Source organism: Mycobacterium sp. D16Q16, assembly GCF_002013745.1.
In the GTDB taxonomy this organism is placed as follows: Bacteria; Actinomycetota; Actinomycetes; order Mycobacteriales; family Mycobacteriaceae; genus Mycobacterium.
In genome coordinates, this window is record NZ_MAEY01000007.1 from 57,466 (window position 1) to 114,252 (window position 56,787).

At 65.0% G+C, this 56,787-nt stretch carries 57 protein-coding genes and 1 pseudogene (1 of these 58 only partly in view); 34 read left to right on the plus strand and 24 right to left on the minus strand.

Annotated features, from left to right (window positions below; all coding sequences use genetic code 11):
* On the plus strand, positions 1-267 hold the final stretch of the coding sequence (secA, locus tag B4394_RS09685; RefSeq protein ID WP_078308724.1) for a preprotein translocase subunit SecA. 2,526 nt of this gene lie to the left of the window's left edge; 267 of the gene's 2,793 nt are visible here — the last part of the coding sequence; its start codon lies beyond the left edge, outside the window; the stop codon is at positions 265-267.
* Positions 268-279: 12 nt separating this feature from the next.
* Here secA and B4394_RS09690 read toward each other — a convergent pair whose 3' ends face one another.
* Complete coding sequence (locus B4394_RS09690) at positions 280-750, minus strand: Rv3235 family protein (protein WP_078314876.1); 471 nt, start codon at positions 748-750, stop codon at positions 280-282.
* Between the two features lie 174 nt (positions 751-924).
* Here B4394_RS09690 and B4394_RS09695 point away from each other — a divergent pair, with 174 nt between their 5' ends.
* The 8 genes from B4394_RS09695 (at position 925) to B4394_RS09730 (ending at position 7,992) form a co-directional block, all read left to right on the plus strand.
* Positions 925-2,334 carry a WS/DGAT/MGAT family O-acyltransferase gene (locus B4394_RS09695; RefSeq protein WP_078308726.1) on the plus strand — a complete coding sequence of 470 codons (1,410 nt, stop codon included), beginning with the start codon at positions 925-927 and terminating at the stop codon, positions 2,332-2,334.
* 5 nt (positions 2,335-2,339) lie between these two features.
* Positions 2,340-2,840: a DUF6912 family protein gene (locus B4394_RS09700; protein ID WP_078296765.1), complete on the plus strand. Its 501-nt coding sequence runs from the start codon at positions 2,340-2,342 to the stop codon at positions 2,838-2,840.
* A 13-nt stretch (positions 2,841-2,853) separates the two neighbouring features.
* The gene (locus B4394_RS09705) at positions 2,854-3,072 is read left to right on the plus strand and encodes a hypothetical protein (RefSeq protein WP_078314877.1); all 219 of its coding nucleotides are present in this window, start codon (positions 2,854-2,856) and stop codon (positions 3,070-3,072) included.
* Positions 3,073-3,132: 60 nt separating this feature from the next.
* Complete coding sequence (locus B4394_RS09710; protein ID WP_139360080.1) at positions 3,133-3,447, plus strand: hypothetical protein; 315 nt, start codon at positions 3,133-3,135, stop codon at positions 3,445-3,447.
* A gap of 9 nt (positions 3,448-3,456) precedes the next feature.
* Positions 3,457-4,824 carry a hypothetical protein gene (locus B4394_RS25685; protein WP_286142013.1) on the plus strand — a complete coding sequence of 456 codons (1,368 nt, stop codon included), beginning with the start codon at positions 3,457-3,459 and terminating at the stop codon, positions 4,822-4,824.
* Between the two features lie 347 nt (positions 4,825-5,171).
* Complete coding sequence (locus B4394_RS25115) at positions 5,172-5,381, plus strand: hypothetical protein (RefSeq protein ID WP_139360081.1); 210 nt, start codon at positions 5,172-5,174, stop codon at positions 5,379-5,381.
* 167 nt (positions 5,382-5,548) lie between these two features.
* Positions 5,549-6,688, plus strand: coding sequence for a ferredoxin reductase (locus B4394_RS09725; RefSeq protein WP_078314880.1), 1,140 nt, complete (start codon positions 5,549-5,551; stop codon positions 6,686-6,688).
* A gap of 74 nt (positions 6,689-6,762) precedes the next feature.
* Entirely contained in the window at positions 6,763-7,992 is a 1,230-nt protein-coding gene (locus B4394_RS09730; protein WP_078308728.1) for a fatty acid desaturase family protein, read from the plus strand.
* A 275-nt stretch (positions 7,993-8,267) separates the two neighbouring features.
* Here the strand turns inward: B4394_RS09730 and rsgA are convergent, their stop codons facing one another.
* Both rsgA and aroA read right to left on the minus strand, forming a co-directional pair.
* Positions 8,268-9,260, minus strand: a complete 993-nt coding sequence (rsgA, locus tag B4394_RS09735; protein ID WP_078314881.1) for a ribosome small subunit-dependent GTPase A — start codon at positions 9,258-9,260, stop codon at positions 8,268-8,270.
* Complete coding sequence (aroA, locus tag B4394_RS09740) at positions 9,257-10,588, minus strand: 3-phosphoshikimate 1-carboxyvinyltransferase (RefSeq protein WP_078314882.1); 1,332 nt, start codon at positions 10,586-10,588, stop codon at positions 9,257-9,259. Before aroA ends, rsgA begins: the two co-directional genes overlap by 4 nt.
* Positions 10,589-10,646: 58 nt before the next feature.
* Here aroA and B4394_RS09745 point away from each other — a divergent pair, with 58 nt between their 5' ends.
* Positions 10,647-11,417 carry an SOS response-associated peptidase gene (locus B4394_RS09745; protein WP_078314883.1) on the plus strand — a complete coding sequence of 257 codons (771 nt, stop codon included), beginning with the start codon at positions 10,647-10,649 and terminating at the stop codon, positions 11,415-11,417.
* On the opposite strand, the gene B4394_RS09750 is transcribed toward B4394_RS09745, so the two are convergent.
* Entirely contained in the window at positions 11,404-11,910 is a 507-nt protein-coding gene (locus B4394_RS09750) for an aminoacyl-tRNA deacylase (RefSeq protein WP_078314916.1), read from the minus strand. The two genes, B4394_RS09745 and B4394_RS09750, sit on opposite strands and share 14 nt — an antisense overlap.
* 149 nt (positions 11,911-12,059) lie before the next feature.
* Here B4394_RS09750 and B4394_RS09755 point away from each other — a divergent pair, with 149 nt between their 5' ends.
* Together B4394_RS09755 and rsrA are read left to right on the plus strand one after the other, a co-directional pair.
* Positions 12,060-12,761, plus strand: coding sequence for a sigma-70 family RNA polymerase sigma factor (locus tag B4394_RS09755; protein ID WP_078292380.1), 702 nt, complete (start codon positions 12,060-12,062; stop codon positions 12,759-12,761).
* Positions 12,758-13,066, plus strand: a complete 309-nt coding sequence (gene rsrA, locus B4394_RS09760) for a mycothiol system anti-sigma-R factor (RefSeq protein ID WP_078292310.1) — start codon at positions 12,758-12,760, stop codon at positions 13,064-13,066. The genes B4394_RS09755 and rsrA overlap by 4 nt, the downstream gene beginning before the upstream one ends.
* Before the next feature lie 2 nt (positions 13,067-13,068).
* Here the strand turns inward: rsrA and B4394_RS26015 are convergent, their stop codons facing one another.
* On the minus strand, positions 13,069-13,143 hold the full coding sequence (locus tag B4394_RS26015; protein WP_085988129.1) for a 50S ribosomal protein bL37: 75 nt from the start codon (positions 13,141-13,143) through the stop codon (positions 13,069-13,071).
* Positions 13,144-13,160: 17 nt separating this feature from the next.
* Positions 13,161-13,352: a hypothetical protein gene (locus tag B4394_RS25915; protein WP_078314884.1), complete on the minus strand. Its 192-nt coding sequence runs from the start codon at positions 13,350-13,352 to the stop codon at positions 13,161-13,163.
* Here B4394_RS25915 and B4394_RS09770 point away from each other — a divergent pair.
* Both B4394_RS09770 and B4394_RS09775 read left to right on the plus strand, forming a co-directional pair.
* Positions 13,335-13,553, plus strand: a complete 219-nt coding sequence (locus B4394_RS09770) for a biotin/lipoyl-binding carrier protein (RefSeq protein WP_005056341.1) — start codon at positions 13,335-13,337, stop codon at positions 13,551-13,553. The two genes, B4394_RS25915 and B4394_RS09770, sit on opposite strands and share 18 nt — an antisense overlap.
* Positions 13,554-13,564: 11 nt before the next feature.
* Positions 13,565-15,055, plus strand: coding sequence for a sensor histidine kinase (locus B4394_RS09775; protein ID WP_078292305.1), 1,491 nt, complete (start codon positions 13,565-13,567; stop codon positions 15,053-15,055).
* Positions 15,056-15,137: 82 nt separating this feature from the next.
* Here B4394_RS09775 and B4394_RS09780 read toward each other — a convergent pair whose 3' ends face one another.
* Positions 15,138-15,392 (minus strand): WhiB family transcriptional regulator, encoded by a 255-nt coding sequence (locus tag B4394_RS09780; protein ID WP_005056343.1) that lies wholly within the window; start codon positions 15,390-15,392, stop codon positions 15,138-15,140.
* A gap of 416 nt (positions 15,393-15,808) precedes the next feature.
* Positions 15,809-16,649: pseudogene (locus tag B4394_RS09785) on the minus strand (diacylglycerol/lipid kinase family protein).
* 76 nt (positions 16,650-16,725) lie between these two features.
* On the opposite strand from B4394_RS09785, the gene B4394_RS09790 reads away from it, so the two are divergent.
* Positions 16,726-17,133, plus strand: coding sequence for a hypothetical protein (locus B4394_RS09790; RefSeq protein WP_078314885.1), 408 nt, complete (start codon positions 16,726-16,728; stop codon positions 17,131-17,133).
* Positions 17,134-17,135: 2 nt separating this feature from the next.
* On the opposite strand, the gene B4394_RS09795 is transcribed toward B4394_RS09790, so the two are convergent.
* From B4394_RS09795 to B4394_RS09805, 3 genes are read right to left on the minus strand one after another with little or no spacing between them, the layout of a single operon-like run.
* Positions 17,136-17,621: a GNAT family N-acetyltransferase gene (locus tag B4394_RS09795; protein WP_078314886.1), complete on the minus strand. Its 486-nt coding sequence runs from the start codon at positions 17,619-17,621 to the stop codon at positions 17,136-17,138.
* Positions 17,614-18,723 carry an isochorismate synthase gene (locus B4394_RS09800; protein ID WP_078314887.1) on the minus strand — a complete coding sequence of 370 codons (1,110 nt, stop codon included), beginning with the start codon at positions 18,721-18,723 and terminating at the stop codon, positions 17,614-17,616. Before B4394_RS09800 ends, B4394_RS09795 begins: the two co-directional genes overlap by 8 nt.
* A 1-nt stretch (position 18,724) precedes the next feature.
* On the minus strand, positions 18,725-19,336 hold the full coding sequence (locus tag B4394_RS09805; protein WP_078314917.1) for an acid phosphatase: 612 nt from the start codon (positions 19,334-19,336) through the stop codon (positions 18,725-18,727).
* 60 nt (positions 19,337-19,396) lie between these two features.
* Here B4394_RS09805 and B4394_RS09810 point away from each other — a divergent pair, with 60 nt between their 5' ends.
* Positions 19,397-20,194, plus strand: a complete 798-nt coding sequence (locus B4394_RS09810; protein WP_078308739.1) for an AAA family ATPase — start codon at positions 19,397-19,399, stop codon at positions 20,192-20,194.
* Between the two features lie 14 nt (positions 20,195-20,208).
* On the opposite strand, the gene B4394_RS09815 is transcribed toward B4394_RS09810, so the two are convergent.
* Genes B4394_RS09815 through B4394_RS09825 form a run of 3 tightly spaced genes read right to left on the minus strand, consistent with a single transcriptional unit; the run spans position 20,209 to position 23,680 of the window.
* On the minus strand, positions 20,209-20,973 hold the full coding sequence (locus B4394_RS09815) for an SseB family protein (RefSeq protein WP_078308740.1): 765 nt from the start codon (positions 20,971-20,973) through the stop codon (positions 20,209-20,211).
* Positions 20,974-21,002: 29 nt separating this feature from the next.
* Positions 21,003-22,223: an Rv3212 family protein gene (locus B4394_RS09820; protein ID WP_078314888.1), complete on the minus strand. Its 1,221-nt coding sequence runs from the start codon at positions 22,221-22,223 to the stop codon at positions 21,003-21,005.
* Entirely contained in the window at positions 22,220-23,680 is a 1,461-nt protein-coding gene (locus tag B4394_RS09825) for a DEAD/DEAH box helicase (protein WP_078314889.1), read from the minus strand. The genes B4394_RS09820 and B4394_RS09825 overlap by 4 nt, the downstream gene beginning before the upstream one ends.
* Positions 23,681-23,937: 257 nt before the next feature.
* Between B4394_RS09825 and B4394_RS09830 the strand changes: the two genes are divergently transcribed.
* Entirely contained in the window at positions 23,938-24,591 is a 654-nt protein-coding gene (locus B4394_RS09830) for a ferritin-like fold-containing protein (RefSeq protein WP_078314890.1), read from the plus strand.
* Positions 24,592-24,607: 16 nt separating this feature from the next.
* Here the strand turns inward: B4394_RS09830 and B4394_RS09835 are convergent, their stop codons facing one another.
* A complete protein-coding gene (locus B4394_RS09835; protein ID WP_078308743.1) occupies positions 24,608-25,336 on the minus strand; it encodes an MmpS family transport accessory protein in 729 nt (242 codons plus the stop codon).
* 144 nt (positions 25,337-25,480) lie between these two features.
* On the opposite strand from B4394_RS09835, the gene B4394_RS09840 reads away from it, so the two are divergent.
* Positions 25,481-25,705, plus strand: a complete 225-nt coding sequence (locus B4394_RS09840; RefSeq protein WP_078314891.1) for a DUF3107 domain-containing protein — start codon at positions 25,481-25,483, stop codon at positions 25,703-25,705.
* On the opposite strand, the gene fasR is transcribed toward B4394_RS09840, so the two are convergent.
* Positions 25,702-26,388 (minus strand): HTH-type transcriptional activator FasR, encoded by a 687-nt coding sequence (fasR, locus tag B4394_RS09845; RefSeq protein WP_078292378.1) that lies wholly within the window; start codon positions 26,386-26,388, stop codon positions 25,702-25,704. The genes B4394_RS09840 and fasR overlap by 4 nt on opposite strands.
* A 198-nt stretch (positions 26,389-26,586) precedes the next feature.
* Here fasR and B4394_RS09850 point away from each other — a divergent pair, with 198 nt between their 5' ends.
* The 8 genes from B4394_RS09850 (at position 26,587) to B4394_RS09885 (ending at position 36,293) form a co-directional block, all read left to right on the plus strand.
* On the plus strand, positions 26,587-27,606 hold the full coding sequence (locus B4394_RS09850) for a DUF3152 domain-containing protein (protein WP_078308744.1): 1,020 nt from the start codon (positions 26,587-26,589) through the stop codon (positions 27,604-27,606).
* A gap of 99 nt (positions 27,607-27,705) precedes the next feature.
* Positions 27,706-28,881 carry an adenylyltransferase/sulfurtransferase MoeZ gene (moeZ, locus tag B4394_RS09855; protein ID WP_139360082.1) on the plus strand — a complete coding sequence of 392 codons (1,176 nt, stop codon included), beginning with the start codon at positions 27,706-27,708 and terminating at the stop codon, positions 28,879-28,881.
* A 110-nt stretch (positions 28,882-28,991) separates the two neighbouring features.
* Complete coding sequence (locus B4394_RS09860) at positions 28,992-29,846, plus strand: TIGR02569 family protein (protein WP_078308745.1); 855 nt, start codon at positions 28,992-28,994, stop codon at positions 29,844-29,846.
* A gap of 139 nt (positions 29,847-29,985) precedes the next feature.
* Positions 29,986-31,431, plus strand: coding sequence for a nitrate/nitrite transporter (locus B4394_RS09865; RefSeq protein WP_078308746.1), 1,446 nt, complete (start codon positions 29,986-29,988; stop codon positions 31,429-31,431).
* A 5-nt stretch (positions 31,432-31,436) separates the two neighbouring features.
* Positions 31,437-33,950, plus strand: a complete 2,514-nt coding sequence (nirB, locus tag B4394_RS09870; protein WP_078314918.1) for a nitrite reductase large subunit NirB — start codon at positions 31,437-31,439, stop codon at positions 33,948-33,950.
* 121 nt (positions 33,951-34,071) lie between these two features.
* Positions 34,072-34,425 (plus strand): nitrite reductase small subunit NirD, encoded by a 354-nt coding sequence (gene nirD, locus B4394_RS09875; protein ID WP_078309001.1) that lies wholly within the window; start codon positions 34,072-34,074, stop codon positions 34,423-34,425.
* Positions 34,415-35,569, plus strand: coding sequence for a uroporphyrinogen-III synthase (locus B4394_RS09880; protein ID WP_078308747.1), 1,155 nt, complete (start codon positions 34,415-34,417; stop codon positions 35,567-35,569). Before nirD ends, B4394_RS09880 begins: the two co-directional genes overlap by 11 nt.
* Positions 35,562-36,293 carry a sirohydrochlorin chelatase gene (locus B4394_RS09885; RefSeq protein ID WP_078314892.1) on the plus strand — a complete coding sequence of 244 codons (732 nt, stop codon included), beginning with the start codon at positions 35,562-35,564 and terminating at the stop codon, positions 36,291-36,293. The genes B4394_RS09880 and B4394_RS09885 overlap by 8 nt, the downstream gene beginning before the upstream one ends.
* Here B4394_RS09885 and B4394_RS09890 read toward each other — a convergent pair.
* Both B4394_RS09890 and B4394_RS09895 read right to left on the minus strand, forming a co-directional pair.
* Entirely contained in the window at positions 36,267-36,563 is a 297-nt protein-coding gene (locus B4394_RS09890) for an MGMT family protein (RefSeq protein WP_078314893.1), read from the minus strand. The two genes, B4394_RS09885 and B4394_RS09890, sit on opposite strands and share 27 nt — an antisense overlap.
* Before the next feature lie 2 nt (positions 36,564-36,565).
* Positions 36,566-37,348 carry an alpha/beta fold hydrolase gene (locus B4394_RS09895; RefSeq protein ID WP_078314894.1) on the minus strand — a complete coding sequence of 261 codons (783 nt, stop codon included), beginning with the start codon at positions 37,346-37,348 and terminating at the stop codon, positions 36,566-36,568.
* 90 nt (positions 37,349-37,438) lie between these two features.
* Here B4394_RS09895 and B4394_RS09900 point away from each other — a divergent pair, with 90 nt between their 5' ends.
* From B4394_RS09900 to nudC, 4 genes are all read left to right on the plus strand, one after another.
* Complete coding sequence (locus B4394_RS09900; protein WP_078314895.1) at positions 37,439-40,612, plus strand: ATP-dependent DNA helicase; 3,174 nt, start codon at positions 37,439-37,441, stop codon at positions 40,610-40,612.
* Positions 40,609-43,827: an ATP-dependent helicase gene (locus tag B4394_RS09905; protein ID WP_078314896.1), complete on the plus strand. Its 3,219-nt coding sequence runs from the start codon at positions 40,609-40,611 to the stop codon at positions 43,825-43,827. The genes B4394_RS09900 and B4394_RS09905 overlap by 4 nt, the downstream gene beginning before the upstream one ends.
* Before the next feature lie 104 nt (positions 43,828-43,931).
* A complete protein-coding gene (locus tag B4394_RS09910) occupies positions 43,932-45,017 on the plus strand; it encodes a potassium channel family protein (protein ID WP_078292261.1) in 1,086 nt (361 codons plus the stop codon).
* 1 nt (position 45,018) lies between these two features.
* The gene (gene nudC / locus B4394_RS09915; protein WP_078308752.1) at positions 45,019-45,930 is read left to right on the plus strand and encodes an NAD(+) diphosphatase; all 912 of its coding nucleotides are present in this window, start codon (positions 45,019-45,021) and stop codon (positions 45,928-45,930) included.
* Positions 45,931-45,953: 23 nt separating this feature from the next.
* Here the strand turns inward: nudC and B4394_RS09920 are convergent, their stop codons facing one another.
* Positions 45,954-46,244, minus strand: coding sequence for a mycoredoxin (locus B4394_RS09920; RefSeq protein ID WP_078314897.1), 291 nt, complete (start codon positions 46,242-46,244; stop codon positions 45,954-45,956).
* 99 nt (positions 46,245-46,343) lie between these two features.
* On the opposite strand from B4394_RS09920, the gene B4394_RS09925 reads away from it, so the two are divergent.
* From B4394_RS09925 to B4394_RS09940, 4 genes are all read left to right on the plus strand, one after another.
* A complete protein-coding gene (locus B4394_RS09925) occupies positions 46,344-48,413 on the plus strand; it encodes an ATP-dependent DNA helicase UvrD2 (protein ID WP_078314898.1) in 2,070 nt (689 codons plus the stop codon).
* Between the two features lie 55 nt (positions 48,414-48,468).
* Positions 48,469-49,293, plus strand: coding sequence for a dienelactone hydrolase family protein (locus tag B4394_RS09930; RefSeq protein ID WP_078308755.1), 825 nt, complete (start codon positions 48,469-48,471; stop codon positions 49,291-49,293).
* A gap of 167 nt (positions 49,294-49,460) precedes the next feature.
* Positions 49,461-49,676 (plus strand): hypothetical protein, encoded by a 216-nt coding sequence (locus tag B4394_RS09935; protein ID WP_078308756.1) that lies wholly within the window; start codon positions 49,461-49,463, stop codon positions 49,674-49,676.
* Between the two features lie 167 nt (positions 49,677-49,843).
* Positions 49,844-50,128, plus strand: a complete 285-nt coding sequence (locus B4394_RS09940) for a WhiB family transcriptional regulator (RefSeq protein ID WP_078308757.1) — start codon at positions 49,844-49,846, stop codon at positions 50,126-50,128.
* A 76-nt stretch (positions 50,129-50,204) separates the two neighbouring features.
* Here the strand turns inward: B4394_RS09940 and B4394_RS09945 are convergent, their stop codons facing one another.
* The 5 genes from B4394_RS09945 to B4394_RS09965 form a co-directional block, all read right to left on the minus strand.
* On the minus strand, positions 50,205-51,554 hold the full coding sequence (locus B4394_RS09945) for an ABC1 kinase family protein (protein WP_078308758.1): 1,350 nt from the start codon (positions 51,552-51,554) through the stop codon (positions 50,205-50,207).
* 63 nt (positions 51,555-51,617) lie between these two features.
* Positions 51,618-52,949, minus strand: a complete 1,332-nt coding sequence (locus B4394_RS09950) for an ABC1 kinase family protein (protein WP_078308759.1) — start codon at positions 52,947-52,949, stop codon at positions 51,618-51,620.
* Between the two features lie 57 nt (positions 52,950-53,006).
* Positions 53,007-54,356 (minus strand): ABC1 kinase family protein, encoded by a 1,350-nt coding sequence (locus B4394_RS09955; RefSeq protein ID WP_078308760.1) that lies wholly within the window; start codon positions 54,354-54,356, stop codon positions 53,007-53,009.
* A 49-nt stretch (positions 54,357-54,405) separates the two neighbouring features.
* Positions 54,406-55,284: a hypothetical protein gene (locus tag B4394_RS09960; RefSeq protein WP_078314899.1), complete on the minus strand. Its 879-nt coding sequence runs from the start codon at positions 55,282-55,284 to the stop codon at positions 54,406-54,408.
* A 90-nt stretch (positions 55,285-55,374) separates the two neighbouring features.
* Positions 55,375-56,742, minus strand: a complete 1,368-nt coding sequence (locus B4394_RS09965) for a zinc-dependent metalloprotease (protein WP_078308762.1) — start codon at positions 56,740-56,742, stop codon at positions 55,375-55,377.
* Between the last annotated feature and the right edge of the window lie 45 nt (positions 56,743-56,787).

Here is a 56,787-nt window from a genome sequence, read left to right on the forward strand (position 1 = left end):
GCCCCGCAGGCAGCGCCCGAAGGGTTGGCCGAGTTCGCTTCCGCCGCAGCGCAAGCCGCACAGGGTGAGTTGCGCGCGAAGGGGCTCGAAGAGTCCACGCCCGAGCTCACGTACTCGGGGCCGGCGGAAGACGGTTCAGCGCAATCCCGGCATGAGGCCGGTGGCGGTGACTCGGCCCCGGGCGGTGGCACGCGGCGTGAGCGTCGGGAAGCGGCGCGCAACGCGGGCCGCACCTCCAAGCCGCCGCGGTCGCGCCGCAAGCGCTAGCGGCGGTCGGCGTCAGCCGAGCTGCAACGCGGCCACAAGCCAGTTACCCCGTACGGATTGGATGCGCCCGGCGAACGCCCGGACGCGTCCACCGCGCTCGAACGTTCCGAAGATCTCGGCGGTGTCGTCCGCGCAGCGGCGCACCCGGATCTTGCAAAGCCGGGCCGCGGTGGTGGTGGGGGTGCGCGAGGAACGTGCCATGACCGCGCTCAGGGGCCCGTCGGCCAACAGCGGGCGCAGCTGGATTATCGGCCGGCGCCGATCCATGACCTCCAGGACCCGGCGCATTGCGGCATCCGCGAACGCAACCGCCTCAGGCGGCGGAGATTGTTCGCGCAGATGTGCCTGGCGCTCGATGCCCGCTGGCCGAGTGCGCGATTGACGCAACCTTGCCGGACGTGGTGATTGACAGGCCTGCGGCAGGCTGGCCAGCACCGGCGCCGGTTCGTAATCGGCCACCCGGGTGACATAGCGATGAGACATTTCCCCTCCAGTGAATGAGCCCCCTCATTCGCTCTGCTGGAGAGGCGCAGAACGTTGCCGATCATGATCGCACAGCCGGTGCCGAGGGCGCCAGGGTACGGTTGGCGGGACGTTCGGGACAGCGGCGCCGCTGGGTACAAGTGGCGAGATTCTTAGGGGAAGGCGGCGCGGATCGTGGTCAGCAGGTTGTCCGCGCTTGACGCATCGTTTTTCTCCAGCGAGGACAGCTCAACCCCGATGCACGTCGGTTCGTTGGCGATCATCCGCAAGCCCCGCGGTGGCTTCACGTACGACGAGCTACTCGCGTTGGTGGAGAGCCGGCTCCCGCAGGTTCCACGCTATCGGCAACGGGTCAAGGAGATCGGGTTCGGACTGGCCCGGCCGGTCTGGCTGGACGATGTCGATTTCGATATCACCTACCATATTCGGCGTTCGGCGTTGCCCTCCCCGGGTAGTGACGGGCAGCTGCAAGATCTGGTGGCACGCTTGACATCTCGCCCGCTGGATCGGTCGCGGCCGCTGTGGGAGATGTACCTGGTTGAGGGGCTGTCCAAGAACCGGCTGGCCATCTACACCAAGACGCATCAGGCTCTGGTGGACGGCCAATCCGCGCTCGAACTCGGACAGGTTCTGTTTGACCGGACAGCCCGCACCCCGGACTTCGGCGAGGATATCTGGGTTCCGGAGCATGAACCGAGCTCTAGTGAGCTGGTCGCCGGTGCGGTCTCGGAGTGGTTGGCGCGCCCCGGTGCCCGCCTGGAGGCGGTACGCAGCGCGGTCGCCGACGCCGCGTCGCTGACGGGCGAGATCGGCGAGTTGGGTGAGCGCATGGCCAAGGTGGTGCGCACAGCGGCCCGTGGTGCCGCCCCGCGCGGGCCACTCAACCAACGTGTTTCGCGCAGTAGGCGATTCAGCGTGGTGACCACCAAGTTGGCCGATTATCGGCGGGTGCGTGCCAAATACGATTGCGATGTCAATGATGTGGTGTTGGCGGTAATCGCTGGGGCGCTGCGTAATTGGCTGATGAGCAGGGGAGAGCCGGTCACCACTACCTCTATGATTCGGGCGATGGTGCCGATGTCGGTGTACCGGGATGGTGACCTGGATGTTCTTGCCGAGGGCGCCGCCACTACCGAGGTGTCGCCGTTTCTCGTCGACCTTCCGGTGGGTGAGGGCAACACCGTGGTGCGGTTGTCGCAGATCGCGCATGCCACCGAATCACATTCAGCGGCATTCAGTTTGGTGGACGTGCCGAACATGGCGGCGCTCTCCGGATTCGTCCCGCCGACCCTGCACGCGTTGGCGGCCCGCGTCGCGACCACACTGCCGAATCGGCTGTTCAATCTGTTGGTTACGAATGTGCCTGGGCCGCAGGCCCCGATGTACATCGGCGGTGCGCGCTTGGCAGAGATCTACCCGGTGCCTCCGCTGCTGCGTAATCAGGTGTTGTCCATTGGGCTGACTTCCTACAACGGTGTCGTGTATTACGGAATCAACGCTGATCGTGATGCGATGCCGGATGCGGACATGCTTCCGGTGCTGATCACCGAGGCGCTCGACGAGTTGTTGGAGGCGGCGCAGTAATGCCCATGCAGGTCTACATCCCGGTGACGCTCGCGATGCTGCGCGAATTGGTGGCCGACGGCGAATTGTGGCCGGTGAACGGCACCGCTTTCGCGGTGACCCCGGCGCTGCGCGAGGCCTATTCCGCGGGCGACGAGGATGAGCTGTCCGAGGTGGCCATGCGTGAGGCGGCGCTGGCCTCGCTGCGGCTGCTGGCCAACCACGACGGCGACGACGAGTTACCGGCCCGACGGGCGGTGCTGGTCGCGACCGCCGACGATGCCAAGCTGCGCCCGGATCTGGATGATGCCGTGGTTCGGTTGGCAGCCGCTGTGCCGATATCCGCTGTGGTGGCCGCGCATGTCGATCTGGCGCAGGCCGAATCGGATGTGGTGCGTGCGGCCGAGGTGATCGACGCCGCGGACCTGGGCGACGAGGATGCCGAGTTGGTCGTAGGGGATGCGCAAGACCACGATCTGGCCTGGTACGCCACCCAAGAACTGCCGTTCCTGCTCGACCTGCTGTGAGATATTTGGGCTGATGGGCGAGCTGGAACGCGCGATCGATCAGATTCGCAACGAGGTGGACAGTGGCGTTGCGGCGATAGAAGCCGCGCGTCTCAAGGCCGAAGCGCAGTTCAATCAGCAACAGCGTCCGGAATCTGCGGATGCTGACCTGTCGCAGCCGCCGACGCTTCCGTTGCCGCCGTCATCGGATCTGGAAGAGGACGACGCATTCCAGTTCCGTAAGTGGAAGTGAATTCTCCACAGAATTCGCTGTGACCTGGGGTTTGGTTGCTGTTCCACGTATGATGCGGTCATGGGTGGGAGAGCTTCAGCGGGTGGCCACCCGCTTCGGGTGGACGTTGAGGCCCTGCACGATGTGGCCAATAAATTGACCGGGCTTGCTGATCAGCTGAGGCCGTCGGCGTCGGCTGTGAGTGGAGGTGCCGCACATGAGTTATCGGTGTCGTCCGTTGAGGCGGTGACCGGTAGCGGCGACCATGTGGCGACGGTGTGTGCGGATCAACTGAACAAATACTCGGCTCTGGTGTCCCAGTCGGTAAGGGCGTTCACGGATATGGACGCCACCAACGCCGACGCCATTCCGGCCGTTGATCCGCGGGATATGTAGGGGACGGCGATGGTGGGTTTACCGACAAGGTCGCAGGTCGAGCGCTGGCGCACGGATCATCTGGATGCTGCCGCCAAGACGTGGGGTGATCAGGCGAACCTCATCAATGTTGTCTTCGGAACGGCGCTGCGCCACATCGAGCAGGTTCCCTGGGACGGGAAGACCGGAGGCGCCGCCGCCAAGAAGGCGTACGAGGATCTGCAGAAGGTCGGCCAGTCGATGACGAAACTGCGTGCTGGCGAGCAGATGGCCCGAAACAACGCGCAGCAGTTGAAGGACGCGAAGTCCAAAGCGGTCGCTGCGATCAACGCGGCGGAGGGCGAGGATTACGACGTCAACGAACCCCTCACCGTCGTGGACAACAGTGGGCTGAAGGTCGCCTTCGCGGGGATGCGCGAGATCCGTCGTCAGTCCCACGAGTCCACGATCCGCACGGAGGCGCTGGGGCTTGCGGCGATCGATGAGCAGATTGCGTTGGCGCTCAATCCCATCGCACAGGAGCTGCGCGCCTTCACCCTGAACGATCCGGGCGACGACGGCTCGATGAAGGGCGAGCCCGGGGCTTCGAGCACCGCTGCGTACGAGGATGCCCTGCGGAATGCGGGACTGCTTCAGGGCGAGCCGACCGGCTACTACAAGAAGTGGTTGGAAAATGCTGCACGGCAAGGGGTCTCGCCCGAAACGATTGTTGATATCGCTCGGCAGCACAAGATCACTCCCGAGAGCTTCAAGGTGTTGGAAGGGATGGAGGAGATCAAGGACCCAGATGGCAAGTCGTTCTTCCTGCTGCCGGTAGGAGTCAGCGGAGACGACGCCCGGAAGGCGACCTTGATGACTTATATCCTCAACTGCGGTACTGACTACGGCAAAGGTGGCGAGAAGACCGACTTTGAGCCGACGCCGTACTCGGCCAATGAGGTGCAGCGAATCATCGATCGGCAGGCGAAGAACTCGTGGAGTTACGACGACGAGGTGGCAGGCATGACCTACGGCGGCGGTCGGGTGGTGACGGCGCCCAACGGAATGCTGATGGCGCTCGGTGGAGGCTGGCAGCAGGATCCGTTTACCCAAGGTGGTGGTACGACCTACGGAGATATGTTCAAGGTCAACATCGATTACTCGTCGGACCCGTCCGAGCAATTGCGCAGAATAATCCGTGGCGGCGTCATGTGGTACGGCAACGATGGCAACCCGCACCCGGGCCAGCTTGACCTGGATCGCATACTCCACCATGAAGAGCGGCATTCGCAGCAGTGGGCGGCGAATGGCAGGGCGAGCATGGTTGCGCAGCAGGCGTGGGAACTGGCCAATGGCAGAGACCAGGAGACCAACAAATTCGAGAAAGACGCTGGTCTCTCCGACGGGGGCTACCCTTGATGAACCGAATGATCGGCGGGTTTCTCGTTGCGCTCTCCGTTGCTGTCGTGGCAGGATGTAGGAACGACGGCTGGAATCCCGAGGCGCCGTTTGCGCCTTCGTTGCGCCCTGCCTTCGGCGCACGCGTCACTGATGGACAACTCCGCATCTGGACAGGGTCACCGTGCGCAAATGCCGTTCGAGTCTCCGTGTATTTCGAACCAAGCCGTGCCGAATTGGTATTGACGTCGAACGCGAAAACCGGGACTGACCTTGAGTACATCACGATAGGTGGCCAATACCCGGGCCTTAGTATTAAAGAGTCCCTACCAATGGGTTTCGATTGGCGCGACGAAACGAGAGCCAGCTTGTCTGTAGGCGGGTCCACCGAACGGAGCAATGGCTGGGGATCATCTACAGATATTGCGAAGTTCATCAACGAGTCGGCTCAGCATTCCGTCGACACGTACTGGTTCCAAGACGTCGGTTGGCTGAATCCCGCAGAGGTGGCGGCCAAGGACGGCAAGGACTTCCTCGCCACCTGCACGCCGGACCCCGCTAAGACGAAGAAGGAGTAGCTCACGCATCTCTCGCAGGTCTGGAAACGTTCATCCGGGCGTTGCGTAGCCGACCAGCGCGAGCAGCATGATCGGGCTTCGAATTGGCCTGTTTCCGGCCAGTAACCTACGGTAGCGTAGGTTACGCCTGGCTGGGCATCTCCTTCATCACCGGAAGGTCATTGGCTGTGAAATTGTCTTCCTGGCTCGACGCGTCCGCCTCGGGTGCGCCCAAGTCGCGCCATGCCGCGATAAACGTCTTGCGTGGCTTGGCTTCTCGCATTACCACGCCATTGCTGCCGGATGACTATCTGAGCCTGGCCAACCCGCTGTGGTCTGCCCGCGAGTTGCGGGGCCGCGTGGTGAGCGTGCACAAGGAAACAAGTGACTCCGCGACCCTGGAGATCAAGCCGGGCTGGGGCTTCCACTTCGACTATCACCCCGGCCAGTACGTCGGCATCGGCGTACTCATCGACGGCCGTTGGCGCTGGCGGTCGTACTCGCTGACATCGGCGCCGGTGCACGCCGGTGGTTCGGGACGCACCATCACCATCACCGTCAAGGCGATGCCCGAAGGCTTCCTCTCCACGCACCTGGTCAACGGCCTGGAGCCGGGGACGATCGTCCGGCTGGCGGCCCCCCAGGGCAATTTCGTGCTGGACGACCCCGCGCCACCCGCGATCTTGTTCCTCACCGCGGGCAGTGGCATCACCCCGGTGATGTCGATGTTGCGGACGTTGGTGCGGCGTTCGGCCGCGGCGGACCTGCCGCTGCCCGATGTGGTGCACCTGCACTCGGCACCGACAGAGAGTGACGTGATGTTCGCCGGGGAGCTCGCGGCGCTCTCCGATGCGCACCCGTCCTACCGGTACCGGCTGCGGACGACGAAGACTCAGGGGCGTGTGGATCTCTCATCGCTGGCCTCCGAGGTGCCCGACTGGGCGCAGCGCCAGACGTGGGCATGTGGCCCGGAAGGCATGCTCGACGACGCGCAGCGGGTATGGGCCGATGCGGATATCGGCGAGCTGCTGCATTTGGAGAGATTCGCGGTGTCGCGGGCCGCGCCACACGGGCAGGGCGGTCTGGTCACCTTCGCCCGTAGCGGTAAGCAGCGCGCGGCCGACGCTGCGACCTCGCTGATGGAGGCGGGGGAGGAAGCCGGCGTGCAGATGCCCTTCGGGTGCCGGATGGGGATCTGCCAGACCTGTGTGGTGCCGCTGCTGGAAGGGCATGCACGAGACCTGCGCAATGGCGCCGAGCATGAGCCGGGATCGCGGATTCAAACCTGTGTTTCCGCAGCGTCAGGGGATTGCGTACTCGACGTGTGAGGTTAACGGCCTAGTAACCTACGGTGCCGTAGGTTACGCTATCGTAGGCACGAACCGGCGAAGGGAGCTCACCGATGGCGATTTCGGATATCCAGGAATTCGCACACCTCACCGAGGCTGATGTTGAAGCACTCGGACACGAGCTGGACGCGATCCGTCAGGATGTCGAGGAATCGCTCGGAGCTGCCGACCGCCGCTATATCCGTCGCACCATCGCCGCACAGCGGACCCTGGAACTGGGCGGGCGCGTGCTGCTGGCGGCGAGCACGAAGAGGTCCGCCTGGTGGGCGGGAGCGGTGACGCTCGGCGTGGCCAAGATCGTCGAGAACATGGAGATCGGTCACAACGTCATGCACGGCCAGTGGGACTGGATGAACGATCCCGAAATCCATTCCTCCAGCTGGGAGTGGGACATGGTGGACCCGTCCTCGCACTGGAAGCAGACTCACAACTACATCCACCACAAGTACACCAATGTCCTTGGTATGGACGACGACGTGGGCTACGGCCTGCTGCGCATCACCCGCGACAAGAAGTGGTCACCGTTCAACCTGGGCAACCTTGCGTACAACACGTTGTTGATGCTGCTCTTCGAATGGGGTGTTGGTGCACAGCATTTGGAGCTGGGCAAGGTGGCGCAGGGGCGCGCCGACAAGGAAGAGTTCGCGGCCAAACGTGAAGAGGTGCTGGCCAAGATAGGCAAGCAGGTGGCCAAGGATTATGTCCTGTACCCCGCGGCCAGCGCGCTTTCACCGTCGGGCAGTTTCCGTAAGACCGTCACAGCCAACGCGCTGGCCAACGTGATCCGGAACATCTGGTCCAACGCCGTCATCTTCTGCGGACATTTCCCGGATGGTGCCGAGAAGTTCACCAAGCAAGATCTGGCGAACGAGACGCAGGGGCAGTGGTATCTGCGACAGATGTTGGGAAGCGCCAACTTTGACGCCGGCCCGGCGATGGCCTTCATGAGCGGTAACCTGTGCCATCAGATTGAGCATCACCTGTTCCCGGATCTGCCGAGTAACCGGTTGGCCGCGGTATCGGTGCGGGTGCGTGAGCTGTGCGACAAGTACGACCTGCCGTACACCTCCGGCCCGTTCCTGGTGCAGTACGCGAAGACGTGGCGGACCATCGCCAAGCTGTCGCTGCCGGACAAGTACCTGAAGTACACCGCAGACAATGCGCCGGAAACGCGCAGCGTCAAGATGTTCGACGAGCTCGAGCCGCGTGAGCGGCGCGGACTGAAGTCGGCATTCGCCGCGGTACGCGAACGCAGAAGGTCGCGTCGCAGCGCCAAGGTCTGACGAGAAACCTAAGAAGCCCCCGACGCGCGAGCGTCGGGGGCTTCTTAGGTTTGATAGCGGCCGGGAACTATCCCAGGCCGGACACGGAGAGCCACATGGTGGCCCAGGCGGCGACGCCACAGGCGAAAATGGCTGTCACGTTGGCGATTCTACGGACGTAACTCGTCATCTGTTAACCCCTGACCCTCATTGGCTGTTTCCTTCGCAGCCACTGATGGAAACGCTAATCGGCGTGTGCTGTTCGCGCGATCCGAGAAGGCCTTCGCAACCAAGAGTTAGGCCGTTGTTAACACGGAAAGCAGTTGGCGCACGGCCATCACCCGTTTGGCGGACGCTCCGGTGAGCTCGTCCAGGGCGCACTCGGGATCCGCGGGTGGGCCAAGGTGCTGGCAGCCGCGCGGACAGTCCTCGATGGCCTCGGACAGGTCGCTGAACGCCGCCAGTACGTCGGCGGGCTTGATGTGGGCCAGGCCGAATGACCTGATGCCCGGGGTGTCGATGACCCAGCCCGACGGGTGGAGCGGGAGCGCTATCGATTGGGTCGAGGTGTGGCGCCCCTTGCCGACTCCGGTCACCTCACCTGTTGCCCGGTGAGCCTCGGGGACAAGGCGGTTCACCAAGGTGGACTTGCCCACCCCGGAGTGGCCGAGCAGCGCGGTGAGGCGGCCGGACAGGGTGTCCATGATGGGTTCTAGCGGCGCATCGCGCCCCGCCTTGATGACCTGCAGGTCGAGATCGGCGAACTGCGCGGCGAACGCCTCAGGATCTGCGAGATCGGTTTTGGTGAGTGCCAGGATTGGGGTGAGGCCTCCCGCATAGGCGGCGATGAGCGTGCGCTCCACCAAGCCGGTGCGTGGTGGGGGATCGGCGACCGCCACCACGATCAGCAACTGGTCAGCGTTGGCCACAAAGATCCGCTCGAAGGGGTCGGTGTCATCGGCGGTGCGGCGCAACACTGTTCGGCGATCCTCCAGCCGCACGATGCGGGCCAGTGCGTCCGGGCGCCCGGACAGATCGCCAACCAGACTCACGGTGTCGCCCACCACAATCGGGGTACGGCCAAGTTCTCGTGCCCGCATCGCGGTGACTTGACGGCTGGGGTCCGGTGCCGAACCATCCTGCAACACACAGCCCCAGCGGCCGCGGTCCACGGTGATGACCATCGCGGGCACCGCGTCCGCATGCTCGGGACGATTCTTGGTGCGAGGCCGCGAGCGTCGGCCCGGCCTGATGCGGGCGTCGGACTCGTCGTACTCGCGTGGACTCAAGAGGCGCGACCGTCCGGTGCCGATGAGCCGCTTGCGCGAAGAGCTCCAGATTGGGCGAGCATGTCGGCCCACATTCCGGGGAAGTCAGGCAGCGTCTTACTGGTGGTGGCGATGTCGTCGACGGACACTCCCGGCACCTTCAGGCCGACAAGAGCTCCGGCCGTAGCCATCCGGTGATCCGCATACGAGCCCCAGACCCCGCCGTGCAGGTCGGTGGCGACTATCCGCAGCCCGTCCTCAGTCTCCTCGCACCGCCCACCAAGGGTGTTGATTTCGTGGGCGAGCGCCTTGAGCCGATCGGTTTCGTGCCCTCGCAGATGGGCGACTCCGCGCAATGTGGAGACGCTCCCGGGCTCCGCCAGCGCGGCCAGTGCTGCCACCGTCGGAGTCAGCTCACCGACCTCTCCAAGGTTCAGATCGACACCGCCATAACCGGTCTGGCCGGTGACTTCCAGATGCGAATCCGTCAGCGAGACGTTGTGCGCGAACCGGCGCACCACGTCCTCGATCTGGTGTGCGGGCTGCGTGGATTTTCGTGGCCAGCCGAGTATGCGCACGGTGCCCCCGGTGGCCAGTGCCGGCGCGATGAAAGCCAGCGCGTTCGACAAGTCCGGCTCGATCGTCCAGTGGTGCGGGGGGATTGGTTGCGGATCGATATGCCAGCGGCCGGGGGTTGAATCGTCCACCGCGATGCCCGCCTCACGCAACATCGTGACCGTCATGACCACGTGCGGCCCCGAGGGCAGCACGTCCGCGGTGTTCACCGCCGTCAGGCCCTCGGTGAATGCGGCACCGGAAAGGAGAAGGCCGGAAACGAATTGGGACGATCCCGAGGCGTCGACGCCGACTTCGCCGCCGCGCACCTGCCCAGTGCCGGCCACTGTGAACGGCAGGTGCTGCCCGTCGATGCCGACCCCGATCGCACGCAGTGCGTCTAACAGGGGAGCGATAGGTCGGGCGCGCGCCTGGTCGTCACCGTCGAAGATGGTGGGGGCGTGGCGAAGTGCGGCCACCGGTGGCAGGAACCGAAGGACGGTTCCGGCAAGCCCGCAGTCGACCGTCGAGCTGTCACCGTCGCCGGATCCGGGGGAGATCGTCAGGTCGGTGCCGTCACCCGCGATGTCGCACCCCAGCGCGCGTAACGCTCCGATCATGAGATCGGTATCACGGCTGCGCAATGCGCCGGACACCGTTGAGGTGGCGCCTTCACGTGCGGCCAGCGCGGCGAGGACGAACGCCCGATTGGTCTGGGATTTCGAGCCGGGCATGGTGATGGTCGCGTTGACGGAACCGTCGATCGTTGGTGCCTGCCAGAGTCCGCTTGTCACCGCCCTATTGTCCCGGACGCATACCTGCGGTGTCGGCCCCGGGTGGCACGATGGCGATATGTGCGGACGGTACGCGGTGACGATCGACCCGGCGCTGCTGGCGGTCGAGATCGACGCGGTGGACGAGATTGGCACAGTGAGTCAGCAGACCGGACCGCAGCAGCTTCCCGCCATCCCGAACTACAACGTTGCGCCGACTGACCCGGTGCTCACGGTGGTGGCACGACATCGTGAACCCGGCGACGTTCCCACCCGTCGCGTCCGCGCCATGCGCTGGGGTTTGGTGCCCACGTGGGCCAAAGCACGCGAAGACGGCCGACCGCAGGCCAAGGGCGCGCCGCTGATCAATGCCCGCGCGGAAAGTCTCACCACGGCCGCAACGTTCCGTGTCGCCGCGCAGTCCAAGCGGTGTCTGGTTCCGATGGACGGCTGGTACGAGTGGCGTAAGCAGGAAGGCGCCAAGACGGCCTTCTATATGAATCCCGGCGACGGCAAGAGATTGTTCGCTGCGGGATTGTGGTCGGTGTGGAAGCCCACCAAGGATGCGGCACCCCTGCTGAGCTGCACGATCGTCACTACCGATGCTGTCGGCCCGCTGCTGGAGATTCACGACCGGATGCCGTTGATGCTGGGTGCCGAATCGTGGGACCGGTGGCTGGACCCGGACCAGGATCTGGATCAGCGCCTGTTGCAGCCGGCGGGCCAGGTGGCCGACATCGAAACGCGGCAGGTCTCATCGCTGGTGAACAGTGTCGCGAACAACGGTCCGGAGCTGCTCGTACCGGATGACGGCGCTCAGGCCGTGGGGGAGCAGATCACCCTGCTGTGACGGACGCCGTAACAGCGTTGGTGAGCCGGACCAGATCGCCGGGTGCCAGTGCCATCTGCAATCCGCGCTTTCCTGCGCTGCACAGGATGCGATCCCACCTGAGGGCCGATGAATCGATCACGGTGGGCAATGGTCTTCGTTGTCCGAGCGGAGAGATCCCCCCGACCACGTAGCCGGAACTGCGTTCGGCCGCCGCGGGATCGGCCATGGTGGCCTTCCCGCGACCGAGAGCCGCCGCCGCGGCCTTGAGTGAGAGGGTCGCGGGTACCGGGATGACCGCGACCGCCAGATCCGCTCCGCGGTCCAGCGCGATCAGCAGTGTCTTGAAGATCTGCCCGGGAACCAACCCGGAGCCCGCCAGCGCGCGCACCGCCTCATCGCCGAACGCGCTCTCGCCGGGACGGTGTTCATACGGCAACAGTTGATAGTCGACCCCTGCCGCGATCAACGCGGCGACGGCCGGAGTGGCAGCTTTGGCGGCCTTGGAACCCACGATCTGGACAGTAGTGCCCCGGGTCCAGTGAATTTTGAGTTGACAGTCGAGATACTTTGGGAAATACCCCGGCATGAGTCGGTGTTGAGCAGTGTGTCCGCATCGAGCGGACTATGGTCCTCAACACGGAAGGGGTATTGCAGGTGACAATGGCGTGCCTCGAACGTCCGATGTCGGTGCCGATCCGTATGGTCGGTGTCGCTACCGAAAGGACCGCCGTGACAGACACCGCAGATCCCTCCAATCAGGCGATTCACGTCGAGACGGAGGCTGAGCGGGCCGCACGCTTCGAGCGTGACGCGTTACCGCTGCTGGATCAGCTCTATGGTGCTGCGCTGCGGATGACCAGAAATCCCGCGGACGCGGAGGACCTGGTGCAGGAGACAATGGTCAAGGCGTATGGCGGGTTCGGGACCTTCAAAGAGGGCACCAACCTCAAGGCCTGGCTGTACCGGATTCTCACCAATACCTACATCAATATCTATCGCAAGAAGCAGCGTCAGCCCGCGGAGTATCCGACCGAGGAGATCACCGACTGGCAGCTGGCCGCGAATGCGGAGCACACCTCGACGGGGCTGCGTTCGGCGGAGATCGAAGCGCTCGACGTGCTGCCTGACGACGAAATCAAAGAAGCGTTGAATAAGCTGCCGGAAGAATTCCGGATGGCCGTGTACTACGCGGACGTCGAAGGCTTCCCCTACAAGGAGATCGCCGAGATCATGGACACCCCGATCGGCACGGTCATGTCGCGGTTGCACCGCGGCCGTCGCCAGCTGCGCGAATTGCTGGCCGAAGTGGCCAAGGAGCGTGGCTTCCTGCGCAACAATGAGTTAGCGGAGGGCCGGGCATGACCGACGGTGAACTGAAGAACAGTGTCGACAAGGGTGGCAACTGCGAGGTATCCGGTTGCGCCGAGGTGATCGCGGAGGTGTGGACCCTTCTCGACGGTGAATGCAGCGCGGAAAGCAGCGCGCGGCTGCGGCATCATCTCGAAGAATGCCCGGGCTGCCTGCAGCATTACGGCATTGAAGAGCAGATCAAAACACTCGTAGCCCGCAAGTGCGGTGGAGAAAAGGCACCTGACGGGCTACGTGAGCGTCTTAAGTTGAAGATCACTCAGACCACTGTCATCGAACAGCGGGCTGAGAACTCCTAGCGCTAGCTGTTGGGACGCTTGCCGTGGTTGGCGGCGTTGTGCTTACGGCTGCGCTTCTTGCGACCACGCTTGGCCATGGGAATCTCCTTACCGATCAAATGGGTTCCGGGTGTGAGCCCGGCTGACAGGCCAGCAGCGCATAATGCGCGCCGGTGTGTGTACCCAGTCTCTCATGCCGGTAAGGGTGGTTGAACGCGTGGATCCCGTACGTGTGGTTCGATACTGAGGACCAGTAACCGGATGTTGACGAGAGCGAGGTGGCGCGCAGGTGGCCGAGGAAGTACACGCCGAGATCGTGGCCAGCGTGCTGGAAGTACTCGTCAAGAAGGGCGACGCGATCGCTGAAGGCGACACCATTGTCCTGCTGGAATCCATGAAGATGGAGATCCCGGTGCTCGCCGAGGTGGCGGGAACGATCGGTGACGTCAGTGTTTCGGTGGGCGACGTGATCCAGGCCGGCGACTTGATCGCCGTCATCGACGACTAGATCGCCACCAGATGTCCACTCTCGGTGACCTGCTTGCCGAGCACACCATGCTGCCGGGTGAAGCGGTCGATCACCTGCACGCCGTGGTCGCCGAATGGCAGCTGCTGGCAGACCTCTCCTTCGCCGATTACCTGATGTGGGTGCACCGCGACGACGACGCTTTTGTCTGCGTCGCCCAGTGCCGACCCAACACCGCGCCGACCATCATCGACAGCGATGCCGTAGGCACCGTCGCCAAGACTTCAGACGTGCCGTTGGTGGAAGCGGCCTTCACCTCGGGTTCCATCGAGCGTGAAAGTGACTCGGACCTGACCGAGCACGCCTCTGAGCTCAACGTAGAGGCGGTCCCGGTGCGCTGTGGGGACCGGACGGTGGCGGTGCTGACCCACCAGACCGCGTTGGCCTCCCGGCTCAAGAAGGGCGTACTGGAACGCGCGTATCTGGAGTGTGCGGGCGATCTGCTGCTGATGCTCACCGAGGGAACGTTCCCGAACGTGGCCGACCAGGCGATGTCGCGCTCCAGCCCCCGGGTGGGGGACGGGTTCATCAGACTCGACGTCTCCGGCGAGGTCCGATACGCCAGCCCCAACGCGTTATCGGCGTACCACCGCATGGGTTTGGCGAGCGATCTGCAAGGGCATGACCTCATGGAGGTCACCAAGCCGCTGATCTCGGATCCGTTCGAGGGCCAGGAGCTGGCAGCGCACATCCGTGACGTGCTGGCCGGCGGCCCGAGTATGCGTATGGAGGTTGACGCACGCGGTGCCGCGGTGCTCATCCGCACCCTGCCGCTCATTGTGCGCGGCGCATCGGTGGGGGCGCTGCTGCTGACCCGTGACGTGACGGAGGTCAAGCGCCGCGATCGGGCGCTGCTGTCCAAGGACGCGACCATCCGCGAGATCCACCACCGGGTGAAGAACAACTTGCAGACCGTGGCCGCGCTGCTGCGTCTGCAAGCCCGGCGCACCCAGAACGAGGAAGCCCGCGAAGCGCTTTTCGAATCGGTCCGACGGGTGTCGTCGATCGCGCTGGTCCACGATGCGTTGTCCATGTCGGTGGACGAGGAGGTCAACCTCGACGAGGTGATCGACCGGATCATGCCGATCATGACCGATGTGGCGACCGTCGACACCAAGGTGCGTGTCTCCCGCGAGGGCGCGCTGGGAGTGCTTGACTCCGACCGCGCGACACCGTTGATCATGGTGATCACCGAGCTGGTCCAGAACGCCATTGAGCACGCATTCGAGGAGGGCGCTCAGGGGCAGGTGATCATCAGGGCTGAGCGGTCGGCGCGCTGGCTCGATGTCGTCGTGCATGACGACGGGCGGGGATTGCCCGACGGATTCAGCGTGGAGACATCGGATCGGCTGGGTTTGCAGATCGTCAGGACGCTGGTGTCGGCGGAGATCGACGGCTCGCTGGATATGCGCAGCGACCCGGAGGGTGGAACAAACGCGGTGCTTCGGGTGCCGTTGGGCCGGCGTGCTCGCTTGATGGCCTGAAAGTCTCTGCGCGGCACGCGATCCGGCTTAGAGCAGCAAAGAACCCGGCACCAAATTGTGCCGGGTTCTGATTGCTGCGACGTTAGACGGCGCTGCGGGCGCGAGCGCGGGCGTTGCGACGCTTGAGGGCACGGCGCTCATCCTCGCTGAGGCCACCCCACACACCTGCGTCCTGGCCCGACTCCAGCGCCCAGGTAAGGCACTCGGTCGTCACCGGACAGCGGTTACAGACGAGCTTTGCGTCAGCGATCTGGGCAAGGGCCGGTCCGCTGTTCCCTACAGGGAAGAACAGTTCGGGATCCTCGTCGCGACAGACCGCCTTGTGGCGCCAATCCATAGTTGTGCACTCCTTTTTCATCGCGCGCGCGACAAGCGCACGAGATCAATGTTTTTCGGCTGTTAACGCGTGCGTACCAAATGTTTCTGCACTGTTGCTTCCGATCGTTTCACAAGCTCAGCAGAAGTCAATAGCGTGAGTTAACACGTGGTCAATCTCACTCGGGGGTGGTGTCTGCGGACTCCACAATCGTTTGTACTACACTAAACCGATCTACGCCTTGAATCTGGCGAGATTCCCCCATTTTCCCAGGTGAACTGGTGCTACTGGTGAGTAACGTCATGAGCCTTTGAAGCGCCACTACGTGAAGTAGTACATCCCTTACGGCCCGGGTGTGACGTGCACCGCGTTGCGCCTGTGAAACGGCTGTGTCTGGAACGGGCTGTCGCTCAACACTATTGCGCGTCGGGTGAGGCTCAGAAAGGCGTGTTGGAGGGTTTTGCCGGCGCGACCACGTCGAGAACGTCGGGTTCCGCGGTGAAGGTCAGGTCACTGCGCATTCCGAGGAAATCGCCGTCGACCTGCGTGGCGATCGGTGCTGACGCGCGTATCCGCACCCACGGAACGTCGTCTTCCCGCAGCAGGTGATTGGCCGCGGGGCGATCCGGGCGCGGCGCGCCCACCATGTGGCGGACCAGACGAAGATTCGCCGTCACGTTCATGCTCTTCGACGCGAACACCCCCAGGCCACTCTCGAAACCGGTACCGGGATTTGTCCAGATGGCGCGTTCGTTGGCGTACGTCCACGGATTGGAATTGCTGATAAACGCGAAATGGATGCCCGCCTGCGGCTCGTGGCCGGGCAGCTCGACGGTGAGGGTCGGCTGGCGCCGGGCGGCACGGAAGAAGCTCAGCACCGCACGGGTGACATAACGCCCCGCCGTGACCTGCTTGCCCTTGTTGCGATGAGCCTCCATCGCGGCAACCACCTCGCCATCCAGGCCCATGCCCGCGTTGAAGATGAACCAGCGCTCGCCGCAGTGTCCAAGACCGATGCGGCAACGGACCCGGCGCCGGGTGCCCCGGCTGACCGAGCAGCCCGTTCACCACCTCGCTGACCGTGCCGTCGCCGCCGTGTACGACGATGACCGCCGCCCCGTCGTCGGCCGCGCGGCGGGCCAGCTCACTGGCGTGTCCGCGGTGGTCGGTGTGCAGAACCTCTAGGTGCACGCGGCTTTCGAGTGCGTGCGCCAGCAAGTCACGCCCGGCCGCTGTTGTCGAGGTGGCATTGGGATTCACGATGAGGACCGCACGCACGGGGCATGAGCCTAGCCGGATGTTCTACGCGCAAGCTGCTCATCACAGTCGTGATGGGTCCACATAGGCTTGTCGGGTGACCACAGCCGTTCCGAACACCGTTCGCCGCGCCGGGATGATCGTCGCCGGTGAAGGCGCCGTCGGATTGGTGATCGCGATAATTCTGGTGGTGCGCGCGGCCGGCGGTGCCGACCAGCATCTGGTGAATGGGTACGGCACCGCCGCCTGGTTCGCGACATTCGGCACCGCCGTCCTTGCCGCCGGTCTCGCGCTCGTCACAGGGAAACGTTGGGGCAGAGGGATCGCGGTGATGATGCAGCTGCTGCTCCTGCCCGTCGCGTGGTACGCGGCCGTGGGGTCGCACCAGCCCGCGCTGGGTGTACCAATCGCGATCGTCGCGGTGGTCGCGCTGGTGCTGCTGTTCAGCCCCACCGCGCAGATGTGGGCCACCGGCGATGAGGTTGGCGCTGACGAATCCGACTAGCGTCAGCGGTTTGAGGCCAGCTCCGCCAATGCCGGGCCTTGCAACCGGTAGGTGATCCAATCCGATTGCGGATTGGCGCCCAGCGAGTCGTAGAACTTGATGGACGGTGTATTCCAGTCCAGCACAGCCCAATCCAGCCGGGTATAGCCGTTGGCCTCGCATTCTGCCGCCAGTGCCGACAACAATGCCTTCCCGAGGCCGGAACCGCGCTGCTCCGGTTTGACGTACAGGTCTTCAAGGTAGATGCCGTGTTGACCGGTCCAGGTGGAGAAGTTCAGGAACCATACGGCGGTGCCACAGACCACGCCGTCTGCCTCCGCGACGTGAGCGAAAAGGGCAGGAGCCGAACCGAATAGCGCCTTGTGGAGCTGTTCCTGACTGATATGGCACTCATCGCGCGCCTTCTCGTACTCCGCGAGATCCTCGATCAGGCCGACGATGGCCGGGACGTCGGCCTCGGTGGCGCGGCGAATCTGGGTGTTACTCACTCTCGGCTCCTAACCCTGCCAATACGGTCCGGAATTTGACCGTTGTCTCGGATAGTTCGTCCTGGGGGTCTGATTCGGCGACGAGTCCGCCGCCGGCGTACGCGCGGATCGCGGTGCCGTCGGCCGACAGTTCGGCGCAGCGGATCGAGACGGCCCAGCGACCGTCCCCGCTGCTGTCACACCAGCCGACCGCGCCTGCGTAGAACCCGCGATCACCCTCGAGGCGTGCGATCAGGTTGGCGGCCGCCTCGGTGGGGGTGCCGCACACGGCCGGGGTGGGATGCAGTGCTACTGCCAAATCAAGTGCAGTGGTTGAACTTTGACGCAGGCGCGCGCTGATGGAGGTGCTGAGATGCCAGAGCGCGGCGGTACGACTCAACGTCGGCTCCGGTGGGACCTGGACATCGACGCACAGCGACGCGAGATCCTCGCGCAGCTGATCTATCACCACGGAGTGTTCGTGGCGGTTTTTGTGCGAGCCCGCGAGGTCTTCACCCGTGCGCCGATCTAGAGATGGATCGCTGGATCGAGGGGCGGAACCGGCGAACGGGTGACAGATCACCATGTCCCCGCGGCGCTCCACCAACAGCTCCGGACTGCAACCCACCATGGTGTGGCCGCGGAATCGGTCACCGGCAGGGGAGAGGTCCACGCAAAAACTGTTGGCGTCGGGGTCGTTTCGGATCAGCCGATGCGTCAGTACCAAAGCGTCCACGGGCGCGTCGGCCCGCATTTCCAGCACACGTGCAAGGACGACCTTGGACAGTCCACCGGCGGTGTCGCGAAGCACCTCGACGGCCTCCGAGACGCGCCGCAGATGCTCGGAAGGCTCCGGTATTTGTTGCGTTACATGGATATTCGGCATGGTGCCGTAGAACTCTTGTGGTTGTCCGCGCACAACCGTCACCGGAACCGTGAGCGCTGCGGGCTTGGAGGTGTCAAAAGGCAGTGCGCCGACCAGCATGTGGTGCCGCCCGGTGCGCAGGGCCTCCGCGGCGGTCGCGATGTCGTCGTATGCGGTCTCACGGCCGTACGCATACAGCGCCTCGGCGGCCCGTGACATCACGAAATGTGGGTGTGCGGGGGAGTCGGTGGCCGTCATGTCAGCTTGACGGTACCGGGTGCCGATACCCGGTCAGCCCAAGTGCGGCCACCTGACGCTGGCCGTGCTCATGTCCGCCCACGGCGATCGAGGCCGTGGCCATACCGAGGCGAGTGCCCTCTTCCAGCGGCAGGTCGATCCACCGAGTCATCAGTGCACGCGAGAAATGGCCGTGACCCACCAGCAGCACATCGCGTTGGGTGAGGTCAGCGGCTATCTTGGCGATCACCCGATCAGCCCGGGCCTGTACCTGAGCCACCGATTCGCCGCCGGGGCAGCCGTGCGTCCACACCAACCAACCCGGATCGTTCTCGCGGATCTGGGGCGTGGTCAGGCCCTCGTAGTCGCCGTAGTCCCACTCGGAGAGGTCCTCGTCGGTGGCGGTGATAGTGAGACCGGCCAGCTCTGCGGTCTGGATCGCGCGTTGGCGCGGACTACTGAGAACCACCGGATCATTGAGATCGAGATTGTCCAGCACCTCACGTGCGGCGACGGCCTGGGCGCGACCGATTTCCGTGAGATCCAGGTCGGTGCGACCGGTATGCCTGCCGATCTTTGACCATTCGGTTTCGCCGTGGCGTAGCAACAACATTCGGTTTTGGGGGGCAGACACCACTTGATTGTGCCGTACCGACTTCCGTCGTGATCGCGTTCGGCATGCCAGTATGTGGGCGTGACTCGGGTGCTGGCGGTAGCCAATCAAAAGGGCGGGGTGGCCAAAACCACGACGGTCGCGTCCCTCGGCGCGGCGTTGGCCCAGACGGGGAAGAAGGTTCTGCTGGTTGACCTTGACCCTCAGGGCTGCCTGACGTTCTCGCTGGGGCAGGACCCGGACCGACTTGGGGTCTCGGTGCACGAGGTGCTGTTGGGGCAGGCAGACATCAAGGAAGCGCTGGTGACCACCGCCGAGGATCTGACGCTGCTGCCCGCGAACATCGACCTGGCCGGTGCCGAGGCGATGCTGCTGATGCGGGCTGGCCGTGAGTACGCGCTGAAGCGGGCGCTCGAATCACTGGGGGACGAGTTTGACGTCGTGATCATCGACTGCCCGCCGTCGCTGGGCGTGTTGACTCTGAACGGCCTGACGGCCGCCGACTCGGTGATGGTGCCGCTGCAATGCGAGACGCTGGCGCACCGGGGCGTCGGCCAGTTCCTGCGGACGGTGACCGATGTCCAGCAGATCACCAACCCGGGGCTGACACTGCTTGGTGCGCTGCCCACGCTGTACGACTCGCGGACCACGCACAGCCGCGACGTGCTGCTGGATGTGGCCGACCGTTACGAGCTGCCGGTGCTTGCGCCGCCAATTCCGAGGACTGTGCGGTTCGCCGAGGCAAGCGCCTCGGGCGCGTCGGTGCTCGCGGGTCGCAAGAACAAGGGTGCGCTGGCCTACCAAGAGCTGGCGCAGAGCCTGGTGAAGCACTGGAAGAGCGGCAAGGCCATGCCGACCTTCGCGCCGCCGGTGGACTGAGCGCAACCGCGCCGTCAGGTGCTGGTGATCTCTGCTATCGAAAGAAAGACCGACGGTCCAGCCGGATTGATGACCAAGCCTGCGTATCCATCTTGGATGACTACTTCCAGCACCTTTTCGGTAGTCACTGATACAACGGCATCGGACGGGACGTACGCGACTACCTCGGGGGCGCTGGTGAAGGCGACGAGTGCGAGGGAACCGTCGGGCAGCTGTGTCCTGCGCGTGGCGACCTTGCCCGGAACGGTGTGCTCATCGGCACCGAGCAGCATTGGGCCGCTTTGGCGAAGGAGATGCAGCACCGATTGGCGGTCGGCTTTGCCCAGCGCGACAAGCTCGATGGCCTCTCGGACCTGCTCGTTCCGGGGGTTTCGCAATGCGAAATCGATCTCGTTGGCAGTGAGTGCGCATGTTGGGCCGACAGGGTCGAGGTAGAGCCAGGGGGTGCGCTGATTTCGGACGAACTCAAGCACGGCTATCGCGGACTGAGCCATCGATTGTGTCCGTGTGTCAGGAGCGTGATGGCGTGCAATTTCCTCATTGCGTGTGTAGGCGAACAGCGCCCGGCCTCCGTCTGGCCCGGTTCCTCCCCGAATCTGTAGCTGGGCGCCGGAGGGCAAGGACGAGGAGCTGTCGACGGGCATGTCGGACCCTGTGATATCGAGGAGAAGCGTCCCGCGCATACATGCCCGGAGTACGTCATAGGCGCGCTGTTGCCCGGGTTGTGCCGCGAATGCAGCTACCGCCGCGCGAAGATTCGTGTTGTCGACCAATTCCACCGTGGGTCCCCCTGCTCGGTGAGGCCAATTTATCCCAGTGCGAAGACTCGCGACCCGCGCTGCTCCACCAACGTATTGCCGACGACGGCGCTGATGACGGGGCCCTTTTCGTCGGCCGGATCACGCTGCACAGCAATGGATTTCCGGAATTCTCCGGTGGTCATGTTGAATACATCGATCCCACCTTCGACCGGGATCAGCAGTTCACCGGCCATGGCCGTGCCCGGCCCCAAGGGTTTCTTGGTGGTGGGCAGCACGAATCGGTAGGCGAGATCGAAGCCGCCCAGCACCAGCACCTGATTGCCCGTCCACCAGGTGACAACGTCGCCGGCTTGCGCGGCGGTATTGGACTGGGCTACCGCACCCGGCAGGGCCGTCGCGCCGACGCGCATGCCATGGTCGTCGAACACCACCAGCTCGTTGTGGGTGCCGGGCAGGTATACGGCCGACCGCGTGTCCGCGACAGCGAGCACCTTGGCGGCGGAGCCGCGTTCAACCCCTGGTAGCGCCGCCGAGTAGAGCTCCTCGGGTTTGTCGTTGTCCTTCGGTGTCGGCTTTTGCAGCGTCAGCCGCAAGGTGGAGTCCTGAGGGCAGGTCTCCAGCACCGCGAGCACGCTGGACCCGACGGCACCCGATTTCAGCGTGCAGTCCACGCGGGGCTGGCTGTTGGGATTCAGGGGAGCGACGACTCGTCCGTACTCCAGGGTGCGCACCATGTCCGAACGCCACAGCTCGAGCCGGGTGCTGCCAAGTGCCAGCACGTAGGTGCCGTCGGTCGACAGCGACACCTTCGGATCATTTGCACTGCTGCGCAACGGACCCCGGCGGCCGGTCTGTCCGTCGATCATGGTGACCTGGCCGCATCCGCGTGCATCGCGATAGACCGCCACCGCGTCATCGATGAAGCCGATGACGCCGCACAGATCGAGATTGCGGCGCGCGTAGGACCACAGCTGTGCGCCGGTGACCGGATCATGGCCCACCACGTCGTGCTCATCGGCGCTAACAACCGCACCGCTCGCGATGACCGGCCCCTTTGTGGCTCCACTCGCGGTGGACCACAGCTCGCGCACCGAGTCAGGAACCCGGGTAGCACTGATCGGGCGTTTGATGTCCCCGGCGGCGGGGTGGCTGACGGTGGCACGTGCATCGCTGGTCCACCAGATCGTGGCACCGGTCACGGCGACCACGACGGCGATCACCGCCGCAGCAATGATGTCGGCCCGGGTGCGCCGCTCCGGTGCGATCACGCCGTGGCGGTGGTCGCGGCCGGACGGCGGCGGCGCCGACGACGGCGCGCGGGAGCGGGCTGGTCACCTTCCGCGGTGGCCACCGCCGCAGGTGCTTCGGCGACAGAATCGTCGGCGGCCTCGCCTGCGCGAGTACGTCGACGCGTGCGAGTGCGCTTGGGTTTGTCACTTTCGGTGCGCTCGGCTCGCGGTTCGCGGCGCTTGGGTCCGCCGGTGAACTTGGGGCCGGTCGATCCGGTGACGCCGGCGGGGATGTTCAGCTCGGTGAACAAATGCGGTGAGGTGGAATAGGTTTCGTCAGGGTCGGGCACACCGAGGCCGAGTGCCTTGTCGATCAGCTGCCAACGCGCGACATCGTCCCAGTCCACAAGGGTGACCGCGATGCCGGTCCGCCCGGCGCGGCCGGTGCGTCCGATCCGGTGCACGTACGTCTTGTCGTCCTCGGGGCACTGGTAGTTGATGACGTGGGTGACATCGTCGATGTCGATGCCGCGGGCAGCCACGTCGGTCGCGACCAGCACGGTGATCTCACCGGAACGGAAGGCAGACAATGCCTTTTCACGCGCGATCTGACCGAGGTCGCCGTGCACGGCGCCCACGATGAAACCGCGCTCGGCCAGCTCGTCGGACACCTTCTGTGCGGTCCGCTTGGTGCGGGTGAAGATCATGGTGGCGCCGCGGCCCTCGGCTTGCAGGATGCGGCTGACCAGCTCGATCTTGTCCAGCGCATGCGCCCGATAGACGAACTGCTCGGTCGAGTCGTGTACCGACGAAGAATGGGGAGCCTCGGCCCGGATGTGGGTCGGGCGATTCATGAAGGTGCGGGCCAGGGTGATGATCGCATCGGGCATCGTCGCCGAGAACAGCATCGACTGCCGTCCCGATTCAGCGGACGGTGCCAGCGCCAGAATGCGCTCGATGTCGGGCAGGAAGCCCAGGTCCAGCATCTCGTCGGCCTCGTCGAGCACCAGCATGGCCAGTCCGCCCAGCTGCAGGTGGCCCTGCTGCGCGAGGTCCAGGAGCCGGCCCGGTGTTCCGACTACGACGTCGGCACCGGCACGGAGCGACTCGATCTGCGCCTCGTACGGCCGTCCGCCATAGATGGAGACAACGCTGAAGTCGCGGTCACCGGCCGTCAGATACTTCGACGCCCTGGTGAGGTCTTCGTAAACCTGGATACACAGCTCGCGGGTCGGGACCACGACCAGCGCGCGGGGCGTGCCGTTGAGCGGTCGATCCTCGACACCGGTGGCGATGCGGTGCAGCAGCGGGACACCGAATGCGTAGGTCTTGCCCATGCCGGTGCGGGCCTGGCCGATGAGGTCAGAGCCGGCGAGGGCGAGCGGAAGGGTGAGTTCCTGGATGGCGAACGGATGCTCGATTCCGGCTTCGCTGAGGGCCCGGACAATCTCGTCGCGGACGCCGAGCTGGGCAAAAGTGTGTTCGATATGACTCATGGGTGGGTGTACGTACCTTTCGTGTTTTCGCTCAGCGCGCACGATCGGTAGGTCGGATTTCGACGGGGCCGGGCTCGCGTCTAGCGGCGAGGGCAGCACGTGCACGCACATTTCCTGTGGGAGAACTCTCTGGGTGCTGCACAGTCAGGGCGTTCGTCCCGCACTCATGATAGCGGGTGAGCTGCGATTTTCCGATTCGCCGTGGTTTGCCCCGCGGTTCGGTGTTCTGCTGCGGGTGCCCGACTAGAGTTCCAGACATGACTGCGGACCTCGATCCTCCCGGTGTCAATCAGCTGTTCGCGGTGATCGCGTACGGCGAGATCGCGGCGTTCTACCGGTTGACCGACGAGTCCAAGATGGCGCCCGACCTGGCCAGCAAGATCGCCATCGCCAGCATGGCGGCCTCGCAGATGCGCCACTACGAGGTGCTGCGAGATGCGATGGAGGCTAACGGAGTTGACGTCCTGATGGCCATGGAGCCATACGTCAAGACGCTGGAGAACTACCACTCGCTGACTCTGCCGCGTACGTGGTTGGAGGCCATGGTGAAGGCCTACATCGGCGACTCGCTGGCGGCCGATTTTTATGGCGAGGTGGTCGCCTCGCTGCCAGGTGAATCGGCGGCTGTTCTCAAGTCGGTGCTGGGCACCACGGGACACTCAGAGTTCGTCATCGCCCAGGTGCGTGAGGCCGTCAAGGACAACCCGCAGCAGCGCAACCGGCTCACCTTGTGGGGTCGACGGCTGCTCGGTGAGGCCGTCACGCAGGCACAGCATGTGCTTGCCGGGCACGACGAGCTCGCCGAGCTGGTGATGTCCGGAGGCGCCGGTCTGGGGAACCTGAACGAGTTCTTCGAGCGGCTGCAGGGCGCGCATGCCGAGCGGATGGCGGTTCTCGGCCTGGGCGGTTAGCCCGGCTGTCAGAGCTCTACTTGGTGCAGCGGGCGATGATGCTGTTGTTGCTCTGCACCGCCAGCATCTGGTTCTGGCTGTTGGTGATCGAGCAGTTGATCTGACTGGCGAAGCTCGTCGCAGTGATCGACCCGCCGACGATTCCGGGGCTCGGTGTCACGATCATCGTCCAGGGCAACGAGGCGCCGAGCACGGTCCGAGTCGCGCCGTTGCCGTCGGTGTAGGTGATTGTCAGCAGGTCGCCCGGGGTCTGGTTACCGGTCACGTAGTACGCGAACGCTGCGGGTGTGATCGGCCGCTGGCCTTCCGGCGGGAGCATCGGGTTGGAGGGTGGCGGCTCGGGTGCGGGCGCCTCCGTGGATGGCGCTGTGCTCGGCGTCTCCTGCACGGGGGTGGTGGTCACGGTTGTCGTCGACGGTTGCGCCGAGGTCGCCGTTGGTGACGGCGCCGGGGGAGTGGTGGTCACCGGCGTCAGCGAGGGCACGGGTGTGGTGATGGCAGAGGCAGGCGGCTTGTCATCGCCACCGCTGAGCACGACCGCTGTCGCGATGACGGCAATCGCCAGCACCGCCCCGGCAATGGACGCGACCCATTTCCAGTTCTCGTTGGAACCCGGCGGCCTGTACTCGAAGTCCTCGTCGAGACCTGAGTACCCGCTGTACTGCGGGGTCGTCTCGGATTCATACGGGTCGTCGTAGGGCTCGTAACCGCTTGAGGACCGAGAATCTCCGCGATAACCGACCATGATCAGCGCCTCTTCTCAATGTGAAACCTGATACTGATGTTACTGCTGTGACTAACGGACTGGCACGATCATGCGAGGTGTGTCGGCAGTACTGGCGTCGGCTAACCTCTGCAGTACACGCTTAATGACCTGGAAGGTGCCTTCGTGGAGATCAAGATCGGTGTCACAGATAGCCCGCGCGAGCTGGTCATTTCTAGCGATCAGACGCCGGCCGACGTCGAAAAGATCGTGTCCGCGGCACTATCCCGGGAGTCGGATGTGCTCAACCTCACCGACCAGAAGGGGCGCAAGTACCTGATCGCCGCGGCCCGAATCGCCTACGTGGAGATCGGTGTTGCCGATACGCGCCGGGTGGGCTTCAGCGGCTAGTCGAGCGGCTGAAGCGGAACGTGTGAGAGCCCGCCCCAGGCGAATCCCACGGTGGCGTTGACCGCGTCGTCCTTGGAGATGGGCTTCTCATTGTCCAGCCAGTAGCGCGCGCTGACCTGGCTGATTCCGACCAGGCCGACGGCCACCATGCGCGCATGGTGGGGGTCCAGTCCGGAATCGTGGCTGACCAGGTCGAATACCGCATCGGTGCAGGCGCTGATGGCTCCCTCGACGCGTTCGGAGACCTGCGGGACACCCACCAAGTCGTTTTCGAAGATCAACCGGTAGCCCTGGCTGTCGTGCTCGACGAAATCGAAGAACGCCATGACCGCGGCGCGTAGCCGCTGCCGGTTGTCGGTGGTGGTGCGCAACGCCTGCCGCACGCTGGACACCAGGTTGTCGGCATGCTTGTGCAGTACCTCCAGGTACAGCTCCAGCTTGCTCGGAAAGTGTTGGTAGAGAACGGGTTTACTTACGCCTGCACGTTCGGCGATTTCGTCCATGCCCGCGGCGTGGTAGCCGCGATCGACGAATATCTCACTGGCAGAACCGACCAGCTGACCGCGACGCTCATCGCGAGGCAGTCGTCCGCCACGACGTGTATTTCCCTGAGTCGAATCCTGCGTCGCCACCGCCGAGTTCACCCTGCCTCGACGCCCGGCCAGATTCGCAAGATCACGCATGTCCTTATCCTCTGCGCGCACACGACTTAATGGTCGCCTACGCCATCTCACTCAGGCGGCTAATCAATCCGCTTGAACCCGAAATACAGACAGTACTCCTGGCATCTGGCGGCGTGCCCGAGGCGGGATGGCCTGTCGCTATGCCATCCTTGCCCGGTGACCTACGACCGGCACCAATGGGCGCATAATCGTAGGTCCATGCCAGAAACCATGAGTCGACTCCCCGTGCAGGAGTCCTCCGAACGCTACGAGCCGCTGCGTGCCCAGCGCGATCCGCTCGCCGAAGGAAGCGGACGCATCCGATCCGACCGGAGTGATCGCGACCGCTGGCGCAAGCAGACCTGGCTCGGCCGTTTCATCTCCACCTACGGGTGGCGTGCGTATGCCATTCCGCTGCTGGTCGCGTTGACCGTCTTCGTCGGGTACCAGACGGTGACGCAGCGCGAACCCGCACACGCGGGTACCGGTCCCAATGAGCCCGTTGCTGACCCTCCGTCCATTGGTGCGCTGGGTGACGCGATCATCGGTGCCCCGCCCAAGGGCCTCACTCAGTTCGACGCGACCCTGCCGACCGGGGTGCTGCCCGAGGGTGAGTCGTTCACCGAGGCGGGCGCCAAGTCTTGGCACGTCGTGCCGGGTACGACACCCCAGATCGGGACGGGTGCCGCGAAGGTGTTCGCGTACACCATCGAGGTTGAGGACGGCATCGACACCATGGGTTTTGGCGGTGACGACCTTTTCGCACGCATGGTGACCGAGACGCTGGCCAGCCAGAAGAGCTGGACGCACAACCCTCAGTTCGGATTTGTCCGGATCGACTCCGGCACACCTGATTTTCGGATCTCGCTGACCTCGCCGGCCACCGTGCGCGAGGGCTGTGGTTATGAGATTCAGCTCGAAGCCTCTTGCTACAACCCGCGGTATGGCGAGAACGGCGACCGGCGCGTGTTCATCAATGAAGCACGGTGGGTGCGCGGCGCCGTCCCGTTCCAGGGCGACATCACGTCGTACCGCCAGTACGTCATCAACCACGAAGTCGGACATGCCATCGGTTACCGGGTACACGAACCGTGTGAGCAGGACCAACAGCTGGCCCCGGTGATGATGCAGCAGACGTTCAGCACCAACAACAACGATGCGGCGAAGTTCGACGCGGATTCGATCAAGCCCGACGGAAAGACCTGCCGCACCAATCCCTGGCCGTATCCGATTCCCTAGCGGCGGTCCCGGGCTCGGGAAGGGTTGGCATCCCGATACTGTTGATGCAGCTGTAGCCCTCTCAGACAGCCCTGAGGAACCCGAGTCACAGGAGTCACGGTGCCCACATTGCCGCCGTTGGTAAGCCCCGCCGCAGGTCTGACCCGCGAGGAAGTCGCCCGGTACAGCCGCCATTTGATCATCCCCGACCTGGGTGTGGACGGACAAAAACGTCTCAAGAACGCCAAGGTGCTTGTCATCGGCGCCGGCGGTCTCGGATCTCCGACCCTCCTGTACTTGGCCGCCGCGGGTGTCGGCACCATCGGCATCGTTGAGTTCGACGTGGTCGACGAGTCCAACCTGCAGCGCCAGATCATTCATGGCCAGTCCGATATCGGCAGGTCCAAAGCGCAGAGCGCGCGTGACTCGGTGCTGGAGATCAACCCGCTGGTCGAGGTGCGGCTGCACGAGCTGCGTTTGGAGCCGGACAACGCCGTCAACCTGTTCAAACAGTACGACCTGATCCTGGACGGCACCGACAACTTCGCGACGCGCTACCTGGTCAACGACGCCGCTGTGCTCGCACACAAGCCGTACGTATGGGGTTCCATCTACCGCTTCGAGGGTCAGGTGTCGGTCTTCTGGGAAGACGCGCCCGACGGTCTCGGCCTGAATTACCGCGATCTGTACCCCGAGCCGCCGCCCCCGGGGATGGTGCCGTCCTGCGCGGAGGGTGGCGTATTGGGCATCCTGTGCGCCTCCATCGCCTCGGTGATGGGTACCGAGGCCATCAAGCTGATCACCGGAATCGGTGACACGCTGCTGGGCCGGCTCATGGTCTATGACGCGCTGGACATGACGTACCGCACCATCAAGATTCGCAAGGATCCGGCGACGCCGAAGATCACTGAACTTATCGACTACGACGCGTTCTGCGGTGTGATCAGCGATGAGGCCTCCGCCGCGGTCGCCGATTCCACCATTACCCCGCGTGAGCTGCGCGAATTGCTTGACGCCGATAAGAAGGTGGCGCTGATCGACGTGCGCGAACCCGTCGAATGGGACATCGTCCACATCGACGGTGCCGAGCTGGTGCCCAAGTCGACCCTGGAGTCCGGAGATGGCCTCGCCAAGCTGCCACAGGACCGTCAGGCGGTGCTGTACTGCAAGACGGGGATTCGGTCGGCAGAGGCGCTTGTGGCCGTGAAGAAGGCGGGTTTCTCCGACGCGGTGCACCTCCAGGGAGGCATCGCCGCCTGGGCCAAGCAGATGGACCCCGACATGGTCATGTACTGATCGGTGGGGACCAGCAACAGCCCCATATCGCGGGACGCCCCATCTGTGACCGCCGACACGAACTCCGAGCGAACACAATCCAGTTCATTGCAGGCGGTAACGTATCCCGCGTGACTGTGGACCGCCCGCCCGAGCACGTGCTCGCGACTTACGGGCTCAGCGGCGTCAAGCCAGTCCAGCTCGGCCCGACATGGGAGGGTGGCTGGCGCTGCGGTGAAGTGGTGTTGTCACTGGTAGCGGACCATGCGCGCGCTGCGTGGTCCGCCAAGGTGCGCGACACACTGTTCATCGACGGTGTGCGCCTGGCCCGGCCAGTTCGGTCTACGGATGGACGGTATGTCGTATCGGGTTGGCGCGCGGACACATTCGTAGCCGGTGCGCCCGAACCCCGGCACGACGAGGTGGTGTCGCTGTCGGTGCGCCTCCATGAGGCCACCTCCAAGCTGGAACGCCCCCGGTTTCTTACCCAGCCCCCGGTGGCGCCATGGGCCGATGTCGACGTGTTCATCGCGGCCGACCGCGCGGCCTGGGAAGACCGGCCGCTGCAGTCCTGGCCCTCCGCGGCCCGGGTATCGCCCGGCTCGCCGGACGGCCAGCGGTCCATCGACCTGATCAATCAGCTGGCGAGCCTGCGCCGGCCCACTAAGAGCCCACCGCAGCTGGTGCATGGCGACCTGTACGGCACTGTGCTTTTCGCGGGCGCGGCCGCGCCCGGCATCACCGACATCACGCCGTACTGGCGCCCGGCCTCATGGGCGGCCGGCGTCGCGGTGGTGGATGCGCTGTCGTGGGGTGACGCGGATGACGGTCTCATAGAACGCTGGGCGACCTTGCCGGAGTGGCCGCAGATGTTGTTGCGGGCCTTGATTTTCCGACTGGCCGTGCATGCGTTGCATCCCCGTTCGTCGGCGGAGTCCTTTCCGGGGCTGGCACGCAGTGCGGCCCTGGTGCGGCTCACGCTGTAACGCACATCACTTTCGGGTCTTAGTGTGACGTAGGCCGACAGTCATCTCACCGGCACATGACAGACTCGTGTGAGCGAGATGTGATGGCTCGGTCATCGCCAGCAGCGCCGCCGCAACAAGATTTTTCTACCGTGCTGTCATGGCGAACAACACGGCAACAGCCCCAATTGCACGGCGCGGACGCTGGATTGAGAACTGGGATCCCGAGGACGTCGTCGCCTGGGACAACGGTGGTGCGAAAGTCGCACGGCGCAACCTGATCTGGTCGGTGGTAGCGGAACACGTCGGCTTCTCGGTGTGGTCCATCTGGTCGGTCATGGTTCTGTTCATGCCGCAGAACGTGTATCACATCGACGCCGCCGGGAAATTCTTCCTGGTAGCCATGCCGACCCTGGTCGGCGCGGTGCTGCGGTTGCCCTACACCTTCGCCACCGCCTGGTTCGGCGGGCGTAACTGGACCATATTCAGTGCCTTGGTGCTGGCGGTGCCGACCGCCCTCACGTTGTACTTCATGGCGCATCCGGAGACCTCGTACACCACCTTCATGATCGTGGCGGCGGTCGCGGGCTTCGGTGGCGGAAACTTCGCCTCCTCGATGACCAACATCAATGCCTTTTACCCGCAACGGTTCAAGGGCTGGGCACTGGGGCTCAACGCCGGTGGCGGAAACATCGGAGTGCCGGTGATCCAGGTGCTCGGCCTGCTGGTCATCGCCACCGCGGGGAACCGCTCACCACACTGGGTAGCGGGTATCTACCTCGTGCTGATCGCCTTCGCCGCTGTGGGTGCGGCGCTGTTCATGGACAACCTGGCGAACCAGAAGACCGACGGCCGCTCACTCATCAACGTGATGAAGTACCGCGACTCGTGGATCATCGCCTTCCTGTACATCGGCACCTTCGGTTCCTTCATCGGGTTCAGCTTCGCGTTCGGCCAGGTGCTGCAGCTGAACTTCCTTGCCGGGCTCGCGCACAGCGGCTTGACCCCAGCGCAGGCCGCGGCGCAGGCATCGCTGCATGCCGCCCAGATCGCGTTCATCGGGCCGCTGCTCGGCTCGCTCGCCCGACCGTTCGGCGGCTGGCTGTCAGACCGTACGGGCGGCGGCAAGATCTCGCTGTACGCCTTTGTCGCGATGATCTTCGGCGCGGGCATCCTGGTGGCCGCGGGAACCATCGACGACCGCACGGCCGGCGCACCTTCCGGTGCGATCATGGCCTCCTACGTCACCGGCTTCATCGTCCTTTTCGTGGTCTCAGGAATCGGTAATGGCTCGGTCTACAAGATGATTCCGTCGATCTTCGCCGCCAAGGCGCATAGCGCCGGGCTCGACGAAACCTGGTCGCGAACCATGTCGGGTGCATTGATCGGTGTGGCCGGTGCCATCGGCGCGCTCGGCGGCGTTGCCATCAACCTGGTGCTCCGTGCCTCGTACCTCAGCGCGGCCAAGTCGGCCACCATGGCGTTCTGGGTGTTCCTCGCCTTCTACGTCGTCTGTGCCGTGGTCACCTGGTACGCCTACGTGCGGCGCCCGGTGGGGGTCCCGGTTCCGGCGATGTCCATGTCTAAAGACGAAGTGGCGGTGTGAAACTCATGAACAAGAACGTCATCGTCATCGGCCACGGGATGGTCGGCCACCGATTTGTCCAGGTGCTTCGCGAGCGCGACGCCACCGACCAGTGGCAGATCACCGTCCTCGGTGAGGAGGCCGACGCCGCCTACGACCGTGTGGCACTGTCCTCGTATATCGACAGCTGGGACCGGGACACGCTGGCGCTCACCGGAAATGACTACGGCGACGATCCCATGGTGACCCTGCATCTTGGGGACCGGGTGGTCGGCATTGACCGGGCCGGTCAGACGGTCACCACCGAGGCCGGCGCTGTGCTGGACTATGACGCGCTCGTCATGGCCACCGGGTCTTATCCGTTCGTGCCGCCAGTGCCGGGTGGCGACGCCGACGGCTGCTTCGTCTACCGCACCATGGACGATCTGGACGCCATCAAGGCCGCCGCCGACAAGTCGCCGGGCTCCGCGGGTGTCGTCATCGGCGGCGGACTGCTCGGGCTCGAAGCCGCGAATGCGCTGCGTCTCATGGGTTTGGCCCCCCATGTGGTGGAGCTCAACCCCCGTCTGATGCACCTGCAGGTCGATGAGGGTGGTGGCGCCCTGCTGACCAGGCTGGTGACCGAGCTCGGGTTGACGGTGCACACCAGCGTCTCCACGAAGTCCATCGAGACGGCGGCCGACGGGACGCTCACGGTACAGCTGTCCGACGGATCGTCGATCGATGCCTCGGTACTGGTCTTCTCCGCGGGCATCCGGCCGCGCGACGAGCTGGCTCGGGACTGCGGGCTGGAACTGGCCGAACGCGGCGGCATCTTCACCGACACCGGCTGCCAGACAAGCGATCTGCACATCTATGCGATCGGTGAGGTAGCCGCCATCGAGGGCCGCTGCTACGGGCTGGTCGCACCGGGGTACACCACGGCCGAGATCGTCGCCGACCGGCTCCTCGGCGGGGTCTCCGAGTTTCCGGGAGCGGATCTTTCCACCAAGCTCAAGCTGCTCGGGGTAGATGTCGCCAGCTTCGGTGACGCCCACGCCACCGCCGAGGGTGCGCTGGAGGTCGTCTTCAACGACGCCACCAAGGGCACCTACGCCAAACTCGTGGTTTCCGATGACGCACGAACCCTATTGGGCGGCATCCTCGTCGGTGATGCCAGCACATATGGCACCCTGCGGCCCATGCTCGGCCGGGAGCTGCCCGCGGATCCTGCCTCGCTGATCACCCCCGCCGGTGCGGAGATCGGGGTGGGCGCACTGCCCGATGACGCGCAGATCTGCTCGTGCAACGCGGTCACCAAGGGCGCTATCTGTGGGGCAATCTGCGAGGGAGCCACCGACGTGCCCGCCCTCAAGGCGGCTACGTGTGCCGGAACATCCTGTGGTAGCTGCATTCCCATGCTCAAGCAGATTCTCGCCGCGCAGGGCGTCGAGCAGTCCAAGGCGCTGTGCGAGCATTTCACCCAATCGCGCGCCGAGCTGTTCCAGGTGGTGCAGGTGACCGGCATTCGGACCTTCTCCGAGCTGATCGCGAAGCACGGCACCGGAACCGGCTGCGATATCTGCAAGCCCACGGTCGCGTCTATCCTGGCCTCGACGTCCAGCGACCACATCCTGGAAGGGGAGCAGGCCGCGCTGCAGGACACCAACGACCATTTCCTGGCCAACATGCAGAAGAACGGCACCTATTCGGTGGTACCGCGGCTGCCGGGCGGCGAGGTGACTCCGGAAAAGCTCATCGTGATCGGCCAAGTGGCCCAGGAATTCGGGCTGTACACCAAGATCACCGGTGGTCAGCGCATCGATCTGTTCGGTGCTCGCGTCGAGCAGCTCCCGCTGATCTGGAAACGGCTCATCGATGCCGGCATGGAATCCGGGCAGGCTTACGGCAAGTCGTTGCGCACCGTCAAGAGCTGTGTGGGTTCGACGTGGTGCCGGTATGGGGTTCAGGATTCGGTGGCGATGGCCGTCGAGCTCGAATTGCGTTACCGCGGGCTGCGTTCCCCGCACAAGCTCAAGATGGGGGTATCCGGGTGCGCGCGTGAATGTGCCGAGGCTCGAGGCAAGGACGTCGGTGTCATCGCCACCGAGAATGGCTGGAACCTGTATGTCGGCGGCAACGGCGGCGCTACCCCTGCGCACGCCAAACTGCTTGCCGGCGATCTAGACTCAGAGACGCTGATCAAGTACATCGACCGGTATCTGATGTTCTACATCCGCACCGCGGACCGGCTTCAGCGCACCGCCCCTTGGCAGGAAGCGATCGAGGGCGGCCTGGATCACATCCGGGCAGTGGTGTGCGAAGACTCCCTCGGGATCGCCGACGAGCTGGAGGCTGCGATGGCCCGTCACGTGGAGGGTTACGCCGACGAATGGGCGGCCGTGTTGGCTGATGAGGACAAACTGCGCCGGTTTGTGTCGTTCGTGAACGCGCCCGATGAACTCGACTCGACCATCGCGTTCGACGACAGCGGTCCGCGCAAGGTGCCGGTGCTCTTGGGGACACCGGGATTCAGGTCGGCCGCGGAGTCCGCAACGTAGGGCGTCAGCTGCGGTAATACCCGGGTAACACAATCCAGGTAGACATGACAGAACACAACGAGAAGAAAGGCCGGAGATGACAATTCTGGACGCTCGCCCCCGTTTGAGGCGGTACCAGTACGTGTGGTCGACGGTCTGTGCGGTGGATTCGCTCACCCCTGGCCGGGGCGCGGCGGTACTCCTTCCGGACGACGTGCAGGCCGCGCTGTTTCTGCTGCCCGATGGGGAGCTGTACGCGGTCGGTAACATCGATCCATACGGCCAGGCTGCGGTCATGTCACGCGGTTTGACCGGTGACCGTGGCGGCGAGCCTACGGTGGCGTCGCCGCTGCTCAAGCAGGTCTTCTCGCTTATTGACGGGCGTTGCCTCGATGATGCGTCGCGCCGGTTGCCAGTCTTCGAGGTGCGGGTGAACAATGGAAATGTCGAAATCGGAATGCTCAGGAGCCGACACCGGGACCCGGTTGCCGCCTAACGAGCAGGATCGTCGGCTCGACGGGTTCACCATTGGTGTCACGGCTGCGCGTCGCGCGGAGGAGTTGACCGCGCTCTTGGAGCGCCGCGGGGCTGCCGTCGTGCACGCCGCCGCGATCAGGATCATCCCGTTGGCCGATGATGCCGAGCTGCAGCAGGCCACCGAACTTGTCATCGCCAACCCTCCGGATGTCACGGTGGCTACCACCGGCATCGGGTTCCGCGGCTGGATCGAGGCCGCTGATGAATGGGGCGTGGCCGAAAGTCTCAAGTCGGCATTGGAGTCCGGTCGCCTAGTCGCCCGCGGACCCAAGGCTACCGGGGCGATTCGTCAGGCGGGGCTGCGGGAAGAGTGGTCGCCCGCATCGGAGTCGTCGGCCGAGGTGCTGGATCGTCTGCTCGAAGAGGGTGTCGAGGGTCGGCGCATCGCCGTGCAACTTCATGGTGCCGCCACCGAATGGGAACCCATCGCCGATCTCTGCGAGGCATTGACTATCGCTGGCGCACAGGTTATCCGGGTACCGGTGTACCGCTGGGAGCCACCGGAGGACCAGCGGCCGATGGATCGCATGATCTCCATGGCGATCAATGCCGAGCTGGACGGGATAAGTTTCACCAGCGCGCCCGCGGTGGCCTCGATGCTTGGTCGTGCCAAGGCAACCGGCCGATTGGACGAGCTGCTGATCGCGCTGCGGGGAAGAGTGGCGCCGCTGTGTGTCGGGCCGGTGACCGCTGCGCCGCTGGAAGTGCTCGGTGTGTCGACGACGCAGCCCGAACGTGCGCGGCTGGGGGCGTTGGCCCGGCATATGGCAGACGAGCTGACCAGGCGGGCACCACGTTTCCAGGCCGGCGGCCACATCGTGAGTGTGCGCAGCTGTGGGATAGCCGTCGATGGTGAGACGCGGCAGATCTCCCCGGCGGGAATGGCGCTGATGAAGCGGCTGATGGTGCGACCCGGTCAGGTGGTATCGCGCGAGGACTTGTTGTCCGTGCTGCCCGGCGGTGGCGACGACACCCACGCTGTCGAGACGGCTATGACGCGTCTGCGGTCGGCCCTTGGTGCACCGAAAGTGATTCAGACAGTGGTCAAACGGGGTTACCGGCTGGCGATCGATCCGACCATGATTGGGGAATGCCGTGGATGACGGTCTTCGCGCACGCGGCTCATCCGCGGTTGAACTCGTCCTAGTCGCACATGGAACGCGTTCGGCCGCTGGAGTGGAGAACATCGCGGCGCTCGCCGAGGCGGTGTCGCTGCGTATCGGATCGGTGCGCACCGCGTTCGTCGACGTGCTGGGGCCGACCCCGTCAGAGGTGCTGTCGACGATCGAAGGCCCAGCGGTTCTGCTTCCTGCGTTTCTGGCATCGGGATACCATGTGCACCACGATATTCCGCAGCATGTCGAGCTGAGTGGACATCCGAATGTGGCCGTTACTCAAGCATTGGGGCCCGATCCCGTGTTGGCCAGGGTCATGACCGAGCGGCTGCGTGAGGCCGGATGGCGTCGTGGCGATGCGGTGGTGCTCGCCGCAGCAGGATCCTCCGATCCCCGTGCGCGCCATGAGGTTCACACCGCGGCGGGCATGTTGGAGCGTCACACAGGACCCGTCACCGTCGGCTATGTCGCGACAGGTGAACCGCGGGTGCCCGACATGGTCGAGGCGGCCCGTGCGAATGGCCAACGCGTCTTCATCGCGTCATATCTCCTGGCGCAGGGGCTTTTTCAGGAGCGCCTTGCCGATTGTGGCGCAGACGGCGTCGCGCAGCCGTTGGGTGTGCATCCCGAGATTGTAGATCTCTTGGTGCGACGGTTCGCTTCGGCCACGGTGGTGTCGGGTGCCCTAGAAGCCGTGGCGGACGTCGCGTAACGCGATTCGTCCGTCCACCGCCAGTACACCCTCGGCCCTGAGTAATTCGAGCTGGCGAGTCCGGATGTGGGGTGCGGGGCGACCGCTGGCCCCGATCACGCGATGCCAGGGCAGATCAGCGGAGTCGGTGCGCATAATCCACCCCACGATTCGTGCGCTGGAAAGGCCTGCCGCGTCTGCGATATCGCCATACGTGGCCACTCGTCCGGTCGGTATCGACGCGACCAGCGAGCGCACCAGCTCGACCTGTTCCTCGGTAACTGTCGCCATGATTACTCCAGGTGTGACCGTATCGCGGCCGCGGTCTCGGCGGGCCGTGATTGGGACACCATGTGATCGCAGTCGATGTCCACCAGTTCGAACCGATCGCCAAGTCTGGCCGCGAGTCCGTCCAGTAGCCCGGTGGTTACGTAGGGTGGCGCGGTCCGGGTGGCTCGTAGCAAGGTAACGTGAATGGTGTTGGCGGGTAGTGTGATATCGCGTGCCAGTTCACTCCATGCGGTGACCACGGCAGGCAGGTTCATACGCCAGCCCCACCGGCCGTTCGGCAGCTGGATCAGGTGTTCATCGAGTTCTGCTTCGATGACGTGATCCGGTACGTCCGACCAAGCTCCTGCGACCTTGTCCGATTTTGCTTCGGCGCGGTCGGTGTAATCCGGGTAGGCCACCATCTGTTCGGCGATCTGGCGCATCCAGTCACCGTCGAGGCCGATCGCGGGATCCAAGAGCACGAGCGACTTCACCAGATCGGGTCTGCGCGCAGCCAGGTGCAATGCGGTGGCGCCGCCAAACGAGTGCGCCACCACCACGATGGGCCCGGTCTGGGTCTCGTCGAGCACGGCGGCTACCGCATCGGCGTGGGCTTCCAGCGACCACGGCGCGGGCGCGGGGGAGTGTCCGTGACCCAGTAGATCCGGTGCCAGGGTGGACACCTCGGGGAGGTGCTCATCGAAAAGCGGCGCCCAGCGCTTGCCGTGTCCGGTGAGCCCGTGCAACGCCACGAGACGCGCGGGTTCGTCGGGGCCGTACCGGTGGGTGTTCAGCATCGGTGTCACCCGTCGAATCCTGCCACGATTCCCGGCGTTGTCTCTGAACCGATACCCAGGTCAGATCGGCTTGTCGGACCCCCGTGCTGTGATCTGCATATGCCGACGCCGACCGCTTCGACCCGATTCTGGGATGGTGCCGCGGCGGATCTGCTGGCCCCGGACCGGCAGGGCCGGTTCGTGGTGGTCGGCGGTAACGGAACCGGGAAGACGAGCCTGCTGGTCGACATTGTGGCCGCACGAATTGCCGCGGGCACGAGTCCGGAATCCGTTCTCGTGCTCGCCGGTTCCACCCGGGCGAGCGTTGACCTGCGTAGCCGGATCTCGGCCGCGGTGTTCGAGCGCAACGGTTCCATCGCCATCCGTGAACCCATGGTTCGCACCGTGCACTCCTATGCCTTCGCCGTGCTCGCCGCCCACGCGGCTCGCCAGGGCAATCCGCCGCCGCGCTTGATCACAGCTGCCGAGCAGGACAGCATTGTGCGGGAGTTGTTGTGTGGCAATGCTGAAGACAACAGCGGCTCCTGGCCCGCTTCGCTGCGGCCCGCGCTGACGACGGCCGGTTTCGCGACCGGTGTTCGAGATCTCATGGCGCGTTGCACCGAGCGCGGTGTTGACGCCAAGGAGCTTCGCGCGATCGGGCGGCGGCACAATCGACCGGAGTGGGTCGCGGTCGCCGACCTCGCCCGGCAGTACGAGGAGGTCATGCTGCTGCGGTCGGCGGTGGGCATGGCGGCTCCGCAGGCCACGGTGCCGGCACTCGGCGCCGCCGAACTGGTCGGATCGGCACTGGAGACCTTCGCTGTCGAGCCGGCAATTCTTGCCGCGGAGCGTGCCCGCATCGGCCTTCTGCTCGTCGACGATTCCCAGCACCTTGATCCGCAGGCGGCGCTGATGGTGCGGCTGCTCGCGGGGAGTGCCTCGTTGTCGGTGTTCACGGGTGATCCCAACCAAACCGTGTTCGGCTTCCGTGGTGCCGACGCCCAGCTGTTGCAGACCGGCACTGACGGCGGGGCCACGACGATCGCGCTCGACAGTTCGTACCGGTGCGCCGCACCGGTCGCCGAACTTGCGAACGCGGTGGCGGGGCGGTTACCCGGAAGCTCGCCTGCGCGCACGATCGCGGGGGCAGAGAACGCGTTGGCCGCCGTACGTCTTGCCGCCGTGCCCACCGAAACCGCGGAGGCGTCACTGGTTGTCGACCTGCTGCGACGGTCTCACCTGATCGACGGTGTGCCGTGGTCTCAGATGGCGGTCATCGTCAGATCGGTACCCCGCAGTGGTGCGGCCCTTCGGCGCGCGCTGCAGTCGGCGGGTGTCCCCGTACATGCGGAGTCGTATGACGGTCCTGTCGCCGCCGTTCCCGCCGTGCACGCGCTACTGCTGGCGGTCTGCGCCGCACAAGGGAGACTGAACGACGAGGACGCGGTGACACTGGTGACGGGCCCGATCGGGCGGGTGGATCCGGTGGCGCTCCGGCGGTTACGACGCCAGTTGCTGCGCGCGGGGGAAACACGGGGCACCGGCGAAAACAGTGCTGAGCTGTTGCGTGCGGTTCTTGTCGGTGCCGATGACACGCAGCTCACCGCGCTCACTGACATCCAGGCCGCGCCACTGCGGCGCGTGCGGGCAGTGATCGCCTCGGCACGTGAGTCCGTCACCTCCGGGGCCAGTGTTCTCGACGTGCTGTGGGCCGCGTGGACCCGGTCGGGTCTACAGCGACGTTGGGACGGGTTGTCTCAACGCGGAGGTCCGCTGGGCGCTCAAGCGGATCGGGACCTCGACGCGGTGTCCGCACTGTTCGACCTGGCATCCGAACATGTGGCGCGCACACCGGGTATCGGCGTGACGGGATTGATCGACCACATCCGGTCGCTGGCGCTCGCCGGTCAGCGCTCGACCGGCGGGCCTGATGCGGTCTCCATCGTCAGTGCGCACGCTGCCGTAGGCCGCCAGTGGGATGTGGTGGCGATCCCCGGTGTGCAGGAAGGGCTGTGGCCCAACACGGCCGTGCGGGGCGGGGTGCTGCGCACCCAGGAACTGATGGATGTGTTGGCAGGCATCGACCATGTCGCGCATGTCGACGGGTCGGCGGTGGCGCTGGCCGAGGAACGCCGGCTGCTGCTACTCGCCGTGGGCAGGGCCGCCCGCCGCGTTCTCGTTACCGCCGTCGACAACGAGAACGCCGATATGGGTGGCGGTCCCGCTATGGCTTCGCGCTTCCTGGCTGAGCTCATGGTGGCGCATCCGGAATGGGTGATGTCGGATCGCCGTCCGGGAACACCGGAGTCTCGGGCATTGACCGTTGCGAACCTCGTCGGCGAGCTGCGAGCTGTCGTCACCGCGTCCGCAGACACGGTGAGTGAGGGCCGCCGGCGCGCCGCCGCCCGACAACTTGCCCGGCTCGCCGACGCCGGTGTCACCGGTGCGGATCCCGAATCCTGGTACGGGCTTGCCGATATCAGTAGTGAGGACCCGCTGTGGCATGCCGAGGATGGTCCGGTTCGCTTGTCGCCGTCGAACGTCGAGACGCTCATGGCGTGCCCGCTGCGCTGGCTATTGGAACGGCACGGCGGCACTGACCTCACGGACCCGCGCCGGGCGCTCGGAACATTGGTGCACGCGCTTGTCGGCGAGCACTCCGCAGATGCCGACACGATGCGCCGGGAACTCGACAAGGCTTGGGAATCAATGCCATTCGAGTCTCGGTGGTATGCACGTAACGAATTGCAGAGGCATCATGAGCTACTGGAGGCGTTCACCACGTGGCGCGTGGCGACGCGCGGTGAGCTCACTGAAGTAGGTCGAGAGATCGGCGTCGACGGAGTGCTCACGCATGCGGACCATCCGCAGGTGCGGCTGGTCGGCCGCATCGACCGACTGGAACGGGATGCCGAGGGGCGCGCCGTCGTCATCGATATCAAGACCGGGAAGAGCCCCGCCACCAAAGACGATGCGCAACAACACGCTCAGCTCGCCACGTACCAAGTCGCCGCTGCCGAAGGGCTCATCATCGACCAACCCGCGGGCGAGCCGGGCGGTGGTCGGCTGGTGTACGTCGCGAAACCGAATCTCGATGACGGTGCCACTCAACGACACCAGGATCCGTTGACCCCTGCTGTCCGGGAGGCCTGGCGCGAAACTATTCACACCGCTGCGGCCAACACGCAGGGCCCGATGTTCATCGCGCGGGTCAACGACGGATGCGGACACTGCCCGCTGCGGGCATGCTGCCCCGCACAGGCTGATGGGCAGGCGGTGTGCCAGTCATGAGCGCATACTCCCCATCCGAACTATCCCGGGCGCTTGGGCTTTTCGAGCCCACCGATGAGCAGGCCGCCGTGATCGGGGCTCCACCCGGTCCGATGGTGGTGATCGCGGGTGCCGGTGCGGGCAAGACGGAGACGATGGCTGCCCGGGTGGTGTGGCTGGTGGCCAACGGATACGCCACCCCCGGCCAGGTGCTTGGGTTGACGTTTACCCGCAAGGCCGCGGGCCAATTGTTACGCCGGGTCAGGTCGCGGCTCGCTCGGCTGGCGGGAAGCGGCATCATGGCGCCCGTCACGGCCGATGAAGCCGATCCGGTGATCGCCACGTACCACGCCTATGCCGGTACCTTGCTGCGCGAGCACGGATTGCTGCTGCCCATGGAGCCGAATGCGCGCCTGCTGACCGAAACGCAGTTGTGGCAGTTGGCGTTCCGGTTGGTCTGCGATTTCGATGGGGATCTGGATACCGAGAAGACGCCCGGGGCGGTCACCGCTCAGGTGCTCGCACTCGCCGGCCAGCTGTCTGAGCACCTGGTGGATACCAGCGATCTGCTGTCCTCGCATGACGAGCTGGAACAGCTGATTCATACCCTGCCGCCGGGTCCCTCGCAGCGGGAGGGCCGGCCGAGTGCGTGGTTGTTGCGTCTGGTCGAGACGCAGCGTGAACGAGCGCAGCTCGTCGCGATCGTGGAACAGCTGATGACGCAGATGCGCGCTCGCGGTGTTCTCGATTTCGGAGCGCAAATGTCGCTGTCGGCTCGCCTGGCCGCCGACCACGCCGTCGTCGGACAGACTCAGCGGGATCGATACCGCGTGGTGTTGCTCGACGAGTACCAGGACACGGGGCATGCTCAACGCATCTTGCTGTCGTCCTTGTTCGGTCGGGGCGTCGACCCCTCGCTGGCGTTGACCGCGGTGGGCGATCCAATCCAGTCCATCTACGGCTGGCGCGGCGCGTCGGCGACGAATTTGCCCCGGTTCACCACCGATTTCCCGCTGCCGGACGGATCACCGGCGCCCACAAGGGAACTGCGCACCAGCTGGCGTAACCCACCCGAGGCTCTGCATCTGGCCAATGCCGTGTCCGAGGAAGCGCGGCGGCGTTCGGTGGCGGTCCGGCCGCTGCGTCCCCGGCCGGACGCTACCTCCGGCAACATCGCCTGCGCGCTGTTCGGCGATATCGTCGCCGAACGAGAATGGGTCGCAAAGAAACTGGCCTCGGTGTACGAGGACGCGCGTCGTGGCGGGAACCGTCCGCCGTCGTCGGCGGTGTTGGTCAGGCGCAATAGCGATGCCGCCCCCATGGCGGAGGTCCTTGCGGCGCACGGTGTTCCGGTCGAAGTGGTCGGATTGACGGGTCTGCTCGGGCTCCCGGAGGTCGCCGATACGGTGGCGATGCTGCGTCTCGTTGCGGACCCGACCGCAGGTCCGGCCGCCTTGCGTGTGTTGACCGGTCCAAGATGGCGCCTTGGAGCTCACGACCTGGCGGTGCTGTGGCGACGGGCGACGGGATTCGGTCGGACCGGCACCGACGTGGTAGGGGAGCACGCGGACATTCCATGCCTGGCCGATGCCGTCAGCGATCCCGGTGCACCCGAACAGTATTCGCCGGAGGGTTGGACTCGCCTGACGGCGCTGCGACGCGAACTGTCCGCGTTACGCGCTCGGCTTGGGATGCCGCTCACCGACCTGATCTCCGAGGTGCAGCGCGTGTTGGCACTCGATGTCGAGCTCTTCGCCGGTCGCCGCACGGGCGGTCTGGAGCAGCTGCGCGCGTTCACCGATGTCGCTGCTGGTTTCGCGGAGGCCGCCGACCAGAGCGACCCGGTTGCGGTGATCGCCGCGTTTCTGCAGTACCTGGCCGCGGCGTGGGAGGTCGAAAAAGGCTTCACACCGGTGGAAGTCGCGACCAGCCCGGGACGGGTACAGATCCTGACTGTGCATTCGGCCAAGGGGCTGGAATGGGACGTGGTCGCCGTCCCGCATCTGAGTGCCGGAGTGTTCCCGTCGGGCGTGGCCGCGCCGACCTGGCTGACGAGCGCCACCGAGCTGCCGCCGTTGGTGCGCGGGGATCGCGCCACCTTGGGGGATCGTTTCGGCGTCCCTCAGCTGGACACCGAGGGTGTTACAAACCGTAAACAGCTTTCCGATGCCATCGCGCGGCACAAGGACAGCCTGTCCACCCGCCGGATCGACGAGGAGCGCCGGCTGCTGTATGTGGCAGTGACCCGATCAGCCGAGCAGCTCTTTGTTTCGGGACATCATTGGGGCCAGACTGGACTCAAGCCCAAGGGACCGTCCGATTTTCTGGTCGAGTTGCGTGATGTCATCGAAAATGCGGCCGCCGAAGGCATTCCCTGTGGAACTGTCGAGGAGTGGGCCCCCGCACCCGCGGCGGGTGAGCGCAATCCGATGCTCGACCAGACCGTCGAAACGCAATGGCCCGCAGACCCACTCGCGGGCCGGCGCGGCGAGATCGAAGTGGGAGCGCAGATGGTCCGGGAAGCGCGCGCCGGCACAGCGCCGCTGGTCCAGGACGAAGACGAGGATCACGAGGGATGGGCCGCCGATGTCGATGCGCTGCTGCGTGAGCGAGAGCAAGCTCATCGTCGTCCGGAAATCACTCTGCCTCAACATCTGTCGGTGACAAGCCTCGTCGAGCTGCGCCAGGACCCGCAGGCGCTGGCACGCCGGCTGATGCGCCCACGCCCTACACGTCCAGACCTTGAAGCGCGCCGCGGCACCGCATTCCACTCCTGGGTGCAACGTCACTACGGGTCGGTACGCCTCATCGATTTCGATGATCTACCGGGTGACGGATACGGAGAGTTCGAGGACGCCGAGGATCTGGCGGCGCTGCAGTCGGCGTTCCTTGCCTCGCCGTGGGCGGACCGAACCCCCGCCGAGATCGAGGTGCCGTTCGAGATTTCCGTCGCCGGGACGATTGTCCGCGGCCGGATCGACGCGGTGTTCGGATCTCGCGACGGCACCTGGACCGTCGTGGACTGGAAGACTGGTCACGAGCCCTCGGGTGTTGAGATGGAGGCCGCCGCCCTGCAGCTGGCCGCGTACCGGCACGCGTGGGCGGCATTACAGGGCATCGATCCCGCACGGGTGAGTGCGGTGTTCCACTATGTGCGCTCGGGGCGCACGGTCGCCCCCGCCGAACTACCCGAGCTGCCACAGGCAAGCGAGTTCGCGGGGCTGACGGGGGATTGAGATCCGGCCAAACTTCGTCGCCAACCCGCTAGCCAACGCGAATCGCGGGCGCCATGTGAGTAGATTGACACCCGTGCAACCGCTGACTCGGACGCGATCGGCATATGGCCGGTAAGTTTCGCCAGCGGTTTCGTGGCATTGACCAGGCGCTGACCGCTCAGCCAGACCACGCACTCGTCGGTGTTCTGCGTATCCCCGAAAATGCGGCCAGCCCGTGGCGAGCCATCGGAAAGCGCATCCTCATCGCGGTAGGCACGCTCTTCGCTGCCGTACTGGTGGTGTACGCAGACCGCAGCGGTTACCGCGACGTCGCATCCACCCCAGAGGAGAGCGATCCGCTCAGCTTCCTGGATTGCTTCTACTACGCCACCGTCTCGCTCTCTACTACCGGCTACGGCGATATCACCCCGTACACCGAGGGCGCGCGGCTGGTGAACATCCTCGTCATCACGCCGCTGCGGCTGCTGTTCCTGATCGTTCTGGTCGGTACCACGGTGGAAGCGCTCACCGAACGTTCGCGTCAAGCACTGAAGATCCAGCGATGGAGGGCCCGCGTGCGCAACCACACTGTTGTCGTCGGATACGGCACTAAGGGGAAGACCGCCGTTCAGGCGATGCTCTCCGACGGCGCCGCCCCGGCCGAGATCGTGGTCGTCGACGAAGACCAGATGGCCCTGGATGCTGCGGCGGCCTCTGACCTGGTGACCGTGCGCGGCAGCGCCACCAAATCGGATGTCTTGCGCCTCGCGGGTGTGCAGCACGCGAAGTCGATCATCGTGGCCGCCAACCGGGACGACACCTCTGTGCTGGTCACGCTGACTGCGCGGGAGCTGGCCCCCAACGCCAAGATCGTCGCCGCGATCCGTGAGGCCGAGAATGTCCACCTGCTGCGCCAGTCGGGCGCCGACTCGGTGGTGGTGTCTTCGGAAACGGCGGGACGGCTGCTGGGCATCGCCACCTCGACGCCGCGCGTCGTCGAGATGATCGAGGATCTGCTCACCCCCGAGGCGGGGTTTGCGATCGCCGAACGCGAGGTGGAGCGCAGCGAGGTCGGTGGTTCACCGCGTCATCTCTCGGACATCGTCCTGGGTGTGGTGCGCGATGGCACTCTGCACCGGGTGGATGCACCCGAGGTCGATTCCATCGAGGCATCCGATCGCCTGTTGTACGTCCGCAACGCCGGAGCCTGATATGACCTTCCGTCTTCGCAACGTCCCCTTACTCTCGCGCGTTGGGCTGGATCGCGCCGACGAATTGCGTTCCAATCCTGAGGAACTGGCCAAGGGTTGGGCCGAGGCCGGACTGATCACACTGGATGTCCGTGGGCGCGTGAACATTGTCGATGGGCGGGTGGTTCTCGAAGACGCGGCACGTGTCGGCGACAGGCCGCCGGAGCATGCCGTGTTCCTGGGACGTATCCCGGGTGGTCGCCATGTGTGGGCCGTGCGCGCAGAACTGGACGATGACAGCGCACCGCTACTGGACCTGCGTCGCTCCGGTGAGCTGTTCGATGACACCAGCGCGGCCTTGTTGGCCACGGCAATGGCGATGCTTGCCTGGCATGACAGCGCCGGCTACAGCCCCGTCGACGGATCACCCACCACCCCCGCCAAAGGCGGTTGGGTTCGGGTGAACTCGACCACCGGGCAAGAAGAATTTCCGCGTACCGATCCGGCCGTCATCTGCCTGGTGCACGACGGTGCTGATCGTGCGGTGCTCGGCCGTCAGAAGTTCTGGCCCGAGCGGATGTTCTCGCTGCTGGCCGGATTCGTCGAGGCGGGCGAATCTCTGGAGGCGTGCGTGGCCCGAGAGATCGCCGAGGAAGTGGGCCTCACGGTCACCGATGTGCAGTACCTGGGCAGCCAGCCGTGGCCCTTTCCGCGATCGATCATGTTGGGGTTCCACGCCGTAGGCGACCCGTCGCAGCCCTTCTCCTTCAACGACGGTGAAATCGCCGAGGCCGACTGGTTCACACGCGATGAGGTACGTGCCGCACTCGAGCTGGGCGATTGGACCACGGCGTCCGACTCCCGGCTGATGCTGCCCGGGTCGATTTCCATCGCCCGGGAGATCGTGGAGTCCTGGGCTTACGCCAAGGACTAGTCCCCCACAAGTGGGAGGTTCCCCTAGCCGAGCTTGGCCTTGACCTGTGCCAGCGACGGATTGGTCAGCGCGCTGCCGTCCGGGAACTTCACGGTCGGCACGGTCTGGTTCCCGCCGTTGACGTTCGCGACGTAGTCGGCGGCGGCCGGGTCCTGTTCGATGTCCACCTTGGTGTACTCGATGCCCGCGCCCTTGAGCTGCGTCTCGAGTCGACGGCAATAGCCGCACCAGGTAGTGCTGTACATGGTCAACGATGAACCGCTTGCGTGAAGAGCATTGGCTGATGTGTCGCTCACGTACGCATTCAACGTCATACCCCTCTGGGGTGTTCCGTTGGGGGTATGTGAGATGTCTCAATGCCGAGAACGGGGCCAGCGGCCGGTGTTGTCGGCAGTTGCTGCGAAGATGGCCCGGTGGCGCGTTCTCTCCTCGATGGTTTAGACGACGAGCAGCGCGCCGCTGTCACCGCACCGCGAGGCCCTGTCTGCGTGCTCGCCGGGGCCGGAACCGGCAAGACACGCACCATCACCCACCGCATCGCGCACCTGGTCGAATCCGGCCATGTCGCTCCCGGCCAGATTCTCGCGGTCACCTTCACCCAGCGAGCGGCAGGCGAGATGCGTGGACGGCTGCGTGATCTCGGTGTTGGGTCCGCGCAGGCCGTCACGTTCCACGCCGCGGGCTTGCGGCAGCTGCGGTATTTCTGGCCGCAGCTGGTCGGGGATACGCGTTGGGAGCTGATTGACAGCAAGTTCACCATCGTCGCTCAGGCCGCGAACCGCGCCAAGCTGAGTACCAGCACCGATACCGTGCGCGACCTCGCCGGTGAAATCGAGTGGGCCAAGGCCTCTTTGATCAGCCCCGAGGCCTATCCGGCCGCCGCCGCGAAATTCGCGCGAGATACGCCGGTCCCGCCCGAACAGGTCGCCAAGGTTTACGCGGGCTACGAGAAACTCAAGGCCCGGCCCGACGGGTCCACCCTGCTCGATTTCGATGATCTGCTGCTGCACACCGCGGCCGCTATCGAGAACTCGGCGTCCGTGGCCGAGGAATTCCGGGACCGCTACCGCTGTTTCGTGGTCGACGAATACCAGGACGTCACCCCGCTGCAGCAGCGGGTGCTCGATGCATGGCTCGGTCCCCGCGACGACCTGACTGTTGTCGGCGACGCCAACCAGACCATCTATTCCTTCACCGGGGCCACCCCGCAGTATCTGCTGGGCTTCTCCCGCCGGTTCCCCGAGGCGGCTGTGGTTCGTCTGGAACGTGACTATCGCTCGACCCCACAGGTGGTTTCGCTCGCCAACCGGGTGATTGCGGCCGCGCAAGGAAGGGTGGCGGGCAGCAAGCTGCAACTCATCGGTCAACGGCCGGAGGGCCCAGCTCCCAGGTTCTCCGAGCATGACGACGAGGCGGCGGAGGCCAAGTCAGTCGCGAAATCTATTGCTGCACTGATCGAATCCGGAACTCCGGCATCGGAGATCGCGGTGCTGTACCGGATCAATGCGCAATCGGAGGTGTACGAGGAGGCGCTTACCGAGGCGAGTGTGCCGTTTCAGGTGCGCGGTGGCGAGGGGTTCTTCACCCGGCAAGAGGTGCGTCAGGCGCTGGTGGCCCTGCAACGTGCGGCCGACCGTGAAAGTGCGGATGTACCTGTGCCGCAGCAAGTTCGGGATATTCTAGAGCCGCTGGGGCTGTCTGCCGAGGAACCGCATGGTACTCAGGCCCGTGAGCGATGGGAATCGCTGCGGGCCCTTGTCGAGCTTGCCGAGGAGGAATGCGCCCGCCTGCCGGAGCTGGATCTGCCGGGGCTGGTTCGCGAGCTCCGGGTGCGGGCAGAGGCGCGCCACCCACCGACGGTGCAGGGCGTGACCCTGGCCTCGCTACACGCGGCAAAGGGGCTCGAATGGGATGCGGTGTTCCTGGTGGGGCTGGCCGACGGCACACTACCCATTTCGCATGCCTTGTCACGCGCCGGGGATATTGAACCGATTGAGGAGGAGCGGCGGCTGCTCTATGTCGGAATCACCCGCGCGCGCGTGCATGTGAACTTGAGCTGGGCGCTCGCGCGGGCCGCGGGCGGCCGCAAGACGCGTAAACATTCTCGGTTCCTCAATGGGGTCGCTCCCACCGCGCAGGTTTCCGCCACGATGGCACCACGGCGCCGGGGCAGTGGCGCACGATGCCGAATCTGCAATGCCGCGCTCAACACCCCGGCGGCAGTGCTGCTGCGGCGCTGCGAGAGCTGCCCGTCCGATATTGACGAGGAACTCCTTGTCGCACTGAAGGATTGGCGACTCAAGACGGCAAAGGAGATGAAGGTGCCGGCGTTCGTCGTCTTCACCGACAACACCTTGATCGCCATCGCCGAACTGCTTCCCGGTGATGACGCCGCGCTCGTCGCCATTCCCGGGATCGGTGCGCGCAAGCTGGAGCAGTACGGCCCCGACGTGCTGCGTTTGGTGCGTGCCAGATCTTCGTAATCCCTTGTTCAACACGTGTCTAGCGCGGAGCGCGATCTCGTCCTAGGCTCGCCCCATGGCCGACGATGACCTCCGCGATTTCGAAGCAGGCACCTTCACTCACGAGGGTGAGACCAAGATCGTGTTGAGAAAGGGCAGTGGACCGGCGGTGATCGTCATCGCCGAGATGCCGGGGATAACGCCCAAGGTCGCCAACTTCGCGCGCAAGGTCGCCGACATCGGGTGCACCGCGGTCATGCCGCACCTGTTCGGGAACCCGGGGCAGAACACGGACCCCCGGGAAGAGGGTTGGCTGCGCACTGCCACCTACATGGCGACCTCGATGTTCCGCGGCTGTGTGAGCCGCGAGTTCACGGTGCTGGCGACGGGAAAGAGCTCGCCCGTGGTGGCGTGGCTGCGCGCGCTTGCCCAGAACGAGCACGAGCGCAACGGCGGCCCCGGTGTGGGTGCCATCGGAATGTGTTTCACCGGGGGATATGCGCTGGCAATGGCCGCCGACGACCGGCTGCTCGCACCCGTGCTGTCTCAGCCGTCGCTGCCCTTTGGGCTCAGCAAGAAGGCGCGGCACAACATCGATATCTCTCCGGCAGACCTGCAGAAGGTCAAGCACCGCTGCGAGCACGACGGGCTCAAGGTGCTCGGTATGCGCTTCACCACCGACAAGTTGGTGCCTGCCGAGCGGTTCCAGTTCCTCAGGGAGGAACTGGGGGATGGGTTCATTGCCATCGAATTGCCCGGCGACGCGGCCGACCCCAATTCGCCGATGCCGGCACATTCGGTGGTCACCGAACATCTCATCGACGAGCCCGGTCAGCCGACGCGCGCGGCCCTCGAGCAGGTATTGGATCTCTTCCGGTCGCGACTACTGACGTCTGTCTAGAGACGATCCCGGGGAAAGATGCCAGTTCGACAAAACTGGTCTTGAAGTATCGCCGCAGGTCAAAAATAACTTGTCAACCGATAGATGACCTTTTACTCTGGGCGTCAGGAATTCGTGAGAATTCCAAACCAGACCTGTTCACGTGTGAGTAGACGGAAGGAGGAGCGATGAATACACCCACCAATTACGGCGACACCTTGTGGCGTGATGCCCATGGTGCGTTTGTCGTATTGCCGATCGCTCCGCCGTCGCTCCTGACGCATGTCGCCGCTGCCAAGCCGGCGGCTCCCATGGTGCCGGCCGGCTCGGTTTCCGCGATTAAGCACCGCGCCGTCGTCGCCGCAGCCGCGAATGTCGCGTCCGTGAATAGGGGATACATCTAGGTAGCCCCACAACCGCCTCCCAGGCCACGGACCCGACACACCGGGATCCGTGGCCACTTTTGTTTGAGCCTCAACCTCAAACGTGGTTCCGGATCTCGATCGATAAGACACCGATACGAGACCAGCAGTTTTACAAGGAACCGAAGAGGAAGCAGGTGAACGGACACATGATGACCGTCGAAACGGAGGCCCGAAGGCGTGTCCTGCCGTGCCACGCAGCGGATGCGGACCTGTGGTTCGCGGAGAGCCCCGCTGACCTGGAGCGGGCTAAGACGCTATGCGCGGACTGCCCGATCCGGTCGCAGTGCCTGGCTGCTGCGCTGGACCGCGCAGAGCCCTGGGGTGTGTGGGGTGGCGAGATCCTGGAGCAGGGGGCCGTCGTGGCGCGTAAGCGTCCGCGTGGTCGCCCGCGCAAGAACCCGCTGCCGGCAGCAGATCCCGCCGCGGCATGACCCGGGACATCGCGAATGCCGTCGGGCTAGACAACCAATGCTCCCCATCGCCATGTGGCGGTGGGGAGCATTGTTATCAGGACGACTTCGCGTGTGGTTCGAAAAACCCCGGCATCCATTCTTCGGCGATCGCCGCGTAGTTCACGTGCGTACCGAGTTGCACGAGAACCCCGATCATTCCGCCGAGCGTGCGCAGCAGCATGACGTAGCCCGGCGGCACCGTCATTTGACGCGCCAGTTTGAATCGCTCGGTGAAGCCCTCGTCCAGAAGATCGGTAGACGCCACCGCCGCCTGCTGGAACCACTCACGGGTGAAATGGAATTCGCCCGAGCGCAGCGGATCGACATAGGGCCATAGCGGCCTGATGTAATCCATCACCTGGACCCCGGACAGTTGGACCTCCGGCGGCATGAATCCGAGCTGCTTGATAAGCCGGATCACTTGCTCCCACTGCTCATCTCGGGCCCAGCACAACACTTCACCGAACTCCGGCGGAATGCCGCCGGGGTGCTCGGAGACCGCGCCGAAATCGATGATGCCGAAACGTCCGTCGGGCAGCAGCATGAAGTTGCCGGGATGCGGGTCGGCGTGCACCAGGCCCACCTTTTCCGGTGACTTCACCGTGAATTCGAGCATCAGGGCGCCGGCGGAGTCCCGTTCCTCACGAGTGCCCTCGGAGATGATCTTGGAGAGCCGCCGCCCCTCCATCCACTCGGCGATGATGACCTTGGGTGCGCTGGCCACCACCGCCGGTACGAAGAACTTCGGATCGTCGGCGAAGGCCTTGGCGAATGCGCGCTGGTTCGACGCTTCCTGGCGGTAGTCCAGTTCGGCTTCGATGCGGTCGCTGATCTCGGCCACCAGCCTGTCGATATCTGCTTTGGGCGCAATCTGTTTGGCCAGCGGCGTCATCCGCTGGATCAGCTTGAGATCCGCGCGCAGCGCATCGTCGGCACCGGGGTACTGGATCTTGACGGCCACCTCGCGGCCGTCCTTCCAGATGCCCTTGTGCACCTGGCCGATGCTGGCGGAGGCCACCGGTGTGTCGTCGAAGGACTGGAAGCGTTCGCGCCATTTGGTGCCCAGCTGCGCGTCGAGCACGCGATGCACCTTTGCCGCGGGCAGCGGCGGGGCCTCGCTCTGCAGTTTGACCAGGGCTTCACGGAACGGATCGGCGAACTGCGGCGGTATCGCCGCCTCCATCACCGACAGGGCCTGGCCCACTTTCATGGCGCCGCCCTTGAGCTCGCCGAGCACGTTGAACAGCTCGTCGGCGGCCTTCTCCAGGAGTTCGGCGTTGACGTCGTCTGCGGAGGTTCCGGTCAACCGTTTGCCAACCCCGAGAACGGCGCGGCCGGCCATGCCTGCGGGCAGGCTTGCCAGTTTGGTCATTCGGCTGAGTCCGCCGCGGCGAATATCTGCCATGTCACCTCATATCGTTCAGTGTGGCGTCGTTGCCCTCACGTCTTCACGGAATGCTAGCTGTTGCTAGCTGGCGGCGACGGGCTCGTCCTCGCGAAACCCGGGAACCCAGTCGCCAATGATTCGCGCGTACGGGACCGTCGCGTCGAGCTGGGCCAGAATGCCGGACAGGCTGCCGAGCACCCGGAACATCATCAGATAGACGGGCGGCAGGTCCAGATGCCGACCGGTCTGGAACTGGGCACCGCGCACGTCGCTGGATTTGGCGGCCACGCGCTGCATCCATTTCCGGGTGAAGTGGAACTCGTCGGACTTCAGCGGATCGATGAATGGCTTCAGGTACTCGTCGATCTCCTCCGGTGACACATCGGTACGCGGCGGGATGAATCCTTCTTCGCGCATGAGGGGAATGAGCTCATCCCAGATCCCGTCCCGCTCCAGACGCCAGATGGGCCCCAGGTTGGGAGGGAACCCGCCCTCATGGGTGGCGACGGCGCCGAAGTCCATGACGCCGAGGCGTCCGTCCGGCAGCAGCATGAAGTTTCCGGGGTGGGTGTCGGCGTGCAGCAGCCCGCACCGGTAGGGGGAGCTGACGGTGAATTTCAGGAGCAGGCGGCCGCATTCATTGCGCTCGTCTTCTGTTCCGCTGCTGATGATTTCGGCGAGCTTTCGGCCTTGCATCCACTCGCTGATGACGACCTTGGGGGCAGAGGCAACCACCGGTGACACGTAGAACTCGGGGTCGTCCTTGAAGGCCTTGGCGAAGGCCCGTTGGTTGGTGGCCTCGATGCGGTAATCGAGCTCTTCCTCGGTGCGTTCGATCAATTCGTCGATGATGCTTTTGACGTCTGCGCCCGGCACGATCTGTTTGAACAACGATGCGAGCCGCTGCATGGTCTTGAGATCGGAGCGGACGGCCTCGTCGGCGCCCGGGTACTGCACTTTGACCGCCACGACGCGCCCATCGCTCCAGATCGCCTTGTGCACCTGGCCGATGCTGGCCGAGGCGACGGGTGTGTCGTCGAAGGACTGGAAGCGCTCGCGCCACTTCGTGCCGAGCTGCGCGTCGAGGACGCGGTGGACCTTGTCGGCGGGCAGCGGCGGGGCATCGCTTTGCAGCTTCGTCAAGGCGTCGCGGAAGGGTTCGGCGAAGGCCGGCGGAATCGCGGCTTCGAATACCGACAGGGCCTGGCCGAGTTTCATCGCGGCGCCCTTAAGCTCGCCGAGCACCTGGAACAGCTGTTCGGCAGCCTTCTCCATCATCTCGGCGTTGACCTCGTCCTTGGACTTGCCGGTCAGACGTTTCCCGACACCCAGGGCGGCGCGACCGGCAATGCCTGCCGGCAGGGATGCGAGTTTTGCGGCGCGCGCGGCGCGGCCACGACGGATCTCAGCCATGCGTTACATCATGCCGGAGGGCCAGGCGGGTCTGACAACGCAGGTTTTCTTTTTCGCCTACGTGGCGGCCGGTGCCTTGCTGTCCTCGTGGAAACCCGGCACCCACTTGTCGATGATGGCCGCGTAATCCACCGGGGCATCGAGCTGTGCCGCGATGCCGATGAGGCCGCCCAGGACCCGGAAGAACATCAGGTAGTTGGGCGGCAGGTTCATCTGCCGGCTGGTCTTGAACGACTCGAGGAACTCCTCGCTGCGGAAATCGGTGGCCTTGGCGGTGAGCCGTTGCAGCCATTTACGGCTGAAGTGGAATGTCTCGTGGTTGAGCGGCTCGATATAGGGCTCAAGGTAGGAGTTGACCTCCTCATGAGAGACGGAGGTCGCACTCGGTGGGATGAACCCCTCCGAACGCAGCACCTCGGTCAGCTCTTCCCACTTCTCATCGCGAGCCAGACGCAGGATCGGCCCGAAACCGGCCGGAAGGCCACCCTCGTGAGCGGCGCAGGCACCGAAGTCCATGACACCGAACCTGCCGTCCTCCAACAGCATGAAGTTTCCGGGGTGGGTGTCGGCGTGCAGCAGTCCGCACCGGTACGGCGAGCTGATGCTGAACTCAAGGAGGAAATGCGCGCAATTGCTGCGCTCTTCCTCGGTGCCCTTGGCGATGATCTCCGAGAGCTTCCGGCCCTGCATCCACTCGGTGATGATCACCTTGGGGGAGGAGGCCACGACCGATGGCACGTAGAACTCGGGGTCGTCCTTGAAGGCCTTGGCGAAGGTGCGCTGGTTGGTGGCCTCGATGCGGTAGTCGAGTTCTTCTTCGGTGCGCTCGATGAGTTCGTCGACGATGGCCTTGATATCGGCGCCCGGGGCCACCTGTTTGAACAACGACGAGAGCCGCTGAATGGTCTTGAGGTCCGAGCGGACGGCCTCGTCGGCGCCCGGGTACTGCACCTTGACCGCGACGGCACGGCCGTCCTTCCAGATGGCCTTGTGCACCTGGCCGATGCTGGCCGAGGCGACGGGTGTGTCGTCGAAAGACTGGAAGCGCTCGCGCCACTTCGTGCCCAGCTGCGCATCGAGGACCCGGTGGACCTTGTCGGCGGGCAGCGGCGGAGCATCGCTCTGCAGCTTGGTCAGTGCTTCCCGGTAGGGCTCCCCGAACTCCGGGGGAATCGCGGCCTCCATGACCGAGAGCATTTGGCCGATCTTCATGGCCGCGCCCTTGAGCTCGCCGAGCACCTGGAACAGCTGTTCGGCGGCCTTCTCGACGAGTTCGGCGTTCACTTCGTCTTTGGATTTCCCGGCGATCCGTTTACCCACACCGAGTGCGGCGCGGCCCGCGATCCCGGCCGGAAGCGATGCGAGTTTTGCGGCGCGTGCGGCGCGGCCACGACGGATCTCTGCCATGCGCACATCATGCCCGGTCGTGATGAAGTTAACAAAAAGTGGGTCTTCGTCAATTTCCGGTGAAGTAGGCGCCGCATCGGCACAGCGGGTGCGCGGTCCAGTGCCGGGCGGTCAACGCGTGCGTGGACAGGTCGAGTTCGAGTGTCGCGTTGAGCGTTACCAGCGGTCCCGGTGCCTGCCCGCGGAAGGCCGAGAGCACCCGATCGATCTGCGCCAGCGCCACCGCCACGGTGCCCAAGATCGTGGCCGGCGCGGCGACCCCGACGGCTCCGGTAAGTTGGGCGGCGACCGCGGGCCACTGCTCGTCACGGTCGCGCCGGTGCCGGTCGGCGCATTCCAGACAACTGGTGATGCCGGGCAGAACCATGGGCCCGATGAGTCCGGTGCCATCGCGCGCCCGGACGGACAGGTGCGGCACCTCGGCGTCGGCAAGTATCCGCAGTAACCGGGTATCGGCGATCAGATCATCGGCGAGCACCGCTAAATCGACATGTTGCCAAGACTTTTCGTGCGCCGATTGGGTTGAGCGCTGGATGCGCGCCGAGGTATGCCGGAGCGCTTCGGCGAGGGTGTCGGAAAGCGGACCGCGGCCGACGAGCCGGATCACCGGCGATGCGACCGCAGTGGATCGGGTTCGGCGGATGACGGCGCCGGCGTCGACCAACTCGTCCAGCAGTGAGCGAATGTCCTCCGTATCGTGGAAGTCCTTGACGCACTGAAGGTCGAGAATCTGGCCCCAGGTGAGCTCGTCCGTCAGGGAGTTCAGCAGCTGCCGTACCGCGACGGCCGGCGCGGCCGCCGAGGGGCGCACGATCACGGCGTGACGCGGCATCCATCCGATCTGGACCCCGTCGTCCGGCCGTGGCAAGACTGGACGCGCCGGGTCGAGGGTGAACGTCGGCTCGCTGGACATGGCCCACTGTGGCATATCAGGCATGCGCGGCAGGCGGGCGAAACCCGTTTATCCACAGCCGGATTCAGTCGCTGACCAGCGCCGAACGGGTGTGCGTCAGATTTCTCAGTCTTCTCGGTTTTCTTCGGGGTTGCCCGGATCGAGCTTCTCGATCTGTGCGATCGGGTCATCAGCGGCGTCGGTGTCGCCGCCGATGATGCGATCGATGAAGGCGGCCGGGTTGTCCAGGTCGCTGGCATCGGGGATCAGATCGGGGTGTGCCCAGATCGCGTCGCGCTTGTCCGTGCCGACGGCATCGGTGAGTCTGCGCCACAGCTCCGCCGCCTCGCGCAGCTTGCGTGGCCGCAGCTCCAGGCCCACCAGGGTGCTGAAGGTCTGCTCGGCCGGGCCGCCCGTCGCGCGGCGGCGTCGCAATGTCTCGCTGAGGGCCGCGGTCGCCGGGATGCGCTCGCCGAGCGCGTCGGTCACCACGGTTTGCACCCAGCCCTCGACCAGAGCGAGCAGGGTTTCCAGGCGTTCCAGGGCCTGCTCCTGCTGCGGTGTGGTCTTCGGCTCGAAAATGCCTTGGGACAGAATCTGTTCCATATCGGACGGATCGCCCAGCGAGGCGGGATTGAAGCCGCGCGCGGCCTCCTCGATGGCGCTCATGTCGATCGAGATGCCCTTGGCGTATTGCTCGACGGTGTCCATCAGCCGGATGGTCAGCCAGCCGACGCCACTGAACAAGCGGTGATGCGCGGCTTCCCGAGCGGCCAGGAAGGTCATGATTTCACTCTTGGACTGCTCGAGGCCCTCCGAAAACGCCTCGATGGCAGCCGGCAGGAGAGCCGCGGTGCCCTTGGGGCCCAACGGCAATCCGATATCCGTGGAGGTCAACACCTCTCGGGACAGCTGTCCGAGAGCCTGGCCGAGCTGCGATCCGAAGGCCATGCCGCCCATTTGGGTCATCATGCCCAGCAGTGGACCGGCCATGCCCTGGGCCTCTTCCGGCAGGTTCGCCGCCCACATACCCGAAATCTGTTCGGCGACAGGATCGACGAGCCGCTTCCAATTTTCCAGGGTGTGGTCCACCCAGTCCGTCGCGGTCCAGGCGGCGGTTCGGGTGGCGCCGGCGGGCAACGCGGTGGCTCCGTCGAGCCAGGTATCGGCAAGGTGCACCGCATCGGCGATGGCCGATGTGGTGCTCTCGGTGATGGGAGCCACGAAACCGATTGAGCTCGATGCCAGTTGCCGGGCGATGTCGTAGTTGACCGGGCCCGCGGGCTGACCGCTGGCCGCACCGGCCGCGGCGCCGCTGAACATCTGGCCCAGCTGAGTGAAGATCTGGCCGAGATCGGCGGGATTGAATCCACCAGATCCGAAGCCGAATGGGTCTGCACCCGGCGATCCCGAGCCGGACCCCGGTCGCGCGTCGTCGCCCCGCTCACGGTCGGGGTCGTCGCCAGCAGCGAATCCAAAGGGGAGGTCGGCCATATCTCCACGGTACCGCTGGTAGAGGTGGCCGGATCACGCTGACGG

Bases quoted from the DNA above. Each gene is read 5' to 3' on its own strand.
- B4394_RS09960 (WP_078314899.1), bottom strand. From the start codon at position 55,284: ATGCCACAGTGGGCCATGTCCAGCGAGCCGACGTTCACCCTCGACCCG.
- B4394_RS09865 (WP_078308746.1), top strand. From the start codon at position 29,986: ATGGCGAACAACACGGCAACAGCCCCAATTGCACGGCGCGGACGCTGG.
- B4394_RS09800 (WP_078314887.1), bottom strand. From the start codon at position 18,723: ATGACGGCCACCGACTCCCCCGCACACCCACATTTCGTGATGTCACGG.
- rsrA (WP_078292310.1), top strand. From the start codon at position 12,758: ATGACCGACGGTGAACTGAAGAACAGTGTCGACAAGGGTGGCAACTGC.
- B4394_RS09955 (WP_078308760.1), bottom strand. From the start codon at position 54,356: ATGGCAGAGATCCGTCGTGGCCGCGCCGCACGCGCCGCAAAACTCGCA.
- B4394_RS09730 (WP_078308728.1), top strand. From the start codon at position 6,763: ATGGCGATTTCGGATATCCAGGAATTCGCACACCTCACCGAGGCTGAT.
- B4394_RS09835 (WP_078308743.1), bottom strand. From the start codon at position 25,336: ATGGTCGGTTATCGCGGAGATTCTCGGTCCTCAAGCGGTTACGAGCCC.
- fasR (WP_078292378.1), bottom strand. From the start codon at position 26,388: ATGCGTGATCTTGCGAATCTGGCCGGGCGTCGAGGCAGGGTGAACTCG.
- B4394_RS09850 (WP_078308744.1), top strand. From the start codon at position 26,587: ATGCCAGAAACCATGAGTCGACTCCCCGTGCAGGAGTCCTCCGAACGC.
- nirB (WP_078314918.1), top strand. From the start codon at position 31,437: ATGAACAAGAACGTCATCGTCATCGGCCACGGGATGGTCGGCCACCGA.
- B4394_RS09900 (WP_078314895.1), top strand. From the start codon at position 37,439: ATGCCGACGCCGACCGCTTCGACCCGATTCTGGGATGGTGCCGCGGCG.
- B4394_RS09755 (WP_078292380.1), top strand. From the start codon at position 12,060: ATGGCGTGCCTCGAACGTCCGATGTCGGTGCCGATCCGTATGGTCGGT.
- B4394_RS09700 (WP_078296765.1), top strand. From the start codon at position 2,340: ATGCAGGTCTACATCCCGGTGACGCTCGCGATGCTGCGCGAATTGGTG.
- B4394_RS09705 (WP_078314877.1), top strand. From the start codon at position 2,854: ATGGGCGAGCTGGAACGCGCGATCGATCAGATTCGCAACGAGGTGGAC.
- B4394_RS25685 (WP_286142013.1), top strand. From the start codon at position 3,457: ATGGTGGGTTTACCGACAAGGTCGCAGGTCGAGCGCTGGCGCACGGAT.
- B4394_RS09745 (WP_078314883.1), top strand. From the start codon at position 10,647: ATGTGCGGACGGTACGCGGTGACGATCGACCCGGCGCTGCTGGCGGTC.
- B4394_RS09825 (WP_078314889.1), bottom strand. From the start codon at position 23,680: ATGAGTCATATCGAACACACTTTTGCCCAGCTCGGCGTCCGCGACGAG.
- nudC (WP_078308752.1), top strand. From the start codon at position 45,019: ATGACCTTCCGTCTTCGCAACGTCCCCTTACTCTCGCGCGTTGGGCTG.
- B4394_RS09905 (WP_078314896.1), top strand. From the start codon at position 40,609: ATGAGCGCATACTCCCCATCCGAACTATCCCGGGCGCTTGGGCTTTTC.
- B4394_RS09930 (WP_078308755.1), top strand. From the start codon at position 48,469: ATGGCCGACGATGACCTCCGCGATTTCGAAGCAGGCACCTTCACTCAC.
- B4394_RS09940 (WP_078308757.1), top strand. From the start codon at position 49,844: ATGATGACCGTCGAAACGGAGGCCCGAAGGCGTGTCCTGCCGTGCCAC.
- B4394_RS09920 (WP_078314897.1), bottom strand. From the start codon at position 46,244: ATGACGTTGAATGCGTACGTGAGCGACACATCAGCCAATGCTCTTCAC.
- B4394_RS09935 (WP_078308756.1), top strand. From the start codon at position 49,461: ATGAATACACCCACCAATTACGGCGACACCTTGTGGCGTGATGCCCAT.
- B4394_RS09910 (WP_078292261.1), top strand. From the start codon at position 43,932: ATGGCCGGTAAGTTTCGCCAGCGGTTTCGTGGCATTGACCAGGCGCTG.
- B4394_RS09830 (WP_078314890.1), top strand. From the start codon at position 23,938: ATGACTGCGGACCTCGATCCTCCCGGTGTCAATCAGCTGTTCGCGGTG.
- B4394_RS09690 (WP_078314876.1), bottom strand. From the start codon at position 750: ATGTCTCATCGCTATGTCACCCGGGTGGCCGATTACGAACCGGCGCCG.
- B4394_RS09710 (WP_139360080.1), top strand. From the start codon at position 3,133: ATGGGTGGGAGAGCTTCAGCGGGTGGCCACCCGCTTCGGGTGGACGTT.
- B4394_RS09950 (WP_078308759.1), bottom strand. From the start codon at position 52,949: ATGGCTGAGATCCGTCGTGGCCGCGCCGCGCGCGCCGCAAAACTCGCA.
- B4394_RS09965 (WP_078308762.1), bottom strand. From the start codon at position 56,742: ATGGCCGACCTCCCCTTTGGATTCGCTGCTGGCGACGACCCCGACCGT.
- B4394_RS09780 (WP_005056343.1), bottom strand. From the start codon at position 15,392: ATGGATTGGCGCCACAAGGCGGTCTGTCGCGACGAGGATCCCGAACTG.
- B4394_RS09775 (WP_078292305.1), top strand. From the start codon at position 13,565: ATGTCCACTCTCGGTGACCTGCTTGCCGAGCACACCATGCTGCCGGGT.
- B4394_RS09945 (WP_078308758.1), bottom strand. From the start codon at position 51,554: ATGGCAGATATTCGCCGCGGCGGACTCAGCCGAATGACCAAACTGGCA.
- B4394_RS09890 (WP_078314893.1), bottom strand. From the start codon at position 36,563: ATGGCGACAGTTACCGAGGAACAGGTCGAGCTGGTGCGCTCGCTGGTC.